Below are 56,203 nucleotides of genomic sequence, written 5' to 3'. Positions count from 1 at the left end.
GTCTTGAATGCGTTCTGATGGCCCCGGACCTGCCCCATGATGCTGCGCGCCGCGCCCTTGCGGCGCTGACGGGCTCCCGACGACAGGTTGGCGGTCTTCGCATCGCGCAGCGACGCGGCCGCGTGGCGCTGGATCGTGTCGTGCTCCTGTTCGAGCCTGCGCCTGACGCGCCCGCGTTCGGCGCGCGCATTGTCCAGCGCGGACTGCGCGGCCGCCTGTTCCGCGTCGCGCTGCGCGCGGTAGAACGCGTAGTTGCCGCCGTATGAGCGCACGCCGTGTGGCGTCAGCTCGACGATGCGCTGCACGCCGGCGAGCAGCGCACGGTCGTGACTCACGATCACGAGGCCGCCGCGCCAGCCGTCGAGCGCCGCACGCAGCCATGCGCGGCCCTGCGCGTCGAGATGGTTCGTCGGTTCGTCGAGTACCAGAAGGCCCGCGCCCGACAGCAGCGCACCGATGAGCGCGACGCGCGCGAGTTGCCCGCCGCTCAGTGCGTGCGCAGGCATGTCGGCGTGGACGTCATGCAGGCCGGCTGCGTCGAGCGCGGTGCGCAGCCGTTCCGCGAGATCCCAGCGATCGTCGATCAGGTCGAAGTCGTGCGATTCCGCGCGACCGTCGGCGACACGCGCGAGCGCGCCGAGCGGTGCATCGAGCGCGGCAATCTGCGCGACGGTCCGCGGGCCGGCGGCTGCGTTGTCGTCATGCTGCTGCGCGACGTAGACGACCGGCGTGTGCCGGTCGATCGTCCCCGCGCTTGGCGCGCAGCGCCCCGCGATCAGCTGCGCGAGCCGGCTCTTGCCGATGCCGTTGCGGCCGACGATGCCGGTCGGCGTGCGATCGATTGAGAGGTCGAGCGAATCGAACAGCGTGACGCCGTCGTCGAAGCGCAAGGAAACGTGATGAAGCGCGACGAGCGCGCCGGTGGGCGTGGCAGCAGCCATCAGCACCTCCGAAAATGCGTGAAGACCTTCGCGCGCGGCGTGCGTGGCACGGCGGCGAAAACATTTCGGGAAGGCTTAGTTGTTCACTTTGGCTGGCGTCCGGTATGAGGAATGCGCGCGCAGTGTAGCAAGCGCGGCGCGCGGGCCGCAAGCGACGGCCCGACGCACCGTCGCTTGCACGCCACGCGCGGGGGCGCGTTACTGCACGGCGACGGTCGTGAAGTTCTGCCGCCCGAACGGGCTCACGTGATAGCCGCTCACGTTCGTGCGCGTGAGCGCGGCCGCGGTCGGGTAGCCGAGCGGAATCCACAGCGCCTGGTCGTGGATGATCTTCTGCGCCGCTTCGTACAGCTTCGCGCGCTTGGCCTGGTCGGCGGTCGACTTGCCGTCGGCGATCAGCTTGTCGAGCTGCGCGTCGCAGAAGCGCGCGAAGTTGATGCCCGACTTCACCGCGTTGCAGCTGAACAGCGGCGACAGGTAGTTGTCCGGATCGCCGTTGTCGCCGGCCCAGCCCATGAACAGCATGTCATGCTGGCCGAGCTTCGCCTGCTTGATCAGCTCGCCCCATTCGATCACCTTGACCTCGGCCTTCACGCCGATCTTCGCGAGATCGGCCTGAAGCAGCTCCGCGCCGACCTTCGGATTCGGGTTCAGCACGCTGCCGGTCGGGCGCGTCCAGATCGTCGTCGAGAAGCCGTTCGGGAAGCCGGCCTGCGCGAGCAGCTGCTTCGCCTTCGCCGGATCGTACGCGTACGGCGCGACGCCCTTCGCGTAGCTCCACGTGTTCGGCGGATACGGGTTGTTCGCGGCCGTCGCGGTGTTGTCGAACACGACCTTCAGGTAGGTCGCGCGATCGAACGCGAGGTTCAGCGCCTCGCGCACCTTGTCGTTGTCGAGCGGCTTCTTCTGCGTGTTCAGCGCGACGAACGCGGTCATGAACGCGGGCGTCTGCACGACCTTCAGCGCGCTTTCGCCCTTCGCGGCGAGCACGTCCTGCGGCTTCGGCGACAGCGCGATCTGGCATTCGCCGGCCTTCACCTTCTGCAGGCGCACCGACGGGTCGGGCGTGATCGCGTAGATCAGCCGGTCGACCTTCGGCCTGGTCCCCCAGTAGGTCGGGTTCACGTCGTAACGGATCAGCGCGTCCTTCGTGTAGCTCTTCAGCACGAACGGCCCGGTGCCGACCGGCTTCGCGTTCAGGTCGGCCTGCTTGCCGGCCTTCAGCAACTGGTCCGCGTATTCGGCCGAGTAGATCGACGCGAAGCCCATCGTCAGGATCGGCACGAAGGTCGCGTTCGGCTCGTTCAGCGTGAACTTCACCGTGCTGTCGTCGACTTTCGTGACCGACTTCACGAGCTTCACGAGGCCCATCGACTGCGCGTGCGGAAAGCCGCTCGTGCCGGCCACCTTGTGCCACGGATTCGAGTCGTCGAGCATCCGCGAGAACGTGAACACCACGTCGTCCGCGTTTAGCGCGCGGCCCGGCTTGAAATAGTCGGTGGTCTGGAACGCGACGTTCGGGCGCAGATGGAACGTGTACGTGAGGCCGTCGGCGCTCGCTTCCCATTTGTCGGCGAGCGCGGGCACGACTTTCTTCGCGGCTTCGTCGTACGACACGAGCGTGTTGAAGATCACGTCGGCCGACGCGTTGGTCGTGACGAGCGAGTTGTATTGCACGACGTCGAAGCCGTCCGGGCTCGATTCCGTGCAGACGGTGAGCGGCTTCGCGGCGGCGAGGCCGGGGGCGGCGAGGGCGGCGGCGAGTGTTGCCGCGGCGAACAGCTTGACCTGCATAGGATCTCCCACGTGGCTTGTGTTTTTTGCTCGGTGACGGGATGCGGGCGCGGCCCGGAAGCGGGCAGGGCCGGCGCGGCTGGCGAATAGCATACCGTCAAAGCGCGCGACGCGTGAAAAAAGGCGTCTGAACGCGGTGAATTGACCGAAAAACGGCCGCGTTCGCGACGGAACGGGTGTTGGGGCGGCGGATTGGGAAGAGTGGGTGCCGGGGGCGGTTCGGGCCTGCCGTGAATCGACGCTTTGAAGGGGCGCTGCGACGGAGAGGTGGTGAGGCGAAGAGGTGGAGGAGCGGAGAGGCGGTGAAGCGGAGAGGGGTTAAGCGGAGAGGGGTTAAGCGGATAGACGGCCCGCGATGCTTCGCGCGGGCCGGCACTCGCGGCGCGTCAGTGCGTGCCGGCCTTCGGCTTGCGCGGCGCCTTCTCGAACAGACGGTCGTACAGCCAGCGCGGCAGCACGTGCAGCACCTTCGCGACGACGCCCATCTGCCACGGAATCACGCGGAACGCGTGCTGCCGCGCGATCGCCTTGGCCGCGCGGGCGGCGAAGCGGTCGGCATCCATCAGGAACGGCATCCGGTACGGGTTGTGCGCGGTCATCGGTGTGCGGATGTAGCCGGGCGCGATCGTCACGACGCCGACGCCGGCAGGCCGCAGCTCGACGCGCAGCGATTCGAGGTACTTGATCGCGGCCGATTTCGACGCGCTGTACGCGCCGGAGCCGGGCAGACCGCGCACGCCGGCGACGCTCGCGACACCGACCAGCGTGCCGTGCCGCGCGGCCGTCATCGGGCCGACGAACGGCTCGAACGTCGCGACCATCCCGTAGTAGTTGATGTCCATCACGTCGCGGAACGTCGCGAGATCGCCCTGGCCCGTGACGGCGCCCTGGCTGATGCCCGCGTTCGCGATCACGACGTCGGGGCAGCCGTGCGTCGCGATGAACGACGCGGCGGCCGTCGCGAGCGCGTCGGCGTCGCGCACGTCGGCGGAATACACGGAGATGGACAGCTTCGGAAAGCGCCGCGCGAACGCATCGAGGGGCTCGGTGCGTCGCGCGACGAGCGCGAGCATGGCGCCCTGGCGGGCGTATTCCTCGGCCATCGCGAGGCCGAGGCCGCTCGATGCGCCGGTGATGAAGACCTTCAGCGGAGTAGTCATGCCGGCGCGCGGGCGGGGATCAGAGCTTCTTGTCCTGAACCTGCTTCACGAGGAAGTCGAGCACCTGGGCGGTGCCCGGGATGCTGTTCGCGTAAGCGGGGCCCGTCTTGTACTTGCCCTGGACGACGACCGTCGGCACGCCGTCGATCGCATAGTCCTTCAGCAGCTTGGCCGACTGGTTCACTTCGCCCTGCACGCTGAACGAGTTGTACGCGTCCATGAACTGCTTCTTGTCGACGCCTTGCGTGGCCAGGAAGTCGGCCTGCGCCTGCGGCGTCAGCAGGTAGTTCTTCTGCTTGTGGATCGCGTTGAAGATCGCCGGCGTGACCTTCTCGGAGATGCCGAGCGCGGACACCGCGTAGAACAGCTTCGAGTGCGGGACGAAATCGTCACGGAATGCGACCGGCACGCGCTTGAAGTCGATGTTGTTGCCCTGCTTCTTCACCCAGGCCTCGATCGTCGGCTCGAATTCGTAGCAGTGCGGGCAGCCGTACCAGAAGAATTCGATCACCTCGACCTTGCCGGCCGGCGCGGACACCGGCTGCGGCGACTTCATCACCTCGAAGTCCTTGCCGGCGACCGGTGCGGCGGGCGAAGCCTGCGCGAGACCGGCGGCCAGGCCCAGGGACAGAAGGAGCGTGCTAAGCAGTTTTTTCATGTTGTGAACGTCGAATCAGTTGCTCGGGTTACGGGACGTAACGGGTTCTGAGTGGGCTCGGCCGGTTGCTTACTGCTTCGTGAAACGGATCACCGCCGTGTCGACACCTGCATCGGACAGGCGCTGGCGGGCCGAGTTCATATCCTCGAACTTCGAGAACGGGCCGACCCGCACGCGGAAATACGTCACGCCGCTGACATCGCGCTTCGACACCTTCGATTCGAAGCCCTGGAAGCCAAGGCGCGCGCGCTGCTGCTCGGCGTCGCCTTCGGTCTTGTACGCGCCCACCTGCAGGAAGTAGCCGGTATTCGCGTCGTTTGCGGTCGGCGGCTTCGCTGCCGCGGCGGCCGTGGCCGACGACGTCGGTTTCGGCGTGTTCGCGGCCTGTTGCTGCTTTTGCGCGGCGGCTTGCTGCGCCTGCTTCTGCGCGGCGAAGCGTGCGAGGTCGTCCTCGCCGCCTTGCTGTTGCTGCTGCGCCTGCTGCGTCTTCTTCGGCGGCGGCGTGTTGTCGGCCGGCTTCGGTGCGACGGCGACGCCGTTGCCCGACGACGCATTGTTCGACGCGCTCGGCTTGCCCGAACTGCCGGTGTCGTTCGAGCCGCTCGATCCGTTGGCCGACGGCGGCACTTCGACGATCTGCGGTTCGGGCAGCAGGCCGCCCTGGGTCTGGTTCGCGGCCTGGCCGGGCGCGGTGTTCGGCGGCGCGGACTGCGCGGCCTGCGGCACCGGCTGGCCGGGCGTCTTGCCCTGCAGCGCGCGGTTCGGATCGAACTGCTGCGGCTGGCTCGCGCCGTTGTCGGCCGGCGGCGGCGCGACCTTCGACACGAACGGCGACGGGGAACGCGTGATGTAGAGCGCCACCACCACGGCGATTGCGAGGCCGACGATCAGGCCCAGCACGATTCCAAGAAATGTCCCTCCGGCTTGTTTCGATTGCTTCGAAGTTCGGCGTGGTTGTGCCATTGCTTGAGTCACCTGCAAAAAGAATCGTGAAAAGGCTGCGGCGGGCACCCGACGGCGGGCGCTCCTGCCGCAGCCATTCGCTGCCCGGTCGGGCCGCTTGCTGCGTTACATCTTGACGGGCGCGGACACGCCGAGCACCGCCAGACCGTTCTCGAGCACCTGCCGGGTCGCGGCGAGGAGCGCGGCGCGCGCATTGCGCGGCGCTTCGTCGTCGACCAGCACGCGCTCCGCATTGTAGAACGAGTGGAATTCGCCAGCGAGGTCGCGCAGGTAGAACGCGACCGCGTGCGGCGCCAGTTCGTTCGCGGCGTGCGTGAGCATGTCCGGGTACTCGGCCAGCTTCTGCATCAGCGACGCCGCTTGCGCGCTCGTCAGTTGCGACAGGTCGGCGCCCGGCAGTTGCGCGACGTCGACGTTGTAGCGCGATTTCAGCTCGCTGAGCACCGAGCAGATCCGCGCATGCGCGTACTGGACGTAATAGACCGGGTTTTCGTCGTTCTGTTTCAGCGCGAGGTCGATGTCGAACACGAACTCGGTATCGGCCTTGCGCGAGATCAGGAAGAACCGCACCGCGTCGCGGCCGCGCGTGATGGTCGCTTCGTCGATCAGGTCGGGCGCCGCTTCCTGGCCTGCCGCCGCGCCGCCCGACCATTCGATCAGGTCGCGCACCGTCACGTAGCTGCCCGCGCGCTTCGAGATCTTCACTTCCTGGCCGTCGCGCATCACGGTGACCATCTTGTGCAGAACGTAGTCGGGGTAGCCCTTCGGAATCCCGACGTGCAGGCCCTGCAGGCCGGCGCGCACGCGCGCGATCGTGCCGTGGTGGTCCGAACCCTGGATGTTGATCACCTTCGTGAAGCCGCGCTCCCACTTCGTCACGTGGTACGCGACGTCCGGCACGAAGTACGTGTAGGTGCCGTCCGACTTGCGCATCACGCGATCCTTGTCGTCGCCTTCGTCGGTCGTGCGCAGCCACAGCGCGCCGTCCTGCTCGTAGGTCATGCCGGCCTTGATCAGTGCGTCGACCGTCTTCTCGACGCGGCCTTCGCTGTACAGCGACGACTCGAGGTAGTACTGATCGAACTTCACGCCGAACGCCTGCAGGTCCATGTCCTGCTCGCGACGCAGGTACGTGACCGCGAACTTGCGGATCGCGTCGAGATCCTCGACGTCGCCCGTGCCCTTGACCGGCTCGCCGTCCGACGCGGCGACCGTTTCGCCGCGCAGGAAGTCGCGCGCGATGTCGGCGATGTATTCGCCGTTGTACGCGGCTTCCGGCCAGCCCGCGTCGCCCGGCTTCAGGCCGCGTGCGCGCGCCTGCGTCGAGATCGCGAGGTTGCCGATCTGCACGCCCGCGTCGTTGTAGTAGAACTCGCGGTGCACCGCGTAGCCCTGGCTCGCGATCACGTTCGCGAGCACGTCGCCGAGCGCGGCCTGGCGGCCATGGCCGACGTGCAGCGGGCCGGTCGGGTTCGCCGACACGAATTCGAGCAGCACTTGCTTGCCCTTCTCGCGATCCGACGTGCCGAACGCGCGGCCCTGCTCGAACACGGCAGCGATCACCGCCTGCTTCGCGGCGGCCGACAGGCGCAGGTTGATGAAGCCGGGGCCGGCGATCTCGGCGGCTTCGACGAGCCCTTGCGCGCCCGGCTGGGCGGTGAGGGCGGCGACGATCTGCTCGGCGAGCTGGCGCGGGTTCGTGCCGAGCGGCTTCGCGAGCTGCATGGCGACGTTGCACGCGACGTCGCCGTGCGCGGCGACCTTCGGGCGCTCCAGCGTGATGGCCGGGGCGACGAACGCGGCGTCGGCGCCTTTCAGCGCGTGTGCGACCTGCTTGACGCTATCCGCGAGCAGGGCTTCGAGGGTCTGTTTGTGGGCTGGCAGCATGCTGGTAGAAGGCTTCGTTGGTGGCGGCCGGAAACGCCGGCCCGCCGGCGCGCTTTTTAAGCGCGCGTTTCAGGGATCGCAGAATTTTAACAGGTGCTAATATGCCGCTCAGGCGGCCCGCGTCCGCGAGGCCGGACGCCGGTCTGCCGGCGTTCCCCAACCTCGCCGCGCAGGCACAACAAGATGAAAAGGGAATTGTCATGATTACGTTCAAGAGCAAGGCGGCACAGGATCTCGACGTGCTGAAGGATTTCGCCGTGTATGTGCTGGGTCTCGTCGGCAAGCAGCTGGGCGAGCGCGGTGTGATTACGCACGACGAGCTGGACCACGCGATCGCGAAGCTGGAAGGCGCAGTCGCGCAGGCGAAGCAGGAGCGCGCCGAGCACGCCGGCCATTTCCACGAAGACGAAGCCGACCACGCGCACCACGAAGTGCCGCCGAGCCTGGCGCAGCGCGTTGCACCGTTCCTGACGATGCTGCGCGAAGCGAAGGCCGGCCAGGCCGACGTGCACTGGGGGTTCTGAGCCCCCGCCCCGCCGGTCCGAAAGGATCGAAAGGCAGAAAAAGCCCGCTTTCGTGCGGGCTTTTTATTTTGTCTGATGAAAAGCGGTGCGGGCGGCGGCGGCCGGCGCGCCCCATGACAGAGACGCGTGACGGCAAGACGCGGCGGGACCGCCGCGCCCCGAGCGATTACAACTGCGGCGCGAGCGCGCGGCGCGCGTCGTCGAGCGACAGCGCCATGCGCTGCGCGTAGTCTTCGAGTTGATCCTGGCCGATCTTGCCGACCGAGAAATACGTGCTGTCCGGATGCGCGAGATAGAAGCCCGACACGCTCGCGGCCGGCAGCATCGCCAGCGAGTCGGTCACGCTCATGCCGATTTCGTCCGCGCGCAGCACGTCGAACATGTCGCGCTTCACGAGGTGGTCGGGGCAGGCCGGATAGCCGGGCGCAGGGCGGATGCCCGAGTACTTCTCGGCGATCAGCGCGTCGTTGTCGAGTGTCTCGCCGCTCGCGTAGCCCCACAGCTCGCGCCGCACGCGCGCGTGCATCGCTTCCGCGAACGCTTCCGCGAAGCGGTCCGCGAGCGCCTTCAGCATGATCGCGCTGTAGTCGTCGTGGTCGGCTTCGAACTGCTTTTCCTTCACGTCGACGCCGAGGCCGGCCGTCACCGCGAACATCCCGATGTAGTCGGCGACGCCCGATTCCTTCGGCGCGATGAAGTCGGCGAGCGAGCGGTTCGGCCGCATCACGCCGTCGACCACCGGACGCACGCTCTGCTGCCGCAGGTTGCGCCACGTGAGCAGCACTTCCGAGCGCGATTCGTCGCTGTAGATCTCGATGTCGTCGTCGTTGACGGTATTCGCCGGCAGCAGCGAGATTACGCCGCTCGCGGTCAGCCAGCGGCCCTGGATCAGGCGCGCGAGCATCGATTTCGCATCGGAGAACACGCGCCGCGCCGATTCGCCGACGATCTCGTCGTTCAGGATCGCCGGGTACGGGCCCGCGAGATCCCAGGTCTGGAAGAACGGGCCCCAGTCGATGTATTGCGCGAGCTCGTTCAGGTCGTAGTTCTTGAACACGCGGCGGCCGATGAACTTCGGCTTCACCGGCCGATAGCCCGCCCAGTCGACCTTGGTCTTGTTCGCGCGCGCTTCGGCGAGCGTGACCATCGGCTGCTGCTTGCGGTTCGCGTGCTGGTCGCGGATGCGTTCGTAGTCGGACTTCAGTTCGTCGAGGTACTTCGCCGCGCCTTCGTCGGACAGCAGGCTCGACGCGACCGACACCGAGCGCGACGCGTCCGGCACGTAGACCACCGGGCCTTCGTAGTGCGGCGCGATCTTCACGGCCGTGTGCACGCGCGACGTGGTCGCACCGCCGATCAGCAGCGGGATCTTCTTCACGCGGAAGTAGTCGTCGCGCTGCATTTCGGACGCGACGTACGCCATTTCCTCGAGGCTCGGCGTGATGAGGCCCGACAGCCCGATGATGTCCGCGCCCTCGACCTTCGCCTTCGCGAGGATCTCGTTGCACGGGACCATCACGCCCATGTTGACCACTTCGAAGTTGTTGCACTGGAGCACGACCGACACGATGTTCTTGCCGATATCGTGCACGTCGCCCTTCACGGTCGCGATGACGATCTTGCCTTTCGCGCGCACGTCGCCGCCCGCTTCCGCGAGCAGCCGCTTTTCTTCCTCGATGAACGGGATCAGGTGCGCGACCGCCTGCTTCATCACGCGCGCCGATTTCACGACCTGCGGCAGGAACATCTTGCCCTGGCCGAACAGGTCGCCGACGACGTTCATCCCGTCCATCAGCGGCCCTTCGATCACGTTGATCGGCCGACCGCCGTCCGCGGCGATCTTCGCGCGCGCTTCTTCCGTATCTTCGACGATGAAGGTCGTGATGCCGTGCACGAGCGCATGCGCGAGCCGCTTCTCGACCGGCTGGTTGCGCCATTCGAGATTCTCTTCCTTCTTCGCGGCGCCGGTCTTGAACTTGTCGGCGATCTCGAGCAGGCGGTCGGTGGAATCGTCGCGGCGGTTCAGGATCACGTCCTCGACGCGCTCGCGCAGCTCCGGGTCGAGGTCGGCGTACACGCCGAGCTGGCCCGCGTTGACGATGCCCATGTCCATCCCCGCCTGGATCGCGTGGTACAGGAACACGGTGTGGATCGCCTCGCGCACCGGGTCGTTGCCGCGGAACGAGAACGACACGTTCGACACGCCGCCGCTCACCTTCGCGTACGGCAGGTTCTGCTTGATCCAGCGGGTCGCCTCGATGAAGTCGACCGCATAGTTGTTGTGTTCCTCGATGCCGGTCGCGACCGCGAAGATGTTCGGGTCGAAGATGATGTCTTCCGGCGGGAAGCCGACTTCGTTCACGAGGAAGTTGTACGAGCGCGTGCAGATCTCGATCTTGCGTTCGTAGGTGTCGGCCTGGCCGGTTTCGTCGAACGCCATCACGACCGCCGCCGCGCCGTAGCGGCGGATCAGGTGCGCGTGGTGGCGGAACGCGTCCTCGCCTTCCTTCAGCGAGATGGAGTTCACGATCGCCTTGCCCTGCACGCACTTCAGGCCCGCCTCGATCACTTCCCACTTCGACGAGTCGATCATGATCGGCACGCGCGCGATGTCCGGTTCCGATGCGATCAGGTTCAGGAAGCGCACCATCGCCGCCTTCGAATCGAGCATCGCCTCGTCCATGTTGATGTCGATCACCTGCGCGCCGTTCTCGACCTGCTGGCGCGCGACGGCGAGCGCCTCGTCGAACTGGCCGTTGAGAATCATGCGAGCGAACGCCTTCGAGCCGGTGACGTTGGTGCGCTCGCCGACGTTGATGAAGAGCGTCCCGGACGTGACGTTGAACGGCTCGAGGCCGGCGAGGCGCATCATGTGATCGGTCATGGCGGTGCGAATTCGAGTGATGAGGGGCGTGGGACGGTCGGGTCAGGCGTTGTCGCTGTACTGGTTCGGCCAGCGGCGCGGCTTCACGTCGGCGAGCGCTTTCGCGATCTCGGCGATGTGCTCGGGCGTCGTGCCGCAGCAGCCGCCCGCGAGATTCACGAGCCCGGCTTGCGCGAATTCCTTCAGCAGACCCGACGTGACGTCCGGCGTCTCGTCGAAGCCCGTCTCGGCCATCGGGTTCGGCAGGCCCGCGTTCGGGTAGCACGACACGTAGGTGTCGCACAGCTTCGCGAGCTCGGCGATGTACGGGCGCATCAGCGCCGCGCCGAGCGCGCAGTTCAGGCCGAACGTGAGCGGCTTCGCGTGGCGCAGCGAATTCCAGAACGCCTCGACGGTCTGGCCCGACAGGATCCGGCCCGACGCATCGGTGACGGTGCCCGAAATCATGATCGGCAGGCGCTCGCCGGTATCCTCGAACAGCTCGTCGAGCGCGAACAGGGCGGCCTTCGCGTTCAGCGTGTCGAAGATCGTCTCGACGAGGAACAGGTCGACGCCGCCGTCGAGCAGCGCCTTCGCCTGCTGGTAGTACGACGCGCGCAGTTCGTCGAACGTGATGTTGCGTGCGCCCGGATCGTTGACGTCCGGCGAGATGCTCGCCGTCTTCGGCGTCGGCCCGATCGCGCCCGCGACGAAGCGCGGCTTGTCCGGCGTCGCGTATTTCTCGGCCGATTCGCGCGCGAGCTTCGCCGATTCGACGTTCATCTCGACGACGAGATCTTCCATCTCGTAATCGGCCTGCGCGACGGTCGTCGCGCCGAACGTGTTGGTTTCGACGATGTCGGCGCCGGCCGCGAAGTACTGGTCGTGGATCTCGCGGATGATCTGCGGCTGCGTGATCGACAGCAGTTCGTTGTTGCCCTTGATGTCGCGCGGGAAATCCTTGAAGCGCTCGCCGCGATACGCGGCTTCGTCGAGCTTGTAGCGCTGGATCATCGTGCCCATCGCGCCGTCGAGGATCAGGATGCGCGATTTCAGCAGCGCAGGCAGAGCGGCGCCGCGCGTGTACGGCGCGGCGAGCGGGACGGAAGCGGCGAGAGGAGTCGCAGACATGGGCGATGGACCGGCGAAGACGGGAAAACCGTCATTGTAGCCGGTGCGCCTGGGCGTCGCCCGGCCTGGCGGCGCGCGGGCCGGCCGCCAAATGAAAACCCCCGCCGGCGAACCGGGCGGGGGCATGATCGGAGTGCTCGCGGCGCCGCGTCGATGCGCGGCGAATGGCCCGGCCGCACGAGGCGCCGGGCCGCGGGTCGTCAGTGCAGCACGACGGGCATCATCATCAGGCTGTCGAATTGTCCGAGGAATTCGTCGACTTCATCGAGCGACGGTTCATCCTCGATCAACTGCTTCACGTGCGCGCGGAATCGTTCGGCAAGTTCGCCGTCGATGAAGATTTCGCGCTGCGCGTTCTTGTCGACGATTTCGTATCCGCCGGCGTTCATCAGGTGGTGGCCGACCTGCGGCGCGAATTCGACGACGCAGTAGTTGGGGCTGTTGTAGATCATTTGCATGGCGGCACTCCTCTTCGCAGTGGCATCTGGCCTTATTGTCCCCTAGGTGGGGCAAGCCTTGCCGGTTTCAAGGGGCTTGCGCTGCACACCCCGTTCCCGTTCGCATGGGGTGTATCGGTTAGAAGCCGATATCTATGAAACGTTTCCTATTGTCGTTCGGTGGACGGAAATAGTTGTTAAAGAGTGTCATCGGCCATTTCACGAAAATCTGTAATCGGTCGAAATTGCCGAATCGCGTGCGTCCGGCCGCGCGTTCACTGTGTGACAGGCGATGTGACAGGCGACGACGCGGGCGGTGCGGCCGGGGTTGCCGGCGACTGCACGGCAGCCGGCGGCGCGGGTTGTGCGGGCTCCGCGGCGGGAACGGCCGATGCGGCGGGCGCCGGTGCGCCGGCGGGTGCATGCGCGGCGCCGGCGGATTCCGTGTCGGACGGCGCGCCCGGCGCCGCGAGCCGGCCGTGCCACAGCAGCTCGATCTGCGCGCCGTTCGGTTCGGTCTGCACGAGCCGCGCGGGCAGCCAGCCGAGCGACGGCGCAAGCCACATGTCGATGCGGCGCGTGTCGCCGTCGCGTCGCGGCAAGCGCATGAAGTGCCGCGCGCCGATGATGCCGGCCTGCGTCTGCACCTGCTCGTCGCCGATCACGGCGATCGGCCAGGTCTCGCCGCTGTTGTTGTCGATCACGAAGAACTGCTGCGTGACGCCCGGCTTGTACGCGGACGGATTGCCGCGCACGAGCCCAGACAACTGCATCAGCATGCTGAAGCGGTCCTGCACGCCGTCGGGCAGCGGCGCGTTGTTCGGCGTGCGCGTGAACACGACCTGCCGGATCTCGCGGTTGAAGATTGCGATGTCTTCCGGCCGCTTGCCGCGCTTCTCGACGTAGCGGTCGGGGGCGACGCCGAATGCGTCGATACGGCCCTCGCTGCGATAGGTGAACGGGCCGACGAACGGCACGGGCATCGACACCGACAGGTCGTAGGTGCGCCCGTCGGTGCGCCAGTGGATCGTGCCGATCATGTTCTGCATGCCGTTGTAGAACGTGTCGTACTGCAGGTCGCCGGACGGCGGCGCGGCGAACTTCACGCCATGCGTCGCGGGGCCCGGCGTCGCAGCACTGGCGGCGCCGGCGGCCGATGCGGCCTGCGCGCCCGACGCGCCCGGCACGCCGCTTGCCGTCGATGCGGCAGCGGGCGGCTCGCCGTGTTCGGCCGTCTGCGTCGACGTGAGGACCGGCTCGGGCGCCGGCTTCGGTGCGGCGGGTTTCGGGGCGGCCGGTGCGGGCGCGGCCGGCGGCTCGGCCGGCTTCGGCGCGGGCGGTGCGGGCTGGCGCTCGATCGGTTGCGGTTTCAGCAGCTCGATCTGCACGGGGACTTCGGCGGGCGCGGGCGGCGTGAACGCGTCGCGGTTGCGCATCAGCCAGAACCCGGCAAGCGCATGCAGCACCAGCACGACGACGAGCGCAATGCCCACGCGCAGCCAGCGGCGGGGCAAAGCGTGAGTCGGACGGAAGCGGGCAGGCTGCATGGGCATCGGAACAGGATCGGGGCGCTCGCGCGAGCTTGGGCGCGCGCCACAGGAATCGGACCGTCGGATGCGCCGCGCGTTCGCGCTGCGTGACGACGCGGGTGCCGGACGCGTCAGGCGTCGCGTGCGTCGGGACTATAGCCGAGTTCGTAGGACAGTTTTTGCGCGCATGCGCGCAGCGCGGTGTCGATCTCGCCGCCCCACGCGATGTCGAACGAGCCTTCCTGGCCGAGCGCGACGATCGCGAGCGCGAGTTCGCCGACCGCATCGAACACGGGCATGCAGAACGCATGGATCGTCGGCAGCAGCATCCCTTCGACCCGCGCGGCTTCGTGCCGGCGCACGTCGGCGAGCACCGCATCGACTTCGTCGAGCGTGCGCGGGCCGCCGTGGTGCGGCGAGCGGCGCGTATCGGCGAGTTCGCGCTCGATCATCGCGGCCGTCTTGCTGCGCGGCAGGTACGCGGCGAACAGCAGCCCCGTCGCGGAGCCGAGCAGCGGCATCACGTCGCCGAGCTTCAGCGACGCTTTCGCCGGGTGGCTCGATTCCATCCAGTGCACGATCGTCGGCCCCTGGTTGCCCCATACGGCGATGCCGACCGTCTGGTCGAGCCGGTCGCGGAATTCGGTCAGCGCGATCCGCGCGAGCTTCACGCCGTCGACGCGTGCAAGCCGCGCGAGCCCCATCTGCAGCGCGAAGCCGCCGAGTTCGTAGCGGCCCGACACCGGATCCTGCGACACCACGCCGAGCCGCGAGAAGCTGACCAGGTAACGGTGCGCCTTCGCAGGACTCATGCCCGCGCGCTGCGCGAGGTCGCGCAGCATCATCGCGCGCGGCTCGCTCGTCAGCACGTCGAGCAGGCGGAAGCCGACCTCGATCGACTGGATGCCGGAACGGACCTTCTCGCCGTGCTCGCCGGAAGCGGCGTCGTCGGTGTCGGAGTCGGCGAGATCGTCGTCGGGAAGCGGGCTGGCGGGCATGGGCAACGAATGGGCGAAAATGACGGGAATCGGCGAGAAAACGGCAGGCGCGATCGTCGCGCGCCGCATGGATTCACCATCGTAAAATAGATTCCCTCCATCGTCACTACAACGGCAGATTCCCCCTATGAAACTTGCTTCGCTGAAGGACGGCACGCGCGACGGCCAGCTGATCGTCGTGTCGCGCGACCTGCACACCGCGGCGATCGCCGACGCGATCGCGCCGACGCTGCAGCGCGTCCTCGACGACTGGGCGTTCTACGCGCCGCAGCTGCGCGACCTGTACGACGCGCTGAACCACGGCCGCGCGCGCAACGCATTCGCGTTCGATCCGGCCAACTGCATGGCGCCGCTGCCGCGCGCATTCCAGTGGGCCGACGGCTCGGCCTACGTGAACCACGTCGAGCTCGTGCGCCGCGCGCGCGGCGCGGAGATGCCGCCCGAATTCTGGACCGATCCGCTGATGTACCAGGGCGGCAGCGACGATTTCCTCGGAGCCCGCGACGACGTCGTGTGCCCGTCCGAGGAATGGGGCATCGATTTCGAGGCGGAAGTCGCGGTGATCACCGGCGACGTGCGGATGAGCGCGTCGCCCGACGAAGCGCTGAAGGCCGTGCGGCTCGTCACGCTCGTGAACGACGTGTCGCTGCGCAACCTGATTCCGGCGGAACTCGCGAAGGGCTTCGGCTTCTTCCAGAGCAAGCCGGCCACCGCCTTTGCGCCGGTTGCGGTGACGCCCGACGAGCTCGGCGACGAATGGCGCGAAGGCCGCGTGCACCGGCCGATGATCGTTCACTGGAACGGCAGGAAGGTCGGCCAGCCCGATGCGGGCACCGACATGGTGTTCCACTTCGGCCAGTTGATCGCGCACGCGGCGAAGACGCGCAACCTGCGTGCCGGCTCGATCGTCGGCTCCGGCACGGTGTCGAACAAGGACGCGAAGCGCGGCTACTGCTGCATCGCCGAGAAGCGCTGCCTCGAGACGATCGAGCACGGCGCGCCGCAGACCGAATTCATGCGCTATGGCGACACCGTGCGCATCGAGATGTTCGATGCGGCGGGCAAGTCGATCTTCGGTGCGATCGAGCAGTCGGTCGCGCCGCCCGACGGTGCGGCGTAAGTCGCGCGGAGCACCCAGCGCTCCGCCTGCGCGAAACCCGGGCCCGGCCCGCGCGCCGGGTTTCGCCTGATGTTTGCCCGCGCGGGCTTGGCTACACTCGATTCAAGGGTTCGAAAGCCTCGAGCAAGGAGCAGCACATGGCCAATCTCGCCGCGTACGGCGGTTACGAAGCACTGAAGGTGACGCGCCGCGACCATGGCGTGCTCGACATCGTGATGAGCGGCGAGGGCGCGAACCGCAGCGGCCTCGCGACCGCGAACGCGCGCATGCATCGCGAACTCGCCGACATCTGGCGCGACGTCGACCGCGATCCCGACACGCGCGTCGCGGTGATCCGCGGCGAAGGCAAGGGCTTTTCGGCGGGCGGCGATCTCGCGCTCGTCGAGGACATGGCGAACGATTTCGACGTGCGCGCCCGCGTGTGGCGCGAGGCGCGCGACCTCGTCTACAACGTGATCAACTGCGGCAAGCCGATCGTGTCGGCGATGCACGGGCCGGCCGTCGGCGCGGGGCTCGTCGCGGGGCTGCTCGCCGACATCTCGATCGCCGCGAAGGATGCGCGCATCATCGACGGCCATACGCGGCTCGGCGTCGCGGCCGGCGACCACGCGGCGATCGTGTGGCCGCTGCTGTGCGGGATGGCGAAGGCGAAGTACTACCTGATGCTGTGCGAGCCCGTGAGCGGCGAGGAGGCCGAGCGGATCGGCCTCGTCTCGCTCGCGGTCGAGCCGGCCGACTTGCTGCCGAAGGCATACGACGTGGCCGAGCGGCTCGCGCATGGCTCGCAGTCGGCGATTCGCTGGACCAAGTACGCGTTGAACAACTGGCTGCGCACGGCAGGCCCGACTTTCGATACGTCGCTTGCGCTCGAATTCATGGGCTTTGCCGGGCCCGACGTGCACGAAGGCATCCGTTCGCTGCGCGAGCGGCGGCCGCCCGAGTTTCCCGGCGACGCGCCGTTCTGACGCGCGCCGGCGCTATGATCGAACCACGGGCGGCGTGCGCGACGCAGCGCGGCCGCCTCGTTCTCGCCCAGTCAACCAGGATGTCCTTATGACGACCGATGCCCCCGGCTCCAACCCTTTCACCGGCTTTGCCGGTTTCAAGCCCGCCGACATGATGGACCGCATGTGGGACATGATGCGGATGTCGCCGTTCGGCGGGATGACGTCGTTTCCGGGCGCCACGCAAGGGCTGCCGCCGTCGCTGTCGAGCATGTCCGACATGATGGCGCCGCTCACGAGCGTCGAGGAACTCGACAAGCGGATCACCGATCTGCGCGCGGTCGAGCAGTGGCTGAAGCTCAATCTCGGGATGCTGCAGTCCGCGATCCAGGCGCTCGAAGTGCAGCGCGCGACGCTCGCGACGCTGCGGGCGTTCGGCGCGTTCGCGCAGAGCTCGATGTCGGCGGCCGAGGAAGCGGCCGTCGCGGCGGCGCAGGCGGCGAAACACGCGTCGGCGTCGCCGGACGCCGCGCCGCAGCCGGATGCCGACGCGTCGGCGTCCGCCGAGCAGGGGGCGGGTGACGCCGCGCAGCAGGCGTTCGATCCGGCCGGCTGGTGGAACCTGCTGCAGACGCAGTTCAACCAGCTGGCGAGCCTCGCGATGGCGCAGCCGGGCATGCAGCCCGCCGCGCCGGGCGATGCGCCGCCGGACGCGGCCGCTGCGCCGGAGCCGGCCGCGAAGCCGGCGCCGGCCGCCGCCGCGCCGCGCAAGCCGGCCGCGAAGCGCGCGAAGTCGACCGGCGCGGCAGGTGCGACCGGCGCGGCCGGTTCCGCCGCGGCGCGCGCGGCGGCCGCTTCGTCGCCCGAAACGCGTCCGCCGAAGCGCTCGACGTGACGCGGCGCGGGTAGCAGGTCGATCATGCGGCTCGCGCTCGTTCTGATGGGGGGCGGCGCCCGTGCCGCCTACCAGGTCGGCGTGCTGAAGGCGCTGGCCGAGATCGCGCGCGAAGCCGATCCGCAGCGGCACACGCTGCCGTTCGCGGTCGTGTGCGGCTCGTCGGCCGGCGCGATCAACGCGACGTCGATCGCGAGCCACGCGGACGACTTTTCCCACGGCGTGCGGCGCCTGCTCGAATTCTGGGAGCCGCTGCGCGCCGACTACGTATATCGCACCGACTGGCTCGGCGTCGCGGCCGCCGGCGCGCGCTGGCTCGCGACGATGACCTTCGGCTGGGCGTCGCGCCGCTCGCCGCGCGGGCTGCTCGACAACACGCCGCTCGCGCACCTGCTGCAGCGCGAGCTGAGTTTCCACCGGATCGAACAGATGCTCGAGGCGCGGCTGCTGCACGCGCTCGCGGTGACGGCGCTCAGCTATTCGAGCGGGCGGCACCTCACGTTCTACCAGGCCGCCGAACCGATTCAGGCCTGGCGGCGCGCGCAGCGCACCGCGCGGCTCGTCGACCTGTCGGCGTCGCACCTGCTCGCGTCGTCGGCGATTCCGTTCGTGTTCCCGGCCGTGCCGCTCGTGCTCGACGGCCAGATCGAATATTTCGGCGACGGGTCGATCCGGCAGATCGCGCCGTTGTCGCCGGCCATCCACTTCGGTGCGCACCGGATCGTCGTGGTCGGCGCGGCGGACCCGCGGCCCGAGGTTCCGGCCGCGAACGGCGCCGGGCGGGTGCGCGGCTACCCGACGCTCGCGCAGATCGGCCAGCAGGTGCTCGCGAGCGTGTTCCTCGACTCGATCGGCTCGGACATCGAGCGCATCGAGCACATCAACCGGATGATCGAACACCTGCCGCACCAGGTCGAGGTGGACAGCGGCTGGCGGCACGTCGACGTGCTCGCGATCGCGCCGTCCGAGCGCATCGAGCTGATCGCCGCGAAGCACCTGAAGCAGATGCCGGCGACGATGCGCGGGCTGCTCGGCGCGATCGGCGGCAGCCAGCCGGCCGGCGCGTCGTTCGCGAGCTACCTGCTGTTCGAGGAGGCGTTCACGCGCGAGCTGATCGAGCTTGGCTACCGCGACGGGCGCGCGCAGCGCGACACGCTGGCGGGCTGGATCGCGCGGGCGGACGGCGGCAGCGTGCCGGCCGCCGGCATGCCGCCGGAAGACGGCCTCGCGACCGGCGAAATACGGGTCTGATGCGTTCGGGGCATTGTAAGGTTGCGTTTTCGCGACGGTGGCCCGCGACCGATCGCCGCACCGCGGTTGGCGGAGCGTGACCGGGCCGGCGTCTCGGAACCGTCATGGACGCGTGCTATCATGGCCGCCGCCGTATACACCATATCGAGCAGCCCGCCGATCCGGCATCCGCACGGGACCTTTCGGGGAACCCGCCTGGGGCAGGGGACGGGCGCGCCAACGAGCCGGCCAGCGCCGGCCCCCCACTCAGGCAAGCGCGGCCGGCTCCGTCGGAACGGAGCGGGGTTGCGCCATGCCCAACGGCGGCGACGCGGCCGCCCGGCTGCCGGACGAGGAATCCCCGTCCGGTGGGCCGGTTTCCCGCGTAAAATTAGAGTCTTGGCTGCAAAAAGTGCGCTCGGCGTGCTTGCGCGGCAACAGTCACGTTTTAGAGAAGTCGCATTGCGCAGAACAGGGGTGGGACCATCATGAACACGATGCTTTATCCGGAACTTTACAGATCGCTCGAAGCTGTCCGTTGGGACATGGAGAAGGACATTCCGTGGGACAAGTTCGACGCTTCGCTGCTCACCGACGAGCAGGCGAAGACGATCAAGATGAACGCGATCACCGAGTGGTCGGCGTTGCCCGCGACGGAAATGTTCCTGCGCGACAACCAGCACGACAGCGACTTTTCCGCGTTCATGAGCGTGTGGTTCTTCGAAGAGCAGAAGCATTCGCTCGTGCTGATGGAATACCTGCGCCGCTTCAAGCCGGAAATGGTGCCGACCGAAGAGGAACTGCACGCGGTGCGCTTTCAGTTCGACCCGGCGCCGCCGCTCGAAACGCTGATGCTGCACTTCTGCGGCGAAATCCGCCTGAACCACTGGTACCGCTGCGCGGCCGACTGGCACACCGAGCCGGTCATCAAGCAGATCTACGAAACGATCTCGCGCGATGAAGCGCGCCACGGCGGCGCTTACCTGCGCTACATGAAGAAGGCGCTGAACAACTGCGGCGACGTCGCGCGTGCGGCGTTCGCGAAGATCGGCGTGCTGATGGCGTCGGCGCGCCGCACCGAGAAGCCGCTGCACCCGACCAACCTGCACGTGAACCAGGCGCTGTTCCCGCGCGACACCGTGCAGTCGCGCCTGCCCGATCCGGAGTGGCTCGAGCGCTGGCTCGACGAGCAGATCCGCTTCGACGGCGAGTGGGAAAAGAAGGTCGTCGAACGTATCCTGCACAACCTGTCGATCCTGTTCGAGCGCACGTTCGCGACCGCGCAGGAACTGAACCGCTACCGCAAGGAAGTGACCAGCCGCCTGCAGGCCGAAAGCGGCCCGTCGTCGGCCGCCCAGCCGGCCTGAAGCCGGTCTCGGCTGGCGCCGCAGCCTGCGCATCGCGCCGGCCGCAGCGCCGGCCCGGTCCGCTTCGCATCCGATGCATGAAGCCCGCCGGCCGGTCCGGCGGGCTTTTTATCTGGCGCCGCCGCACGCTGTACGTCCCGTGCGCCGCGTGTGCCGTTGCCCATTCCGTCCGATCGCCATCATGTCCGCTACCTTCGAACGCAAGCTGATCACCCGTGATGCCCTCGTCGCGCTGCGCGCGTCGCTGCCGTCGCCCGTCGTGTTTACCAACGGCGTATTCGACATCCTGCATCGCGGCCACGTCACGTATCTCGCCGACGCGAAAGCGCTCGGCGCATGCCTGATTGTCGGCGTGAACAGCGACGCGTCGGTACGCATGCTCGGCAAGGGCGACGACCGGCCGATCAATCGCGAGGAAGACCGCGCGGCGCTGCTCGCGGCGCTGGAAAGCGTCGACTGGGTCGTGACGTTCGGGGAAAAGACGCCCGTGTCGCTGATCGAGGCCGTGCGGCCGGACATTCTCGTGAAGGGCGGCGACTACGACATGGATGCGTTGCCGGAATCGGCGCTGGTGCGCGGCTGGGGCGGCCGCGCGCTGGCGATTCCGTTCGAGCACGATCGCTCGACCACCGCGTTACTGAAGAAGGTGCGCGCGCAGCAGTCCTGAGCGCGACCCGGCGCCGTCAGGGCGCCGATGCTGCGAGCGGTTCGGCCGCGACGGCCGGCGGCGCGATCGGGCCGCCGATGACGGGCTGGTCGGTGGCCTGCGCGAGCGGCGTCACGCGCAGCGCATCGGGCCGCACCTGTCGTGCCAGCACGCCGGGTTCGCGCGGGCCGGCCGCCGGCAGCGGCCCGAACACGCCACGCGCCACCACGAACGCAAGCAGGTTGGCGAGAAAGAGAACAGCGATCAGCCAGCGCAGCATCGTCGACACTCCTCGTCGTCATTGACGTGATTTACGTCATTCAATCGGGCCGGCCGCATCGCCGGCTGTTTCATTGCTTCCGTCGACCGTGCGGGCTGCCGTCGTGGCGCCGCCCGTCTTTCACCGTCAGCGTGATGCGGGCCGGCGCCTTTTTCGTCAACCCTGCGCCTCCGTGGCCGCCGCTTGCGCGGCGATCAGCGCGAGCCCGGACAGGATCAGCGCATCGTGCCGCGTGTGCGGGACCGTCAGCGCACGCGCGACGTCGTCCGCCGCGCCGCCGGCCAGCACGAGCCGCACGGGCGCCTGCCACGCATCGCCGAGATCGCGCCACGCGCGCTCGATCAGCCCGGCCTGCGCATACAGGCAGCCGGCCGACAGCGAGCGCGGCGTATCGACCTGGAACGGTTCGGCCTGCGCGCCCGCGAGCAGGCCGCTCGCCATGTCGGTGGTCAGCGTCGGCAACTGCGCGGTGTGCGTGCCGAGCGCGCGCATCATCAGCGCCCAGCCCGGCGCGATCAGCCCGCCCGTGAAGCGGCCCTCCGCGCGCAGCGCCTCGAGCGTCGTCGCGGTGCCGAACGTCGCGATCAGCAGATGCTCGCCCGGAAACGCCGCGTGCGCGCCGATCAGGCCGGCCCAGCGGTCGCTGCCGAGCTGGTCGGGCGTCGTATAGCCGTTCGTTACACCGCATTGGGTCTGACGCGAGCGTATCGTCGTGCGCGGCAGGCCCGGCCAGCGCGCGTCGAGCAGCGCGTCGAGCCGGGCGGCCACGTCGGCGCCCGCGACGTTCGAGATCCACGCACCGCGCGGGCGCGGCAGGCTCGACCAGTCGGGATCGGCGCCGCCGTCGCGCGTGTGGCCGAACGCGCCCGTTTCGACGAGCGTGCGCCGCGCATCGGCGAGCGCCCACTTGATCCGGCTGTTGCCGGCGTCGATCAGCAGGTACGGCTCGTTCATTGCGCTTCGCGCAGCGATACGTCGCCGGCCGCGATCGCCTGCACGCCGTCCGGCGTGTCGAGCAGCAACTGGCCGGTCGCGTCGATGCCCGTCGCGATGCCGCGCACGCGTTCGACGCCCTGTTCGAGCAGCACGACTTCACGGCCTGCGAACGCATGCAGCGCATGCCAGCGCGGCACGAACGGCGCGAGCCCTGCGGCGCCGAACTGCGCGAGCGCGGGTGTGAGCGCGTTCAGCGATGCGGCGAGCGTGTCGGTGAGGTTGGCCGATGCGCATGCGATCGACAGCGCGGCGGGCGGCAGCCCGGTCGCGAGCGTCGCGTCGCGCGCGCGCAGCGCGTCGACCTGCGCGGCGACGGCTTCCGCGCCGCGCACGTTGATGCCGAAGCCGATCACGACGGCGGTGGCGTCGGCGGTAGTCCAGACGGTTTCGATCAGGATCCCGGCGAGCTTGCCGACGATGCGCGGCGAGCCGTCTTCGGTGGCCGTCAGCAGCAGGTCGTTCGGCCATTTGAGCGCGACGCGCGAGCGGGCGTCGAGCGGCAGCGTGGCCAGCCCTTCGGCGAGCGCGACGCCGATCGCGATGCTCAGGCCGCCGAGCGCGTCGACGGGGCGCGGCACGATGCAGCCGACCGAGCAGAGCAGCGCGTTGCCGGGCTGCGCGAACCACGGGCGGCCTTGCCGGCCGCGCCCGGCCGTCTGTTCGAACGCGACGCGCACGAGCGGCGCGGGCAGCGCGTTCGCGTTGCGCGGCAGCGCCTTGAGCCGGGCGGCGACGTCGGCGTTGGTCGAGCCGGTGGCGGCGACGATGTCGAGCGGCCAAGTACGCGGCGTGGCGTCCAGGTGCGCGTCGAGCCGGCTGCGCGCGATGTGCGCGTCGCCGGAATCGGGTGTGTCGGAGGAGGTGGGGGCGTTCATGTCGCGTATTGTAGCGACAGGGGGCGGGGGGGCGCTCTGGGCGACGCGTGCGATATGCAGGGCGGCGCGCTGCCGCCTGCAAGCGAACGGCGGGCGGCGCGCCGTCGCGCGGCTCAGTGCCTTTCCATCCGCTCCAGCGCCTTGATGTCCTCCTCGGACGTCATTTCGCAGGCCAGCAGCGTCTTGCCCTTCAGCGCCGGGCCTTGGCGGGCCGACACGAGGATCAGCGCACCGCCCGGGCCACGGACCGTCAGCCGGCGCGAATAGCCGACGGACGATGCGCCCAGCAGGTGGCCCTTCTCGAGAGTGAGCTGGTAGCGTTTCGCGAGCTGGTCGGCGACCTCGCCGTCCACGAGCACGCCGATCCCGGTACTGACGAACACAACGTGCTGCGTCGTGAAGCCGTCGCGGTGGATTGGCTCCGGCAGGCGATAGACCGCGGCGCCCAGCATCGACTCGTCCGGTTTCGGATCGGCCGCCTTGGCGGTGTTGTAGATCGAGTCCATCAGGTCCGACGTGAACGGCGGCTTGCAAAGCGCGGCGTCGAAGATGTCGGGTTGGGCGGGCGGCGCAGCGAGTGCGGCAAGCGGAGTGGCGGCAATGGCAATGGCGACGGCGCCGACGGCCGTGGCACCCAGCTTGGAAAGGCGATGGGACATGGTTGCAGTTCTCTCAGGTTTTATTGTGAGGCTGCATGGTAATGCATTGCCGCGAGTCGAACGCTCGACGGGGAGCGGCCGGAAGGCAGCAATGGTGCCGGCGCACGCTCGCGCCCCGCGATCGATTCCGTTGCCGGGTGATCGATGCGCGCGGCGTCGGGGCATGCGCGTCATGCAGCCGGTGTGATGCCGGTCCGCGCCGCGTGCTCGTGCGTGCGGGAGACCTGTTACGGCGCGACGACCGGATGCTTCAACGCATGCGCGGTCTCGATCCACTGCGCGTGGAATTCGTCCGCGTCGGGCTTGAGCCCGAGTTCGCCGTTGCGATAGGCCATCGCGAGCGTCTGTACGGCTTCCGGCAGCTCGTGCTCGGCGGCGCGGCGATACAGCGCCAGCGCGCGCGCCTCGTCGCGCGGCACGCCGCTGCCTTCGCGGTACGCGTTCGCGAGCATGAAGTCCGCGGCCGGAATGTCCGCGCGCGACGCGATCTCGAACCAGTGCGCGGCCTGCATCGGATCGGCGGCGATGCCATAGCCGCTGCGATAGATCAGCCCGAGGTAATACGCGGCGGCCGGGTCGCCCTGCGCGGCCGCTTCGCCGAGCAGCGTACGGGCGCGTGCATAGTCCTTCGGCATGTCGCTGCTGCCGAGCAGCAACGCCTTGCCGAGCGCGAGCTGCGCACGCCGGGCGGCCGGCGCGTCGGCCTGGCTGTCCGCCGTCGCGGCCGTTTCCAGCCAGCCGCGCCCCTCGTCGCGCAGCCCCGGTTCGCGGGCATCGACGAGCGCGATGCCGAGCGCCGCCTGCGCGGCGCCCGAGCCGCGGCGCGCGAGCGTGCGCAATTGCGCGAGCGCATGCGGCTCGGTCGCCTGCGTGACCATCGCCTGCCACTCGTCGAGCTGCGCGGCGCTCGGCGCGGGGCCGGCGCCGCGCAGGCCTGCCGCCGCGACGACGGCCGCGACCGTCACGGCCGCCGCCGCAAGCAGCGCGGCCGGCGGGAGTTTTGCGCGCAGCAGGCGCCGCGCGGCAGCGGCGGCGCCGCTTTCGGCCGGCCGCATCGTCCGGATCGGTTGCATCGCGTGTTTCATTGCGTGAGGTCGATTTCGTAGGTGGCGAGGTTCTTGCCCGAGCCGTCGTCGGCCGCGACCTGCGTGATGCCGGTCAGGCCGGCCGCCGCCGCGTCGCCGAGGCGGTTCGGCGCGGACGCGAACTGCACGTGCGCGACCGAGCTCGCGAGCTTCGTGAAGCGCCAGCTGCGCTGCGCGCCGTCGGCCGCGCGCGTGATCGCCCCGCGCTTCTTGATGAATGCGATCAGCACGTCGCGGTTCGCATCGGGCGACGCGAAGATCGTCTTGCTGCCGTCGAGCCCCGGGAAGTTGCCGCCGCCGCTCGCCCGGTAATTGTTGGTCGCGACGATGAACTGCGCGTTCGGATCGATCGCCGCGCCCTTGTACGTCAGGTTCCTGATGCGGCTGCCCACCGGCTGCGTGACGTCGATTTCATACGCGAGATCGGCCGACGTGAACATGTCGAAGTTGTAGCCGGGGAACGTGCTGACGAGCGGCTGCACGGTCGCCTTGGTCGGGTCGATCCGGTTGAAGCGCTTCGCGGCCGTCTCGAGCCAGTTCTTCACGTCGGCGCCGCTCACCTTCACCGCGTACACGGTGTTCGGGTACAGGTACAGGTCGGCCGCGTTGTTGATCGCGAGCGCGCCCGGCGCGACGTCGGTGTAGTCGGTGCCGCCGCCGAAGCCGCTCTTGAACGGCGCGCTGACCGACAGCACCGGCAGCGACGCGTATTGCGGCAGGTTCGCCTGCATGTAGGTCTTCACGTAGTCGGCCTGCGCTTCGTTGACGATCTGGATCGCGCCCGGATCGCCGACATCCGCGAAGTACGAGTTCATCCGGTAGTCGGTCGAGCCGATCGGCGTCTTCACGTAGTCGATCGTCGCCTGGTGCTCGGCGGCGATCGCGGCGGACACGGAAGGATCGGCGGCGACGTAGCTCTTGTCGGCGTTCTGGATCGGCCGCGCCTCGACGGTCGTCTGCGACTTGTCGACGCTCCACGTCTTGCCGTCGAACTTCAGGCCGAGCTTGATCACGCCGAGGTGCTTGCCCCAGTAGTTGGCCATCACGGTCGGCACGCCGTTGACGATGCCCTTGACCTTGTCGACGCCCGGCAGGTTGAACTGCGACACGGTGCTGTTCGCGTCCGGGAACACCTGGTGCGAGTGGCCGATCAGCATCGCGTCGATGCCGGGCACCTTCGACAGCCACCAGCTGCCGTTCTCCATCGTCGGCGAATACGCGGAATTGTCGAGGCCGCCGTGCGAGATCGCGACGACGAGATCGGCGCCCTTCGCGCGCATTTCGGGAATGTATTTCTCCGCGGCTTCCTTCAGGCCGGTCGTGTAGACCTTGCCGTCGAGCCAGCGCTTGTCCCAGTTCATGATCGCGGGCGGCGTGAAGCCGATGATGCCGATCTTCACGGGCGCGCTGACCGTCTTGCCGTCCGGCGTCGTCGCCGTCACGGTGCGCGTGAGGATCGTGTACGGCGTGAACAGCGGCGCGTTGGTCTTCGCGCTGATCACGTTCGCGAGCACCTGCGGGAAGTTCGGGCCCGCGCACTTCTTCTGCTGGGCCGGCGCCGGCAGGCCGTCGACCTCGAACGTGTTGCCGGTCACCTGCGACAGGTACGGCAGCCCGTAGTTGAATTCATGGTTGCCGATCCCGCCGCCGTCGAATTTCGCGGCGTTCATCACCTTGTAGATCGCGAGCGTCTGGTCGCAGCCGACCGGCTTCACGAGCGCCTGGTAGTCCGACAGCGCGGTGCCCTGGATCGTGTCGCCGTTGTCGAGCAGCAGCGTGTTCGGGTACTGCGCGCGCGCCTGCGCGATCAGCGTCGACACGCGCTCGAAGCCGAGCGAATTGTCGGCGGCGAGCTTGAAGTAGTCGTACGACAGCACGTTGGTGTGCAGGTCGGTCGTCTCGAGCAGCGCGAGCGTGGCCGTCGTGCCGACCGGGGCCTGGGCCGCCGGCGGCGTCACCGGCGGCGACGTGACGTCGTCGCCGCCGCACGCGGCGAGGATGAAGGCGAGGCTGGCGAGCGCGGCGAGGGCCGGCACGCGACGGCGGGAAAGCAGCGGGAAACGCATCGGTTGTCCTGTTCGGTGTTCTGTTTATTGAAATGCGAGGTCGCGACGAATGGCGGCGCGGGGCGCCGACGGCCTGATGTGCGGCGCGTGAGAGTATCGAAAGGAAACGTGACGGAAGAATGAAAGGCGGCGAAACCGGCAACGGGCAACGGGGCGGCGGGTTTCGGGCGAAGCCGGGGCGGGCGCGCCGGCCCGGCGTCACGGCCGTGCGACCCCGGCCCGGCGCCCCGCGGAAATCCTCACGTCGCGTGGGCGGGCGGTTCGCTACAATGGCCGCTGTCACCTTTTTGCAAACAACCTGCCCGTGGACTTCGAGACTCCTCCCGGCCTGTCGGTCGACGCCGGCGGCCAGGGCCAGACGGTGCGCCTGTACGGCCAGTGGACCGCCATCGCGCTCGCGCGCAATCGCGGCGCGGTCGCGCGCCGTGTCGCGAGCGTCGCGTCTGCCCGCGTGAGCGAATGGGATCTGTCCGGCATCGAGCGGCTCGACCACGTCGGCGGCCAGGCGCTGTGGCGCGTGTGGGGCCGCAAGCTGCCGGCAGGCGTCGCGCTGAGCGCCACGCAGCGCACGATCTTCGAGCGTATCGAGCGGCTCGACAGCCAGCGCGAGGCGCCCGAGCGCGTGGTGCGCGTCGATCCCGTCACGCGGCTCGGCCAGGCGATCTTCCGGTTCGGCGAACACCTGCAGGGCGGCATCGCGCTGTTCGGTCTCGTGATCCTCGATGCGCTGTCGGTGCTGCGCCGCCCGCGGACGATGCCGTGGAAGGAAACCTCGGCGAACATCTACAGCGCCGGCGCGCAGGCGCTGCCGATCACCGCGCTCGTCGCGTTCCTGATCGGCATCGTGCTCAGCTACCTGTCCGCGCAGCAGCTGCAGATGTTCGGCGCGAACCGCTACATCGTGAACATCCTCGGGCTGTCGGTGATCCGCGAGCTCGGCCCGGTGCTGTCGGCGATTCTCGTCGCGGGCCGCTCGGGCTCGGCGATCACCGCGCAGATCGGCGTGATGCGCGTGACCGAGGAGCTCGACGCGATGCGCGTGATGGGCATTCCGCACGGGCTGCGGCTGATCCTGCCGCGCGTGCTCGCACTCGGCGTCGCGATGCCGCTGCTCGTGATGTGGACCAACATCATCGCGCTGACGGGCGGCGCGCTCGCCGCGAAGCTGGTGCTCGGGATCGACGTCAACTATTTCGTGCGCTCGCTGCCGGGCGTCGTGCCGATCGCGAACCTGTACATCGGCGTCGGCAAGGGCGTCGTGTTCGGCATGCTGATCGCGCTGGTCGCCTGCCATTTCGGCTTCCGGATCAAGGCGAACTCGCAAAGCCTCGGCGAAGGCACGACCACGTCGGTCGTCACGTCGATCACGGTCGTGATCCTCGCCGACGCGGTGTTCGCGATCCTGTTCCAGAACGTGGGGCTCGGATGAACGCTTCGAACGAAACGACCGCGCATGCCGCGGCCGTCGGCGCCCGGCCGGCCGATACCGACGACCTCGTGATCGAGGTGCGCAACCTGACCAAGCGCTACGGGCGCAACATCATTCACCAGAAGCTCGACTTCGACGTGCGGCGCGGCGAGATCGTGTCGATCGTCGGCGGCTCGGGCTCCGGCAAGACCACGCTCGTGCGGCAGATCCTCGGGCTGGAACGGCCGACCTCGGGCACGATCAAGGTGTTCGGCGACGATACCTCGACGATCGACGACGCCACCGCGCGGCTGATGCGCACGCGCTCGGGGATGCTGTTCCAGCAGGGCGCGCTGTTCTCGTCGATGACGGTGTTCGACAACGTCGCGCAGCCGCTGCGCGAGCTCGGCCGCGTGCCGCCGGATCTGCTGCACGACATCGTGATGCTGAAGCTCGAGATGGTCGGGCTGCCGTGCAAGCACGCGTCGAAGATGCCGGCCGCGCTGTCGGGCGGGATGGTGAAGCGGGTCGGCATCGCGCGCGCGATCGCGCTCGAGCCCGAGCTGCTGTTCCTCGACGAGCCGACGGCCGGCCTCGATCCGCAGGCGTCGGACGAATTCGTCGAGCTGATCGCGACGCTGCACCGCACGCTCGGGCTGACCGTCGTGATGGTGACGCACGACCTCGACACGATGGTCGCGCTGTCGACGCGCGTCGCGGTGCTGGCCGACCGCAAGGTGCTGGTCGCGGCGCCCGTCGAGGAAGCCGCGAACGTCGACCATCCGTTCATCCACGAATATTTCCTGGGGCTGCGCGGGCGTCGCGCATTGCAGGCGCTGCCGCCCGAGCGGCGCGCGAAGCTGCCGAAGGCGGCCCTCGAACCGACGCTGTCGAGCGTCGAGCTGTAACAGGCAAGGACAAGGAACCCTCTGATGGAAAACAAATCACATGCGTTCTGGGCCGGCCTGTTCACGATCGCGCTGACGCTCGCGATCGCGGGCACCGTGTTCTGGTTCAACGTCGACCGCACCGTGCGCGTGCCGTACGACCTGCTCGCGCGCACCAATGTGACGGGGCTGTTTCCCGATGCGGCCGTGCGCTTTCGCGGCCTCGACGTCGGCAAGGTGCAGTCGATCGGCTTCGACCGCGCGCATCCGGGCCAGATCCGGATCCGCATTCTCGTCGACCACGACGCGCCGATCACGCAGTCGACCTACGGCAGTCTCGGCTTCCAGGGCGTGACGGGCATCGCGTTCGTGCAGCTCGAGGACACGGGCCGCGACCTGGCGCCGCTGCCGTCGTCGGCAAAGGCGATCGCGCAGATTCCGATGCGCCCGAGCCTGTTCGACCAGATCCAGGAGCGCGGCGACGTGCTGCTGCGGCAGCTCGAACTGGCGGCGAAGAGCGCGAACGCGCTGATGTCGCCCGAGATGCGCGAGCAGTTGCGCGCGACCGCCGAAAGCCTGCAGCACGCGGCCGACGGCGCCGCGACGCTGACGAAGCAGCTCGGGCCGGCGGTCACCGCGCTGCCGGAAACGATGCACGAGGTGAATCGCGCGATGGCGTCGGCGAACACGCTGATGCAGCCGAACGGGCCGCTCGTGTCGAATCTGAACAAGGCCGGCACGGCCGCCGAGCAGGTCGGCGTCACGCTGAACGCGCTCAACGCGCGCGTGCAGTACGACACGCTGCCGCGCTTCAACGCGCTGGCCGACAGCGTCGGCGACGCGTCGCGGCAATTGAAGGACGTGGCCGGTGAACTCGGCCGCAATCCGCGCAGTCTGTTGTTCGGTTCGCCCGGCGCGGCGCCGGGGCCCGGCGAAGCGGGCTTCGTCTGGCCGGGTGCGACGGCCGGGAAGTGACACACGGCAGCAGCCATCGATCGTCCGGCCGGAAGCGGCCGGCCATGACGTCAATCGAAACCGCAAACATCATGCAGGAACACGCCATGCCACGAATCCTTGACCGCGCGGTGCGTCCGGCGGCGTCCGCAGTTGCCGTGCTGACGCTTGCGCTGGCGGCCGGCTGCGCCGGCAACAGCGCGGTGCTGTCGAACGTCCGCTACGACCTCGGGCCCACGTCGTCGGTGGTGACGGCCGGTTCGGGCCCCGCGCTGAAGGTGCTCGACGTCGCTGCGCCCGAGGCGCTCGATTCCGACAAGTTCGCGTACCGCCTCGCGTACGCGGATGCGCAGCACGTGGCCGTCTATCGCGACAGCCGCTGGACCGCGCCGCCCGCGCAACTGCTCACGCAGCGGCTGCGCGGCGCGCTGTCGTCGCGCGGCGCGGTGCTCGACGGCTCCGACGGCGTGCGCGCGCCGACGCTCAAGGTCGACCTGAGCGAATTCGAACAGGTGTTCGACGGCGAGTCGCAGAGCCACGGCGCCGTCACCGCGCGCGCGACGCTGACGCAGGACGGCAAGGTGCTCGGCCAGCGCACGTTCGTCGCGCGGGCGCCGTCGAGCACGCCCGACGCGGCGGGCGGCGCCCGTGCCCTCGCGGCGGCGAGCGACGAGCTGGTGTCGCAGATCGCCGCGTGGGCCGGCATGCAGGCATACGCGGGCACGCCGTGACGCGTGCCGCGCAGCCGCGATGAGCGCGACCGGCACGCCTCGCGCATCGCCGCTCGCGCGGCAGGCCTGTGCCGCTTACGCGGCGCTCATCGTCTACGCGTCGCTGTATCCGTTCCACGGCTGGATGTCGCTCGGCATCGGGCCGTTCGACTACCTGTTCGCGCCGATGCAGCGCTACGTGACCGCGTTCGACGTGGTCACGAACGTGCTCGGCTATCTGCCGTTCGGCGCGCTCGCCGTGCTCGCGCTGCACCCGCGCCGGCGCGGCGTGGCCGCGACGCTGATCGCGGCCGGGCTCGGCGTGCTGCTGTCGGGCACGATGGAAGCGCTGCAGACGTACCTGCCGACGCGTGTCGCGTCGAATCTCGATCTCGGCGCCAATGCGCTCGGCGCACTGCTGGGCGCGGCGCTCGCCGCGCCGGCCACCGGTGCGCTGCTCGATCGCGGGGCGCTGCGCCGGCTGCGCTTCGCGTGGTTCGAGGACGACGGCGCCACCGCGCTGCTGCTCGCCGGGCTGTGGCCGTTCGCGATCCTGTTTCCGTCGCCGTTCCTGTTCGGCATCGGCGACTGGCCGGCCGCGTTGTGGGAGCGTGCCGACGCGTCGATGCAGGAAGCGCTGCTCGCGTGGCTGCCGGCTGCGTGGCAGGCGGGCGAATGGCCCGAGCGCGTCGACGGCTGGCTGTCCGATTCCGGGTGGGAGGCCGCCCTCGGCGGGCTGATGCTGTTCGCCGCGCTGACGATCGCGTCGCTCGCGATGCGGCCGCGCGCGCCGCGGGTCCGGCTCCTGATCGCGCTCGTCGTCGCGACGCTCGTGCTGAAGGCGGGGGCGACGTTCATGCAGTCGGCCACCGGCCTCGTGGTCGTGTGGGCGACGCCCGGCGCGCGGCTCGGCATCGAGCTCGGCTTCGCGGCCGCGCTCGTCGCGCTGCGCGTGCCGGCGACCTGGCGCGCGATGCTCGCGGCGCTCGCGCTGCTGGCCGGCGTGGCGCTCGTGAACCTGCTGCCCGTCAATCCGTTCTTCGACTTCACGCTGTCGGGCTGGCGGCAGGGCCGCTACGTGCATTTCAACAGCCTCGCGCGCTGGCTCGCGTGGATCTGGCCCTACGCGGCGCTGATCTGGCTCGGCCAGCGCGTCGAGCACGCATGGCTGCCGGTCGCTCGGCGGCGCTGACACGGCAGCTTGGGCGCCGCGGCGGCGGCCGTATCGCGGGCAGCCGCGTGCGCCGCTCGCTATAATCGTCCGCATCCTCCGTTGCCGCCCAGCGCAACGGCAATCCATCGCCCCTCTTTCCGCACGGTCTCGCGCCGGGCCGCTCGTCATCATGGATTCCTACTACCAGCACCACGTCTTCTTCTGCCTGAACCAGCGCGACCCGGGCGCCGAACGCCCAAGCTGCGCGCAATGCGACGCGCAGACCATGCAGGAATACGCGAAAAAGCGCGTGAAGGAGCTCGGCCTCGCGGGGCCGGGCAAGGTTCGCATCAACAAGGCCGGCTGCCTCGATCGCTGCGAGGAAGGGCCGGTGATGGTCGTGTATCCGGAAGGCACGTGGTACACGTACGTCGACCAGGCCGACATCGACGAGATCGTCGAATCGCATCTGCGCGACGGCAAGGTCGTCGACCGCCTGAAGATCTGAGCGGGCCGGCCGAATGAACGTTCACACGCAGAAATCGCTGATCGCGGGCCCGGTCGGGCAGATCGAAATCGCGGTCGACCTGCCCGACGCCGTGCGCGAAGGCGGCGCGGCGCCGCGCGGCATCGCGCTCGTCGCGCATCCGCATCCGCTGTTCGGCGGCACGATGGACAACAAGGTCGCGCAGACGCTGGCGCGCACGCTCGTGCAACTGAACTACGTCGTGTTCCGGTCGAACTTCCGCGGTGTCGGCGCGACCGAGGGCGTGCACGACAACGGCACCGGCGAGGCCGACGACCTGCTCGCGGTGCTCGCGCACATGCGCGCGCAGCCCGCGTATGCGGACCTGCCGCTCGTGCTCGCGGGCTTCTCGTTCGGCACGTTCGTGCTGTCGCACGTCGCGAAGCGGTTGCGCGACGCGGGCGAGACGATCGAGCGGATGGTGTTCGTCGGCACGGCCGCGAGCCGCTGGCAAGTGGCCGACGTGCCCGAGAACACGCTCGTGATCCACGGCGAAACCGACGACACGGTGCCGATCGCTTCCGTGTACGACTGGGCGCGGCCGCAGGAGCTGCCGGTCGTCGTGATCCCCGGCGCCGAGCATTTCCTGCATCGCAAGCTGCATGTGCTCAAGCGCATCATCGTCGACGCGTGGCGCTAGCCGGCGCGCGGGTGCCGGCAGGGCGCCCGCGGCCCGCGCGTTGCGTCGCCCGCACGCCGCCCTTCCGGCATGCGCCGAAAGCACACGTCGCCCGCGCGACATCGCGCCGCAGCGTGCGGCGCCCCCCACTTCCACCTCGGCTGCACAAGCCTTTCGCGCACCTTCGCGTGCGATGACGTGCGGCTTGCCGGCACCCTGCGCGCGATGCCGATGTGCGGCTCTCCGGCGCGAGGTTCGCGAAAACGCCAGGCGCGGCCACGTATAATGGCCGCAATCCGCGTCGCCCGCGGCCCGGCTGGGCCCATGCGGCGCTCGGTTCGCCGCCTGTCCGCCCGCTCGCGACGGCCGCGAACCGAACGCGCCCGCACGAGTCCAACCGGCGCGTTTCGCGTCGCCCGACGAAGTCGGGCGAGTGCCCGAAACGCCCGCCGCCTTGCCGTTCAACCCTGCGCGTTTCGCACCGCACTTTCTGCCATCAGCCTGAATCGATCATGCGTCTGTCTTCCCAAGGCCTCAAGTCCCTCGCTTCCTCCATCGCCTTCGGCACCGCCGCGCGCAACGTCGCGCTCGGCGTGATGCTGCCCGTCGCGCTCGCATCGACGATCGTCGTCGCCGAGGCGAAGCCGGCCGCCAAGGCAAAGGCCGCGCATGCAGCGCCGGCCGCCGCCGAACAGTTCACCGGCGCGCCCGCGACCTACATGCCGGGCGCGGTGCCGCCGCCGGGCGTGAATGCGCGCTCGTGGGTGCTCGTCGATGCGACCAGCAACACGGTGCTCGCGTCGGGCAATGCCGATGAACGCGTCGAGCCGGCGTCGCTGACGAAGCTGATGACCGCGTACCTCGTGTTCGAGGCGCTCGACAAGAAGAAGATCTCGATGGAGCAGATCGTCACGCCGAGCGACGCGGTGCGCCGTGTCGGCCGCGACGAGTCGCGCATGTTCATCGAGGCGAACAAGCCGGTGTCGGTGCACGACCTCGTGTACGGGATGATCATCCAGTCGGGCAACGACGCCGCGATCGCGCTGGCCGAACTCGTCGGCGGCAGCGAAGGGCAGTTCGTCACGATGATGAACGACGAGGCGCAGCGCCTCGGCATGAAGGGCACGCACTTCGCCGACGTGAACGGCATGCCCGACCCGAACCACTACACGACGGCCGGCGACCTCGCGAAGCTGTCCGCGCACCTGATCCGCGATTTTCCGCAGTACTACAGCATCTTCTCGGAGAAGGAATTCAAGTACAACAACATCCGCCAGGGCAACCGCAACCGTCTGCTGTGGCTCGACCCGACGGTCGACGGCCTGAAGACCGGCCATACGCAGGCTGCCGGCTACTGCCTGATCGCATCGGCGAAGCGCGCGATTCCGGGCGTGGACGGCCAGCGCCGCCTCGTGTCGGTGATGATGGGCGAGCAGAAGGAAAGCGAGCGTACGCAGGACAGCATGAAGATGCTGAACTACGGCTACAGCGCGTTCGATTCGGTGCGCCTGTTCAAGGGCGGCCAGGCGATCTCGACGCCGCGCATCTACAAGGGCAAGGACAACACCGTGCAGGTCGGCGTGAAGAGCGACCAGTGGGCGACCGTGCCGCGCGGCCTCGGCGACAAGGTCAAGACCGAGGTCGACGTCAACGCGCCGCTGATCGCGCCGCTCGCGGAAGGCCAGCAGGTCGGTACCGTGAAGATCGTCGCCGACGGCAAGACGCTGTCCGAATTCCCGGTCGTCGCGCTGCAGGCCGTGCCGGAAGCGGGTATCTTCGGGCGTATCTGGGACTCGATCCTGCTGATGTTCAGCAAGAAGAAGTAAGCACGACGGGCCTTTCTTTTCACGACTTCATCCCCATCTGTCATAACCATGAGCCAAGCCGAATTCGAACCGATCGTCTACCTCAGCGTGTCGTCGCAGGAGGAACTGGTGCCGCTGTCGGAAGCCCGGGTGCCGGTGCTCGACCGTGGGTTCATCTTCGGCGACGGCGTGTATGAAGTCGTGCCCGTTTATGCGCACGACGGCGCGCACGTGCCGTTCCGGATCGAGCAGCACCTGGAGCGGCTCGCGCGCAGCCTGAAGAAGATCGGCATCGACAACCCGCACGACGCGGCCGGCTGGCGCGCGCTGATCGAGCGCGTCGTCGCGGCGAACGCCGAAGGGCTCGGCGACGGCAATGCGCTCGTCTACCTGCAGGTGACGCGCGGCGTCGCGAAGCGCGGCCACGCGTTCCCGGCGCACGCGGTGCCGACGGTGTTCGCGATGACGAGCCCGTTGCGCCTGCCGTCCGCCGACGAGCGCGCGAAGGGCGTGCGTTGCGTGACGGCGGAAGATCGCCGCTGGCTGCATTGCGACATCAAGTCGATTTCGCTGCTCGGCAACGTGCTGATGGCGCAGCATGCGGCCGAACGCGATGCGTTCGAGACGCTGCAGTTGCGCGACGGCAACCTGACGGAAGGCTCGTCGTCGAACGTGTGGATCGCGAAGAACGGCGAGCTGCTCGCGCCGCCGCGCAGCAACAAGATCCTCGAGGGGATCCGCTACGCCCTCGTCGAGGAGCTGGCCGAGGCGTGCGGCATCCGGTTCGTCGCGCGCGAGATCAGCGAAGTCGAGTTGCGTTCGGCGGACGAAATCATGATCACGTCGGCCACGAAGGAAATTCTGCCCGTCACGTCGCTCGACGATCTGCCCGTGCAGGGCGGCAAGCCGGGCCCCGTATTCGCGGCGTTGTACGACGCGTACCAGCGCGCGAAGGCGCGCGAGTTTGAACAGTTTGACCTAACCCGGAGAAAATGATGAGCGAACCGACCAAAACCATCGAGGTGACCGGCGCGATCGATACCCGGAAGGAGTCGCTGCTGGAGTTTCCGTGCGATTTCCCGATCAAGATCATGGGCAAGGCGCACCCCGAGTTCAAGGACACGATCTTCAAGGTCGTCGCCGTTCACGACAACGAGATCGACGTCGAGAAGATCGAGGAACGTGCATCGAGCGGCGGCAATTACACGGGCCTCACGATCACCGTGCGGGCGACGAGCCAGCAACAGCTCGACGACATCTACCGCGCACTGACCGGCCATCCGATGGTCAAGGTCGTGCTCTGAGCGCCCGCCATCCTCCTTCCTGCGCGCACTCGGCGGGGGTCTTCCCCGCCGCGCGCCGCGCGTCCAGCTCGTCGCACAGCCGTTTGTATTCGGCCACTTCCTGAAGCAGCCAGGCTCTGAACGCCTGCACGCGCGGAGCGTTCAGGAGCGGCGGCGGACACACGAAAAAATAGTGCCACGGGCTCGGCCCGTCGATGTCGAACAGGCGCACGATGCGTCCGTCGAGCAGGTCGTGCACCGCGAGCGAGCGGCGCACCAGCGCGATGCCCTGGCCGTCGATCGCGGCCAGCAGCAGGTTCGACGAATCCTGGTACAGAATCCCCCGTTTCGGCTCCGTCAGCGTGTTGAGTCCGGCCGCGTCGAACCACGGCCGCCACAGTTCGTCGTCCGAGCGCAGCAGGGTGTAGTGCGCGAGATCGGCGGGCGTTTGCGGCAGCTTGCCGCCGTTCAGCGTCGGCGCGCAGGCCGGAAAGAACACCTCGTCGAACAGCGGCTCGACATGCAGCCCCGGATAGTTGCCGTTCCCGAAGCGGATCGCGAGATCGACGTCGTCGCGCGCGAAATCGGTGAGCGAGTTGGTCGACTGCAGTTCGACGTCGATTTCCGGATGCCGCTCGATGAACGTGCCGATGCGCGGCGTGATGAAGCGCGCGGCGAACGACGACAGCATCGACACCACCAGCCGCCGGTCGCGATCGCTCGCGCGCACGTCGCGGGTCGCGTCGGCGATCACCATCAGCGCGGTGCGGATCTGCTGCGCGTAGCGCATGCCGGCATCGGTCAGGCACAGCCGCTTGCCGTTGCGCGTGAACAGCTGCACGCCGAGCTCCTCCTCGAGCGCGCGCACCTGGTGGCTGACCGCGCCGTGCGTGACGTACAGCTCGTCGGCGGCGCGCGAGAAATTCTCGTGACGGGCGGCGGCTTCGAACGCGCGAATCGCGTTCAGCGCAGGGAGCTGGCGGAGGTCCATTTGCTAATTTTCCTCACATCGACGTGAAAATTGGTCGTTTTGTCGGACGCCTTGAAATGACTACGATTGTAGCCATCGAAGCATTTATTGGCGGAGTCGATCATGCAAGAAATTTCTTCAAGCATCACGTTCGAAATCCCCGCGGGCGAAACCGTGCCGATGAAGGTGCAACGCAGCACGCGGCTGGTGGTGCAGCGCGGGCCGGTGTGGGCGACGCGCAGCAACGACGTCAACGATTACTTCCTGGTCGACGGTGAAACGCTGAAGCTGCGCCGCGGCGAGCGGCTGTGGCTCAGCGCGGAAGGCCGTGAGGGCACGTGCGTGGCATTCTCCGTGTCGCGGCCGCCGCGGGAAGTCGCGCTCGGCGGGCTGGCACGGCTGCGCGAACGGCTGTCCGCGCTGCTCCATGACGGATGGCGCACCGTCTGACCGTCATTTCCTCCGACGGATACCGGCGATCCGTCCCCGTCCCCAGGCCGGCGAGACCCACGGGTTTTCGGTAAACTACCGCCCATGTCCGTTTCGCCGGTTTCCATCGTGTCCACGCCTGTCGCCGTTTCCGCATCGCCCGCCGGGTCTCCGGATCAGCCGGCCCCGCCGGTCACCGTGCGGTGGCGGGGCGTCGAGACCTACGAGACGAGCTTCGACGCAATGCGCGCGTTCACCGACACGCGCACGGCCGACACCGGCGACGAGATCTGGCTGGTCGAGCACCCGCCCGTCTACACGCTCGGCCAGGCCGGCGACCCGGCCCACCTGCTGGTGGCCGACAGCGGCGTGCCGCTCGTGAAGGTCGACCGCGGCGGGCAAATCACTTACCACGGCCCCGGCCAGATCGTCGCGTACCTGCTGCTGGACCTGCGCCGGCGCAAGCTGATGGTGCGCACGCTCGTGACGAAGATCGAGGAGGCCGTGATCGAAACCCTCGCGGCGTATAATCTCGCTTCGGTCCGCAAGGCGGGCGCGCCCGGCATCTACGTGGCATCCGGCGTGCACGAGGGCGCGAAAATCGCGGCCCTCGGCCTGAAGATCCGCAACGGCTGCAGCTATCACGGGCTGAGCCTGAACGTGAAGATGGATCTGCGCCCGTTTCTTGCGATCAACCCGTGCGGCTATGCCGGACTGGAAACCGTCGACATGGCGAGCCTCGAGGTTGCCGCCGACTGGAACGACGTCGCCCGCACGCTGGTGCGCCGTCTGATCGCCAACCTCGACGGCGCATCCGCAGCCGCCGACAAGCCGCACGCACTGGAACAACATTCGAATGACTGACGTTACCGCTTCCCCCGCACCGGCCGATTCGGCCGCCACCGCTGCCTACGATCCGACCGCCAAGCAGAAGGCGCAGGCGAAGACGGCGCGCATCCCGATCAAGGTCATTCCGATCGAGAAGCTGAAGAAGCCCGAGTGGATCCGCGTGAAGGCGGCCACCGGCAGCTCGCGCTTCAACGAGATCAAGACGATCCTGCGCGAGCACAACCTGCATACGGTGTGCGAGGAAGCGAGTTGCCCGAACATCGGCGAATGCTTCGGCAAGGGCACCGCGACGTTCATGATCATGGGCGACAAGTGCACGCGCCGCTGCCCGTTCTGCGACGTCGGCCACGGCCGTCCCGATCCGCTCGATGCGGATGAACCGAAGAACCTCGCACGCACGATCGCCGCGCTGAAGCTCAAGTACGTGGTGATCACGAGCGTCGACCGCGACGACCTGCGCGACGGCGGTGCCGCCCATTTCGTCGAGTGCATCCGCGAAGTGCGCGAGCAGTCGCCGGACACGCGCATCGAGATCCTGACGCCGGACTTCCGCGGCCGTCTCGACCGCGCGATCTCGATCCTGAACGCCGCGCCGCCGGACGTGATGAACCACAACCTCGAAACGGTGCCGCGTCTGTACAAGGAAGCGCGCCCGGGTTCGGACTACGCGCACTCGCTGAAGCTCCTGAAGGACTTCAAGGCGCTGCATCCGGACGTCGCGACGAAGTCTGGCCTGATGGTCGGCCTCGGCGAGACCGAAGAGGAAATCCTGCAGGTGATGCGCGACCTGCGCGCGCACGACGTCGACATGCTGACGATCGGCCAGTACCTGCAGCCGTCCGAGCACCACCTGCCGGTGCGTGCGTACGTGCATCCGGATACGTTCAGGATGTACGAGGAAGAGGCGTACAAGATGGGCTTCACGCACGCGGCCGTCGGCGCGATGGTGCGTTCGAGCTATCACGCCGATCTGCAGGCGCACGGGGCCGGCGTGGTCTGAGCGCCGTTGCTTCGTTCGTCGTCGGACGAACCCGAAAAAGCCCGCAGCGATGCGGGCTTTTTCGTTGGTGCGGCGGCCATCCACGCCGCCGCACGACAATCGCCATCCGACCGGACGCGCGATCCGGTCGAACGTGAAAAGCAAAGCTGAAACGGCATCGATAGCTTCGCACGATAAGTTCGCTCCCGCCGCGCGCAAAGCTCCTATAGTCGGCTCTCCCGCAGCAATGCCCGCATTCCGAAGGAGAGCCGCATGTCCCGTTTCAGCTTCGTCCGCCGCGCCGTCGTCGCGCTGACCGCCTTGGCCGCGCTCGGCGCGGCACACGCCGAATCGCGCGAAGTCGTGATCGCGTACCAGGACATGGTCGTGCCGTGGCGCTACGCGCAGGCGAGCGGTGAAGTCGAAAAGGCGACCGGCTACAAGGTCACGTTCCGCAAGCTCGACAGCGGCGCCGACGTGATCCGCGCGCTCGCGTCGGGTTCCGTCCAGCTCGGCGAAGCCGGTTCGAGCCCGATCGCGGCCGGGCTGTCGCAGGGGCTCGACATCTCGCTGTTCTGGGTGCTCGACAACATCAACGACGCCGAGGCGCTCGTCGCGCGCAACGGCTCGGGCGTCACGAGCGTCGCGGCGCTGAAGGGCAGGAAGATCGGCGTGCCGTTCGTGTCGACGTCGCATTTCCATACGCTGGTCGCGCTGCAGGCGGCGGGCGTCAATCCGAACGACGTGAAGATCGTCAACCTGCGCCCGCCCGAAGTCGCGGCCGCCTGGGCGCGCGGCGACATCGATGCGACCTATATCTGGGACCCGGTGCTCGCGAAGGTCAAGCAGTCGGGCACCGTGCTGACGACGTCCGGCCAGGTCGCGAAAGCGAGCGGCAAGGCGACCTTCGACGGTTTCGTCGTGAGCCGCAAGTTCGCGCGCGAGAACCCCGAGTTCGTCACGCGTTTCGTGAGGGTGCTCGCAGCCGCCGATGCCGACTACCGCGCGCATGCGGCGGCGTGGAAGGTCGGCTCGCCGCAGGTCGCGGCGGTCGCGAAGGTGTCGGGCGCGAACGCGCAGGACGTGCCCGCGAGCCTCGCGCTCTACGCGTTCCCGACGGCGGCCGAGCAGGCGTCGCCGACGTGGCTCGGTGGCGGTGCGCAATCGGGCGCCGCGAAATCGCTCGCGGCGACCGCCACGTTCCTCAAATCGCAAGGCACGATCCAGACGGTGCTCGCCGACTACTCGGCCGGCGTCGATCCGCAGTTCGTGCAGAAGGCCGCGCGCTGAGCGCGGCGAGCATCGCGGAGTCCTGAGCATGAGTACGCTGGAAGTCCGTCAGGTTTCGGTTGCCTATCCGGGCGAGCGCGGCAGGCCGACCACGCAGGCGCTCGCGCGCGTCGACCTGCGCATCGATGCCGGCGAATTCGTCGTCGCGCTCGGCGCGTCCGGGTGCGGGAAGACGACGCTGCTGAACTGCATGGCCGGCTTCGTCGCGCCGACCACCGGCGACGTGCGCGTCGACGGCGTGCCGGTCACGGGCCCGGGCGCCGACCGCGGCGTCGTGTTCCAGAAGTACGCGCTGCTGCCGTGGCTCGACGTGCTCGACAACGTCGCGCTCGGGCTGCGCTTCGCGCGCGTGTCGAAGGCCGAGCGCGAAGCACGGGCGCGGGAGATGCTCGCGCTGGTCGGGCTCGAAGGTCATGCGCATGCGCGCGTGTACGCGCTGTCGGGCGGGATGCAGCAGCGTGTCGGCATCGCGCGCGCGCTCGCGAGCGATCCGCGCGTGCTGCTGATGGACGAGCCGATGGGCGCGCTCGACGCGCTGACGCGCGGCACGATGCAGGCGCTCGTGCTCGACGTGTGGGCGCGCACCGGCAAGACGGTGTTCTTCATCACGCACGATGTCGAGGAGGCGCTGTTCCTCGCGACGCGTCTGGTCGTGATGACGCCCGGCCCCGGCCGGATCGCGGAAACCTTCGAACTGCCGTTCGCGCGCCGCTACGTCGAATCGCGCGATGCGCGCGCGGTGAAGTCGTCGCCGGATTTCATCGCGTGGCGCGAGCGGTTGATTGCGTACCTGCATCGCGACGAGGCGGCCGAGGTGCCCGCGTGATGCGCGAATGGGTGCGGCAGGGCGTGTCCGTCGGGCATGGCCGGATCAGTTCTTTGCACAGGCAGGACGACATGAGCACGCAGGATTCGTGGGCAGCTGATCGCGCGGCTGCGGGGTTCGGGCAGGACGATCGCGCGACGCAGCGGCGCCACGCGGCGCATGCGGCGCGCCCGTCACATCGCTACCGGTTGCCGGGGGAGGGGAAGACGGCGGCCTTGAGCACGGCGACGGTCGCGGCGCTGGCCGTGCTGTGGTGGGTCGCCACCCATCGCCAGTGGCTGCCGCCGCTGTTCCTGCCCGCACCGGAAGCGGTGTGGACGGCATTCGTCGATGCGTGGCACGGCCGCATCCAGGGCGGGCTGCCGCTGTCCGAGCACCTGCTGTGGAGTGCGGCGCGCGTGTTCGGCGCGTTCGCGCTCGCGACGGCGATCGGCGTGCCGGCCGGCATCCTGATGGGCGTGAGCCGCGTCGCGCGCGGCGTGCTCGATCCGCTGCTGGAGTTCTACCGGCCGTTGCCGCCGCTCGCGTATCTGCCGCTCGTCGTGATCTGGTTCGGCATCGACGAAACGGCGAAGCTCGTCGTGATCTTTCTCGCGTGCTTCGCGCCGATCGCGATGGCCGCCCGCGCCGGGGTGCGCGCGGCGACGGTCGAGCAGATCAACGCCGCGTATTCGCTCGGCGGCAGCTTCGCGCAGATCGTGCGGCACGTCGTGCTGCCGGCCGCGCTGCCGGAGATCCTCACCGGGCTGCGGATCGCGATCGGCTTCGGCTGGACGACGCTGGTGGCGGCCGAGATGGTCGCCGCGACGGCCGGGCTCGGGCAGATGGTGCTCAACGCATCGAGCTTCCTGCGCACGGATATCGTCGTGATGGGAATCCTGATCATCGGCGCGATCGCGTGGCTGTTCGATCTCGCGATGCGGTGGGTCGAGCGGCGGGTAGTGCCGTGGAAGGGGCGGGGGTGACGGAACCCAGGCGATACGGGCGACGTTTACGCGCCGCCCCGGCCTGCCACCGTCATTCCCCCATCGCCACTCCTTCCCGCCGCGGGTCCGCCCCACCGAACCACACCGTCTGCCCCTGCACGTTCAGCCGCTGGATGCCCTGCAGCCCCGAGTTCATCTCGACGACCTGCACGTCGTGCCCGCGGCCCTTCAGCCCGTCGGCGAGCGCGTCCGACACGCGGCCGCGCTCCAGCTGCGTCGGCCCGTTCATCGAGCCGAAATTCGGCAGCGCGATCGCCTGCTGCATCGTCATCCCCCAGTCGAGCACGCCGACCAGCGTCTTCGCGACGTGATTGATGATCGCGGGGCCGCCGGCCGAGCCGACGATCATCGTCACCTGCTTCGTCTTCTTGTCGAACACGAGTTCCGGCGACATCGCCGAGCGCGGCCGCTTGCCCGGCTGCACGCGGTTCGCGACCGGCCGGCCGTTGTCGTTCGACACGAACGAGAAATCGGTGAGCTGGTTGTTCAGCATGAAGCCGCGCACCATCAGCCGCGAGCCGAACGCGTCCTCGATGCTGGTCGTCATCGACAGCGCCTGCCCGTAGCGGTCGACGATCGCTATGTCGGACGTCGACGGCAACTCGGGGCTGCGGTCGTCGGCCAGCGCGAGCGTCGCGCCCTGCGGCGTGCCGGCCTGCGCGACGCCCATGCTGTTGTCGCCGATCAGGTGCGCGCGCTGCGCGAGATAGGTCTTGTCGGTGAGGCTCGCCCAGTTCCCACCCGGCAGCGGCACGAAATCGGGATCGGCAACGTAGCGCGCGCGGTCCGCATACGCGAGGCGTCCGGCTTCGCTGAACAGATGCGCGGCGAACGGCGTCGGCTCGTAGCCGACGTCGTTGCGCACCGGCTTCTGCGCGCCGATCTGCTGCCAGTCGGGCATCGCCTCGAGGATGCCGAGCATCTGCGCGATCGCGAGGCCGCCCGACGACGGCGGCGGCATCCCGCACACGACCGAGCGCCGGTAATCGGCGCACAGCGGCGCACGCACCTTCGCCTTGTAGCGCGCGAGATCCTGCAGCGACAGCAGGCCCGGGTTGGTCGGGTGCTTGCGCACCTTCGTGACGATGTCGCGCGCGATCGCGCCGCTGTAGAACGCGTTCGCGCCGCGGTCGGCGACCTGGCGCAGCACGGTCGCGAGCGCGGGGTTCTTCAGCACGGTGCCGGCCGCTTTCGGCGTGCCGTCCGCGTTGTAGAAGTACGCACGCGCGGCCGGGTCGTTCTTCAGGTATCGGTCGTTCGCGATCAGCGTCGCGAGCCGCGGGCTGATCGTGAAGCCGTGCTCGGCGAGCCGGATCGCCGGCTGGAACAGCCGCCGCCACGGCAGCTTGCCGTGCGCGCGGTGCGCGGCGTCGAGCATGCGCAGCACGCCCGGCGTGCCGACCGAGCGCCCGCCGACGACACCTTCGTATAAGCTCATCGGCTGGCCGGTCGGGCCGTAGAACAGCCGGTCGGTCGCGGCGGCCGGCGCGGTTTCGCGGCCGTCGTACGCCTGCGTGGTCTTGCCGTCGAAATACAGCATGAATGCGCCGCCGCCGATTCCCGACGATTGCGGCTCGACGAGCGCGAGCACCATCTGCGTGGCGATCGCCGCGTCGATCGCGGTGCCGCCGGCCTTCAGCATCTCGTAGCCGGCCTGCGTCGCAAGCGGGTTCGCGGCCGCGATCATGAAGTGCTGCGCGGTCCAGCCCGGCTTGTCGGTCCAGCCGGACGACAGCTCGGGCGCGTGGAAGCCGGGCAGCGGCACGGCGGCGCCCGATGCGGCGGCGACGGGCACCACTGCGCCCGACGGCGGCGTGGACGGGGACGTGCAGCCGGCGTTGAACGCGACGAGCGCGACGGCGGCGAGCAGCGTCCAGGAGCGCGAATGCGGACGAATCCGGTCGAACATTGAACCCTCGGCAGCAGTGAATTCGAAGGAGGCGACGGTGCCGGTGCAACGCGGCTGCCCGCCCCGGCGCGCTATTGTCACCGCGCAGCCGGCGGCTTGTCACCCGACAGGAAACCCTGACGCAGCGCGCCGGGCCCGCCCCGGCCGGTCTTTCCGGCTTGTTCGAGGATGAACTCTATGAACGTGGACGTCGCGCGCGTGTGGTGCCGGTTCGGCATGTAGAGCATGTACATGTGCGTGCCGAAGATGCTGAGCCGGTATGCGTCGAGCGACGTGACGACCGTGCCGCGCCGGATGTCGTCCTGCATCACGTAGTCGGGCACGATGCCGACGCCGATCCCGCCGAGGATCGCTTGCCGCAGGAACAGGAAGTTCTCCGAAATCAGCGTGGGCTCGAGCAGCACTTCGTGGCGCTCGTCGCCGAGATACGCGGCGATCCTGAGCTGCCGGCCCACCACCGTCGCGGTGACGACCGGGGACGCCGACAACGCGTCGAGGCTCGCCGGCATCCCGTGCTCGGCCGCGAACGCGGCCGACGCGCACGCGACGTAGCGCACCGCGCCCATGTCGCGCGCGACGAGGTTCTGCGGCGGCTCCGGCATCACGCGCACCGCGATGTCGATCTCGTCGCGCATCAGGTCTTCCACGCGGTTCTCGAACACGACGTCGAGCACGATGCCCGGATGCAGCCGCTTGAACGCGAGCAGCCAGTCGGACATCACCATCTGCCCGTAGCCGCTCGGCACCGACAGCCGCACGCGGCCCTGCAGGTCCTGGCCGAGCGTCGTCACCGATTCCTGCGCGGCGAGCAGTTCGTTGCGGATGCGCCGGCCGTGCTCGTACAGCTTCAGCCCGATCTCGGTCGGCTCGATGCGCCGCGTCGTGCGGCGCACGAGCTGCTGGCCGATCGAGCGCTCGAGCTGGTTCAGCCTGTAACTCACGTTCGCGCGGCTCATCTTGAGCCGCTGTGCGGCCTTGCTGAGATTGCCGGCATCGAGGATTTCGACGAGCAGCGTCAGCGCGTTCAGGTCCATGCGTTGCGTCTCCTGATCCGTCCCGCTCATGAATCTCGATGGCGGTCGGACACCTTCAGTGTCAAGTCGGACTTGACAGCTTGTAAAAGCGGGAGGGAATTGTCAATGAATCTCGATCAATCGAGAATCAGCACATGCCCGGCGTACGGCCGGATCTTGTCCCGCATCCGCGGGACCGGGGCCGGTGCCCCGGCGCCGCGCCCGTGGCAGCGAGCCACGCGGCGGCGTCGACGCACCGGCCGCCGCGTCAAGGAGACACGATGAACTCACCCGCTTCCCCCGCCAGCTCCACCGGCACCGTCACGCGCGAGCGGCGCGACAAGGTGCTCGTCGTCACGATCGACCATCCGCCCGTCAACGCGCTGTCCGCCGACGTCCGGCGCGGCCTCGCCGACGCGCTCGACGCCGCGCGGGCCGACGACGCGATCCGCGCGGTGCTGATCGTCGGCGCCGGCCGCAACTTCATCGCGGGCGCGGACATTCGCGAATTCGGCAAGCCGATCGTGCCGCCGTCGCTGCCCGACGTGTGCGAGCACATCGAGTCGAGCGCGAAGCCGGTCGTGGTCGCGCTGCACGGCGCGACGCTCGGCGGCGGCCTCGAAGTCGCACTGGCCGCGCATTATCGGCTCGCGGTGCCCGGCGCGAAGCTCGGGCTGCCCGAAGTGACGCTGGGCCTGCTGCCCGGCGCGGGCGGCACGCAGCGCGCGCCGCGCCTGATCGGTGCGAAGGCCGCGCTCGACCTGATGCTGACGGGCCGCCACGCGAGCGCCGAGGAAGCGCTCGCGCTCGGCCTCGTCGACCGCATCGCGCACAGCGACGATACGCTCGCCGAAGGCCTCGCCTACGCGCAGGAACTGGTGTCGCTCGGCGCGCCGGTGCGCCGCACGCGCGATGCGCAGGGACTCGCCGACCGCGCGGCCGCGCAGGCCGCGATCGATGCGGCGCGCGTGGAGCTGCCGAAGAAATCGCGCGGGCTGTTCTCGCCCGCGAAGATCGTCGACGCGGTCGAGGCCGCGCTCACGCAGTCGTTCGACGCGGGAATGAAGCTCGAACGCAGCCTGTTCCTGCAGTGCATCGACAGCCCGCAGCGCGCGGGCCTCGTGCATGCGTTCTTCGCCGAGCGCGAAGCTGCGAAGGCGCCCGAGGCGCGGCGCGCGAGCGCACGTCCGGTCGAGCGGATCGGCGTGGTCGGCGGCGGCACGATGGGCGCCGGCATCGCGGTCGCGGCGCTCGATGCCGGGCTGCCGGTGACGATGATCGAACGCGACGAAGCATCGCTCGCGCGCGGCCGCGCACATGTCGAAAAGGTGTACGACGGCCTCGTCGCGAAAGGGCGGATGACGCCGGCCGCGCACGCGGCGCGGCTCGCGCGCTTCAAGGGCAGCACGTCGTACGATGCGCTCGCGCAGGCCGACGTCGTGATCGAGGCGGTGTTCGAGGACATGGCGGTGAAGCAGGCCGTGTTCGCCGAACTGGCACGCGTGTGCAAACCGGGCGCGGTGCTCGCGACCAATACGTCGTATCTCGACATTGACGCACTCGCCGCGAGCATCGACCGGCCGGCCGATGTGATCGGCCTGCATTTCTTCTCGCCGGCCAACGTGATGAAGCTGCTCGAGATCGTCGTGCCGGCGCGCGTCGACGCCGACGTCGTCGCAACCGCGTTCGCGCTCGCGAAGCAGTTGAAGAAGACGCCGGTGCGCGCCGGCGTGTGCGACGGCTTCATCGGCAACCGGATCCTCGCGGTCTACCGCACCGCGGCCGACTACCTGATGGAAGACGGCGCGTCGCCGTACCAGATCGATCGCGCGGTGCGCGAATTCGGCTTCCCGATGGGGCCGTTCCAGGTCGTCGACCTCGCGGGCGGCGACATCGGCTGGGCGACCCGCAAGCGCCGCGCGGCGACGCGCGACCCGCGTGCGCGCTACGTGGAGATTTCCGACCGGCTGTGCGAGCGCGGCTGGTTCGGCCAGAAGACGGCGCGCGGCTACTACTTGTATCCGGACGGCGCGCGCGTCGGCACGCCGGACCCGGAAGTCGAAGCGATCGTCGCGGAAGAGCGCGCGAAGAAGGGCATCACGCCGCGCACGTTCAGCGACGACGAGATCCTGCGCCGCTACCTCGCCGCGATGATCAACGAAGGCGCGAACGTCGTGCACGAGAAGATCGCGCTGCGCCCGCTCGACGTCGATGCGGTGTTCCTGTACGGCTACGGCTTCCCGCGCTATCGCGGCGGCCCGATGCATTACGCGGATACGGTCGGCCTCGCGAACGTACTCGCCGACATCCGCGCCTTCGCGAAGGAAGGCCCGCTGTTCTGGAAGCCGTCGCCGCTGCTCGTCGACCTCGTCGCGCGCGGCGCGGATTTCGCGAGCCTGAACCGCATCGACTGACTGCCCACCGCATTCGCCACGGACCGAAGATGGACCTCAATTTCACTCCCGAAGAGGAAGCCTTCCGCACGCAAGTGCAGCGCTTCCTGCAAGCCGAACTGCCCGAACGCATCGCGCGCAAGGTGAAGGGCGGCCTGCATCTCACGCGCGACGACATGCGCGAATGGCACGCGATCCTCAACGCACGCGGCTGGCTCGCGAGCCACTGGCCGCGCGAGTTCGGTGGCCCCGGCTGGAGCGTCGCGCAGAAGTTCCTGTTCGACAACGAATGCGCGCTCGCGGGTGCGCCGCGCATCGTGCCGTTCGGCGTGAACATGCTCGGCCCCGTGCTGATCAAGTACGGCAGCGAAGCGCAGCAGCGCCACTGGCTGCCGCGCATCCTCGACGGCACCGACTGGTGGTGCCAGGGCTACTCGGAGCCGGGTGCCGGCTCCGATCTCGCGGCGGTGAAGACGAGCGCGGTGCGCGGCATCGACGCGCAGGGCGAGCACTACATCGTGAACGGCCAGAAGACGTGGACCACGCTCGGCCACTACGCGAACATGATCTTCTGCCTCGTGCGCACCGCGACCGACGTGCGCAAGCAGGAAGGCATCAGCTTCCTGCTGATCGACATGAACACGCCGGGCGTCGAGGTTCGCCCGATCGTCACGCTCGACGGCGAGCACGAAGTGAACGAGGTGTTCTTCACCGACGTGCGCGTGCCGGCGGCCAACCTCGTCGGTGAAGAGAACCGCGGCTGGACCTACGCGAAATACCTGCTCACGTACGAGCGCACCAACATCGCGGGGATCGGCTTCTCGACGGCCGCGCTCGACCGGTTGCGCGCGGTCGCCGCGAAGGTCACGAAGAACGGCCGGCCGCTCGCGGACGATCCGTTCTTCGCGGCGCGCATCGCGCGGGTCGAGATCGAGCTCGAGAACATGCGCACGACCAACCTGCGCGTGCTGGCCGCGGTCGCGGGCGGCGGCGCGCCGGGTGCGGAAAGCTCGATGCTGAAGATCCGCGGCACGCAGATCCGCCAGGAGATCACCGCGCTGATGCGGCGTGCGATGGGGCCGTATGCGCAGCCGTTCGTCGAGGCAGCACTCGAGGCCGACTACGACGGCGAGCCGGTCGGCCCGGACGACGCCGCAAGCGCCGCGCAGCAGTACTTCAACAACCGGAAGCTGTCGATCTTCGGCGGCTCGAACGAGATCCAGAAGAACATCATCGCGAAGATGATGCTCGGGCTGTAACGAGGAACGCGACGATGGATTTCCAGCACACAGAAGACCGCCGGATGCTGGCGGATACGTTGAACCGCTTCATCGCGGAACAGTACCCGTTCCCGGTGCGCGACCGCATCGCGCAGTCGGCCGACGGTTTCGATCGCGCGATGTGGCAGCGCTTTGCCGAACTCGGCGCGGTCGGCGCGCTGTTTGCCGAGGCCGACGGCGGCTTCGGCGGCGCGGGCTTCGATATCGCAGTGGTGTTCGAATGCCTCGGGCGCGGGCTCGTCGTCGAGCCGTTCCTGGGCGCGCTGCTCGCAGGCCGCGCGCTGGCGCTCGCCGGCGGCGACGCGCATCGCGACCGGCTCGCCGCGCTGATCGACGGCAGCGCGAGCGCCGCGTTCGCGCACGACGAACCCGGCTCGCACTACGAACTGACGACCGTGCGCACGCGCGCCGAACGCTCGGGCGACGGCTGGGTGCTGACGGGCGCGAAGGGCGTCGTCGACCAGGCCGCGCAGGCGGCGTTCTTCGTCGTCAGCGCGCGCGTGTCGGGGAACGACGACGATGCGGCCGGCATCGGCCTGTTCGTCGTGCCGGCCGACGCGCCGGGCGTAACGCTTCGCGACTACCGGAAGATCGACGGCGGCCGTGCGGCCGAAGTGCGCTTCGAGCGCGTCGCGCTGCCGGCCGATGCCGCGCTCGGCGCGCACGACGGCGAAGCGGGCGCCGAGCTGCTCGAACGCGTGCTCGGCTACGGGCTGCTCGCGTTGTCGGCCGAGGCGCTGGGCGCGATGGACGTCGCGAAGGCGTACACGCTCGACTACCTGCGCACGCGCAAGCAGTTCGGCTTGCCGATCGGCAGCTTCCAGGCGTTGCAGCACCGGATGGCCGATCTGCTGCTCGAAATCGAGCAGGCGCGCTCGGCCGTGATCAACGCGGCCGCGCAGCTCGATGCGCCGCGCGTGGTGCGCGAACGCGCGCTCGCCGCGGCGAAGTACAGCATCGGCCGGATCGGCACGCTCGTCGCCGAAGAGAGCATCCAGCTGCACGGCGGAATCGGGATGACGTGGGAGCTGCCGCTGTCGCACTACGCGAAGCGCCTCGTGATGATCGATCATCAGCTCGGCGACGATGATCACCATCTCGCGCGCTACATCGCGCTGTCGAAACAGTAAAGGCGCAAAGCGCGAACGGAGGAGACAAGGATGACGAACGAACCGCGCGCGTTGCCGCTGGCCGGCGTGAAGGTGCTGGATTTCTCGCGCGTGCTCGCCGGCCCGTGGTGCGCGATGGTGCTCGCCGATTTCGGTGCGGAAGTGATCAAGGTCGAGCATCCGGCGCGCGGCGACGACACGCGCGACTGGGGTTTGAGGATCGGCGACACCGAGACGACCTACTTCAACAGCGTGAACCGCAGCAAGCGGTCGATCTGCGTCGACCTGCAGACCGGCGAAGGGCGGCGGATCGCACGCGAGCTGGCCGCGCAGGCCGACGTGGTGCTGCACAACTTCAAGTTCGGCGGCGCCGAAAAGCTCGGGCTCGGCTACGACGAACTGGCCGAGCTGAATCCGCGCATCGTGCATTGCGCGATCTCCGGCTACGACCGTTCGGGTGCCGAGGCCGCGCGGCCCGGCTACGACCTCGTCGTGCAGGGCGAGGCCGGGCTGATGGCGCTGAACGGCGAGGCCGGCCAGCCGCCGCTGAAGTTCGGCGTCGCGGCGGTCGACCTGTTCACCGGCATGTATTCGGCGCAGGCGATCCTCGCCGCGCTGTACGAACGCCATGCGACCGGGCGCGGGCGGCGCATCGAGATGGCGCTGTTCGACTGCGGGCTGATGATCACCGCGTACTACGGGCTCGACGCGCTGCTGATGGGCGAAGACCCGCCGCGCTACGGCAACGCGCATCCGTCGATCGTGCCGTACGGCGTGTTCGACGCGGCCGACGGCCCGCTCGTGATCACGGTCGGCAACAACACGCAGTTCGCGCGCTTTTGCGACGCGATCGAGCGGCCGGACCTCGCGGCCGATGCGCGTTACAAGACCAACCTCGGCCGCTCGGAAAACCGCGCCGACCTGTTGCCCGAGATTCGCGGCGAACTCGCGCGCCGGTCGCGCGCGACGTTGCTTGCCGCGCTCGCCGACGCGGGGATTCCGTGCGGCGAAGTGCTCGGGCTGCACGAAGCGTTGACGTCGGAACGTGCGACACAAGCCGGGCTCGTCACGCGCCAGCCGCATCCGGTCGCGGGCGGCGTCGACGTGCTCGCGCCGCCTTATCGCTTCGACGGTGCGCGGCTGCCGGTGCGCGGTGCGCCGCCGGTGCTCGGCGCCGATACGGATGCGGTGCTCGGCGGCTGGCTCGGGTTGTCGGCCGGCGAGCTCGCGCGGCTGCGTGCGGATCGCGTGGTCTGAGCGTACGCCCACGCACGGGCAGCAAATCGCATTGCACCGCCGCGGCGCGGGCGGATCGGTAGACGCGCCGGCCATCCACGACACGACTCTCGCGACGACGAGACGATATAGGAGACACCATGGAGCTTTCCGTCATCGAATCGGTCACGGCGCGCCGTGACTACCAGCAGCTCGTGCGCGCACGGCGCCGCTTCAGCTTCACGCTGACGGCGCTGATGATCGCCACGTACTACGGCTTCATCCTGCTCGTTGCGCTCGCGCCGCACGTGCTCGCGGCACCGCTGTACCGCGGCGCGACGACGACGGTCGGGATCGCCGTGGGCGTCGCGATCATCCTGGTCGCGATCGCCCTGACCGCGTGCTACGTGCTGCGCGCGAACCGTGCGTTCGACCGCCGCGTCGACGCGCTCCTGCAGCGTCCGTGACGGAGACCGACATGCGACGTATCCCAATTGCGCCCCGCGCGCTGGCCGTTCCCGTCATGCTCGCTTCCGCCGCCGCCCGTGCGGTATCCGTCGCGGGGCCGATGCCCGACAAGGTCGAACTGAACCCGGTCGCGATCGGGATGTTCTTCGCGTTCGTGCTGGCGACGCTCGCGCTCACGCGCTGGGCCGCGCGCCGCACGCGCTCGACACGCGACTTCTACACGGCGGGCGGCGGCATCACCGGGCTGCAGAACGGGCTCGCGATCGCCGGCGACTACATGTCGGCCGCGTCGTTCCTCGGGCTGTCCGGCATGGTGTTCATGTTCGGCTTCGACGGGCTCATCTACTCGATCGGCTTCCTGGTCGGCTGGCCGTTCGTGATGTTCCTGATCGCCGAGCCGCTGCGCAACCTCGGCAAGTTCACGTTCGTCGACGTCGTCGCGTACCGCTTCGCGCAGCGGCCGATCCGGCTGCTGACGTCCGCGAATTCGCTGACTATCGTCGTGCTGTATCTCGTCGTGCAGATGGTCGGCGCGGGCAAGCTGATCCAGCTGCTGTTCGGCCTGTCGTACGGCACCGCCGAGCTGATCGTCGGCGTGCTGATGGTGGTGTACGTGTTCTTCGGCGGGATGACCGCGACCACCTGGGTGCAGGTGATCAAGGCCGTGCTGCTGCTGTGCGGCGCGACGCTGCTCGTCGTGCTCGCGCTCGCCGAATTCGGCTTCAGCGTCGACGAGATGTTCCGCCGCGCGGTGGCCGTGCATCCGGGCGCGCTGTCGATCATGGGGCCCGGCAAGCTGATCCGCGATCCGGCCAACGCGCTGTCGCTCGGCATCGCGCTGATGTTCGGCACGGCCGGCTTCCCGCACATCCTGATGCGCTTCTTCACGGTGCCGAACGCGAAGGAGGCGCGCAAGTCGGTGCTCTACGCGACCGGCTTCATCGGCTACTTCTACCTGCTGACCTTCGTGATCGGCTTCTCGGCGATCGTGCTGCTCGCGCAGCATCCCGAGTTCTTCAGGCTCGGCGCGAACGGCACGTTCAACCTCACGCACGACCTGCTGGGCGGCTCGAACATGGTCGCGGTGAAGCTCGCGCAGGCGGTCGGCGGGAACTGGTTCTACGGGTTCATCGCGGCCGTCACGTTCGCGACGATCCTCGCGGTGGTCGCCGGCCTGACGCTCGCCGGCGCGACGACGATCTCGCACGACCTGTATGCGCAGATGTGGGCGCGCGGCAAGCCCGACGAGCGCGTCGAGATGCGCATCTCGCGCGCGGCGACGATCGCGCTGTCGGCCGTCGCGATCGGACTGTCGATCCTGTTCGAGCACGTGAACGTCGCGTTCATGGTCGGGCTCGTCGCGGCGGTGGCCGCGAGCGCCAATTTCCCGGTGCTCGCGATGTCGATCTTCTGGCGCGGGATGACGACGCGCGGCGCGGTGCTCGGCGGCGGCCTCGGTCTCGGGTCGGCGGTCGCGCTCACGGTGCTGTCGAAGTCGGTGTGGGTCGACGTGCTGCACCACGCGCACGCGCCGGTGTTCCTCGACAACCCGGCGCTCGTGTCGGTGCCGCTCGCGTTCGTCGGGATCGTTGCAGGCTCGCTCGCGGATCGCGGCGAGCGGGCCCGGCGCGAGCGGGACGCGTTCGCGCGGCAGGAGTTCTACGCGCAGACGGGCCTGCTGGCCGGCGAGGCCGTGCGACACTGATTCGTCCGATCAACGCGCCTATCCGTCCGGATCGCCGGACGGATAGCGTCCGGAAATCCGGAATTCCGGATTTCCTTGCCTGCCGCATTATGGGAAATACAATGAAAACAATGGCTTGAATGGTTTCGGCAACCTGGCATCGACCTTGCGTTATAAATCGCACGGCCATCCCCCGGCCGGACTATTAAACCAAGCGTTGCATGAGACCCGACAAGCGCCGAAGCGCCGACCGGAGTCCACAGGAGACAATCGATGACCACTGCCTTCCTCCCCCTCCGGATGTCGTGAGGCATCGCTTGTTGCGGCACGGCAGCCGCGCGGGCGAATGACTCCCCTGGCATTCGCCTGCGCGCGTGACGCCGTTTCCACCGGCTCATCTACTTCAGCAGGAACCATCGTGAAGAAGAAACCCTTCTACAAAGTACTCTATGTGCAGGTGATCTTCGCCATCATCGTCGGCGTGATCCTCGGCCACTACTACCCGGCGCTCGCCACCGACATGAAGCCGCTCGGCGACGGGTTCATCAAGCTGATCAAGATGGTGATCGGGCCGATCATCTTCTGTACGGTCGTCACCGGCATCGCCGGCATGGAGGACATGAAGAAGGTGGGCCGCGTCGGCGGCAAGGCGCTGCTGTACTTCGAGATCGTGTCGACCTTCGCGCTGGTGCTCGGCCTCGCGGCCACGCACATCCTGCGTCCGGGCGTCGGCTTCAACATCGATCCGGCGACGCTCGACGGCAAGGCCGTCGCGTCGTACGCGGCGAAGGCGCACGGGCAGTCGACGGTCGATTTCCTGCTGCACATCATCCCGAACACGATGGTCGACGCGTTCGCGCAGGGCGAGATCCTGCAGATCCTGCTGATCGCGCTGCTGTTCGGCAGCGTGCTCGCGCACCTCGGCGAGCGCGGCAAGGTCGTCACCGACTTCATCGACGGCCTCACACGCGTGCTGTTCGGCATCGTGCACATCGTCACGAAGCTGGCGCCGATCGGCGCGTTCGGCGCGATGGCGTTCACGATCGGCAAGTACGGCGTCGGCTCGCTGGTGCCGCTGCTCAAGCTGATCGGCACGTTCTACCTGACGTCGGTCGTGTTCGTGCTGGTTGTGCTCGGGACGATCGCGCGCTTCACGGGCTTCTCGATCATCCGCTTCGTGTCCTACATCAAGGAAGAGCTGCTGATCGTGCTCGGCACGAGCTCGTCGGAAGCCGCGCTGCCGCAACTGATGGAAAAGCTCGAGAAGGCCGGCTGCTCGCGTTCGGTCGTCGGCCTCGTCGTGCCGACCGGCTACTCGTTCAACCTCGACGGCACCAACATCTACATGACGATGGCCGTGCTGTTCATCGCGCAGGCGACCAACATCGAACTGACGTGGATGCAGCAGCTCACGCTGCTGGCCGTCGCGATGCTGACGTCGAAAGGCGCGAGCGGCGTGACCGGCGCGGGCTTCATCACGCTCGCGGCGACGCTGGCCGTCGTGCCGACGATCCCGCTGTCGGGCATGGTGCTGATCCTCGGCATCGACCGCTTCATGAGCGAATGCCGCGCGCTGACCAACATCGTCGGCAACGGCGTCGCGACCGTCGTCGTGTCGGCGTGGGAGAAGGAGCTCGACCGCAACAAGCTGCGCCAGGCGCTGAGCGGCCGCGACGCAGTCACGCCGACCGAGACGGCCGGCGTCTGACGCGATGAAGGAGCAGGCGGCGGTACCGCCCGCCGGCGGCGCGGGCCGCGGGGTTCGGGGCAGGGCGGTTGAGGCCTATGACACAATAGGCGATCCGCATCGCCAGGAAGCCTCGACCGTGACGCGCCGTCTGCTCATTCTCGTCGTGCTTGCCGCCGCGCTCGCCGCGGCGTGCACGCTGACGTGGACGATCACCTGGCGGCGCGGCATCGCCGAGCTGCAGCGCAACGCGGCGGTGCGGGTCGATCGCACCACCAACGCGCTCAAGAGCACGCTCGACCGCTACGAATCGCTGCCCTATCTGCTCGGCAGCCACCCGTACGTGCAGGACCTGCTCGCCGAGCCGAAACGCGCCGACTACACCGCGCGCGTCAACCGCTATCTCGAAGATCTCAACGAACATGCGCACGCCACCGTCACCTACGTGATCGGTGCGGACGGCCTGTGCGTCGCCGCCAGCAACTGGCGCGCGCCCGACAGCTTCGTCGGGATCGAATACCGTTTCCGCCCGTATTTCCTCGACGCGATGAACGGCCGGGTCGGCCGCTTCTTCGGGATCGGTACGATTTCGCGCGATCCCGGCTACTACATTTCGCAACCGGTGTGGCGCGACGGCAAAATCGCGGGCGTCGTCGTCGTCAAGCTCAACCTCGAATGGTTCCAGGGGGCCGATGCGTCCGAGCCGCTCGTCGTCGTCGACGA

Annotated in this window: 51 protein-coding genes (2 of these 51 cut by a window edge); 31 read left to right on the top strand and 20 right to left on the bottom strand. The window is 68.7% G+C overall.

Annotation, left to right across the window (positions count from 1 at the left end; all coding sequences use genetic code 11):
- The 6 genes from WJ16_RS14890 to argS form a co-directional block, all read right to left on the bottom strand.
- Positions 1-941, bottom strand: the 5' portion of a protein-coding gene (locus tag WJ16_RS14890) for an ABC-F family ATP-binding cassette domain-containing protein (RefSeq protein WP_069257699.1). Its footprint begins 703 nt before the window's first position; 941 of the gene's 1,644 nt are visible here — the first part of the coding sequence; its start codon is at positions 939-941; its stop codon lies beyond the left edge, outside the window.
- A gap of 198 nt (positions 942-1,139) precedes the next feature.
- Positions 1,140-2,735, bottom strand: a complete 1,596-nt coding sequence (locus tag WJ16_RS14885) for an ABC transporter substrate-binding protein (RefSeq protein ID WP_069257698.1) — start codon at positions 2,733-2,735, stop codon at positions 1,140-1,142.
- A gap of 386 nt (positions 2,736-3,121) precedes the next feature.
- The gene (locus WJ16_RS14880) at positions 3,122-3,895 is read right to left on the bottom strand and encodes an SDR family oxidoreductase (RefSeq protein WP_069257697.1); all 774 of its coding nucleotides are present in this window, start codon (positions 3,893-3,895) and stop codon (positions 3,122-3,124) included.
- Between the two features lie 19 nt (positions 3,896-3,914).
- Complete coding sequence (locus WJ16_RS14875; RefSeq protein WP_011353364.1) at positions 3,915-4,553, bottom strand: thiol:disulfide interchange protein DsbA/DsbL; 639 nt, start codon at positions 4,551-4,553, stop codon at positions 3,915-3,917.
- Between the two features lie 69 nt (positions 4,554-4,622).
- Entirely contained in the window at positions 4,623-5,516 is an 894-nt protein-coding gene (locus WJ16_RS14870) for an SPOR domain-containing protein (protein ID WP_069257696.1), read from the bottom strand.
- 105 nt (positions 5,517-5,621) lie between these two features.
- The gene (gene argS, locus WJ16_RS14865; RefSeq protein ID WP_069257695.1) at positions 5,622-7,403 is read right to left on the bottom strand and encodes an arginine--tRNA ligase; all 1,782 of its coding nucleotides are present in this window, start codon (positions 7,401-7,403) and stop codon (positions 5,622-5,624) included.
- 200 nt (positions 7,404-7,603) lie between these two features.
- On the opposite strand from argS, the gene WJ16_RS14860 reads away from it, so the two are divergent.
- The gene (locus WJ16_RS14860) at positions 7,604-7,927 is read left to right on the top strand and encodes a DUF1840 domain-containing protein (protein ID WP_006489103.1); all 324 of its coding nucleotides are present in this window, start codon (positions 7,604-7,606) and stop codon (positions 7,925-7,927) included.
- 166 nt (positions 7,928-8,093) lie between these two features.
- Here WJ16_RS14860 and metH read toward each other — a convergent pair whose 3' ends face one another.
- The 5 genes from metH to WJ16_RS14835 all read right to left on the bottom strand — a co-directional run bounded on the left by metH (position 8,094) and on the right by WJ16_RS14835 (position 14,885).
- Positions 8,094-10,811, bottom strand: a complete 2,718-nt coding sequence (metH, locus tag WJ16_RS14855; protein WP_069257694.1) for a methionine synthase — start codon at positions 10,809-10,811, stop codon at positions 8,094-8,096.
- Between the two features lie 42 nt (positions 10,812-10,853).
- Positions 10,854-11,921, bottom strand: a complete 1,068-nt coding sequence (locus tag WJ16_RS14850) for a homocysteine S-methyltransferase family protein (RefSeq protein ID WP_069257693.1) — start codon at positions 11,919-11,921, stop codon at positions 10,854-10,856.
- A 200-nt stretch (positions 11,922-12,121) separates the two neighbouring features.
- Positions 12,122-12,379, bottom strand: coding sequence for a BTH_I0359 family protein (locus tag WJ16_RS14845; RefSeq protein ID WP_069257692.1), 258 nt, complete (start codon positions 12,377-12,379; stop codon positions 12,122-12,124).
- Between the two features lie 254 nt (positions 12,380-12,633).
- A complete protein-coding gene (locus WJ16_RS14840; RefSeq protein ID WP_069257691.1) occupies positions 12,634-13,911 on the bottom strand; it encodes a DUF3108 domain-containing protein in 1,278 nt (425 codons plus the stop codon).
- A gap of 107 nt (positions 13,912-14,018) precedes the next feature.
- The gene (locus tag WJ16_RS14835) at positions 14,019-14,885 is read right to left on the bottom strand and encodes an IclR family transcriptional regulator (protein WP_069258084.1); all 867 of its coding nucleotides are present in this window, start codon (positions 14,883-14,885) and stop codon (positions 14,019-14,021) included.
- A gap of 127 nt (positions 14,886-15,012) precedes the next feature.
- Here WJ16_RS14835 and WJ16_RS14830 point away from each other — a divergent pair, with 127 nt between their 5' ends.
- The 6 genes from WJ16_RS14830 (at position 15,013) to rfaE2 (ending at position 21,108) form a co-directional block, all read left to right on the top strand.
- The gene (locus WJ16_RS14830; protein WP_059619630.1) at positions 15,013-16,005 is read left to right on the top strand and encodes a fumarylacetoacetate hydrolase family protein; all 993 of its coding nucleotides are present in this window, start codon (positions 15,013-15,015) and stop codon (positions 16,003-16,005) included.
- Positions 16,006-16,142: 137 nt separating this feature from the next.
- Positions 16,143-16,970, top strand: coding sequence for an enoyl-CoA hydratase/isomerase family protein (locus tag WJ16_RS14825; RefSeq protein WP_069257690.1), 828 nt, complete (start codon positions 16,143-16,145; stop codon positions 16,968-16,970).
- A gap of 88 nt (positions 16,971-17,058) precedes the next feature.
- Entirely contained in the window at positions 17,059-17,844 is a 786-nt protein-coding gene (locus WJ16_RS14820; protein ID WP_069257689.1) for a PhaM family polyhydroxyalkanoate granule multifunctional regulatory protein, read from the top strand.
- 24 nt (positions 17,845-17,868) lie between these two features.
- Complete coding sequence (locus WJ16_RS14815; RefSeq protein WP_069257688.1) at positions 17,869-19,095, top strand: patatin-like phospholipase family protein; 1,227 nt, start codon at positions 17,869-17,871, stop codon at positions 19,093-19,095.
- 467 nt (positions 19,096-19,562) lie between these two features.
- Positions 19,563-20,441, top strand: a complete 879-nt coding sequence (locus tag WJ16_RS14810; protein WP_034208501.1) for a ferritin family protein — start codon at positions 19,563-19,565, stop codon at positions 20,439-20,441.
- Positions 20,442-20,622: 181 nt separating this feature from the next.
- The gene (gene rfaE2, locus WJ16_RS14805; RefSeq protein ID WP_012329309.1) at positions 20,623-21,108 is read left to right on the top strand and encodes a D-glycero-beta-D-manno-heptose 1-phosphate adenylyltransferase; all 486 of its coding nucleotides are present in this window, start codon (positions 20,623-20,625) and stop codon (positions 21,106-21,108) included.
- 16 nt (positions 21,109-21,124) lie between these two features.
- Here rfaE2 and WJ16_RS14800 read toward each other — a convergent pair whose 3' ends face one another.
- The 6 genes from WJ16_RS14800 to WJ16_RS14775 all read right to left on the bottom strand — a co-directional run bounded on the left by WJ16_RS14800 (position 21,125) and on the right by WJ16_RS14775 (position 27,048).
- Complete coding sequence (locus tag WJ16_RS14800) at positions 21,125-21,367, bottom strand: hypothetical protein (RefSeq protein ID WP_069258083.1); 243 nt, start codon at positions 21,365-21,367, stop codon at positions 21,125-21,127.
- A gap of 156 nt (positions 21,368-21,523) precedes the next feature.
- A complete protein-coding gene (locus WJ16_RS14795) occupies positions 21,524-22,321 on the bottom strand; it encodes a type III pantothenate kinase (RefSeq protein WP_069257687.1) in 798 nt (265 codons plus the stop codon).
- Complete coding sequence (locus tag WJ16_RS14790) at positions 22,318-23,238, bottom strand: biotin--[acetyl-CoA-carboxylase] ligase (RefSeq protein ID WP_069257686.1); 921 nt, start codon at positions 23,236-23,238, stop codon at positions 22,318-22,320. The genes WJ16_RS14795 and WJ16_RS14790 overlap by 4 nt, the downstream gene beginning before the upstream one ends.
- 113 nt (positions 23,239-23,351) lie before the next feature.
- Positions 23,352-23,897: a hypothetical protein gene (locus WJ16_RS14785; protein ID WP_069257685.1), complete on the bottom strand. Its 546-nt coding sequence runs from the start codon at positions 23,895-23,897 to the stop codon at positions 23,352-23,354.
- A 227-nt stretch (positions 23,898-24,124) separates the two neighbouring features.
- A complete protein-coding gene (locus WJ16_RS14780) occupies positions 24,125-24,970 on the bottom strand; it encodes a tetratricopeptide repeat protein (RefSeq protein WP_069258082.1) in 846 nt (281 codons plus the stop codon).
- An 8-nt stretch (positions 24,971-24,978) separates the two neighbouring features.
- Positions 24,979-27,048 carry a bifunctional 2',3'-cyclic-nucleotide 2'-phosphodiesterase/3'-nucleotidase gene (locus tag WJ16_RS14775; protein WP_069257684.1) on the bottom strand — a complete coding sequence of 690 codons (2,070 nt, stop codon included), beginning with the start codon at positions 27,046-27,048 and terminating at the stop codon, positions 24,979-24,981.
- Between the two features lie 304 nt (positions 27,049-27,352).
- On the opposite strand from WJ16_RS14775, the gene WJ16_RS14770 reads away from it, so the two are divergent.
- From WJ16_RS14770 to WJ16_RS14725, 10 genes are all read left to right on the top strand, one after another.
- Positions 27,353-28,477, top strand: coding sequence for an MlaE family ABC transporter permease (locus tag WJ16_RS14770; protein ID WP_069257683.1), 1,125 nt, complete (start codon positions 27,353-27,355; stop codon positions 28,475-28,477).
- Entirely contained in the window at positions 28,474-29,364 is an 891-nt protein-coding gene (locus tag WJ16_RS14765; RefSeq protein ID WP_069257682.1) for an ABC transporter ATP-binding protein, read from the top strand. The genes WJ16_RS14770 and WJ16_RS14765 overlap by 4 nt, the downstream gene beginning before the upstream one ends.
- A gap of 24 nt (positions 29,365-29,388) precedes the next feature.
- Positions 29,389-30,318: an MlaD family protein gene (locus WJ16_RS14760; protein WP_069257681.1), complete on the top strand. Its 930-nt coding sequence runs from the start codon at positions 29,389-29,391 to the stop codon at positions 30,316-30,318.
- A 71-nt stretch (positions 30,319-30,389) separates the two neighbouring features.
- A complete protein-coding gene (locus tag WJ16_RS14755) occupies positions 30,390-31,028 on the top strand; it encodes an ABC-type transport auxiliary lipoprotein family protein (protein WP_418219854.1) in 639 nt (212 codons plus the stop codon).
- Positions 31,029-31,047: 19 nt separating this feature from the next.
- Positions 31,048-32,199, top strand: coding sequence for a VanZ family protein (locus tag WJ16_RS14750; RefSeq protein WP_069257680.1), 1,152 nt, complete (start codon positions 31,048-31,050; stop codon positions 32,197-32,199).
- Positions 32,200-32,350: 151 nt separating this feature from the next.
- On the top strand, positions 32,351-32,668 hold the full coding sequence (locus WJ16_RS14745) for a (2Fe-2S) ferredoxin domain-containing protein (RefSeq protein WP_006485233.1): 318 nt from the start codon (positions 32,351-32,353) through the stop codon (positions 32,666-32,668).
- 13 nt (positions 32,669-32,681) lie between these two features.
- Positions 32,682-33,326 (top strand): alpha/beta hydrolase, encoded by a 645-nt coding sequence (locus WJ16_RS14740; RefSeq protein WP_021157030.1) that lies wholly within the window; start codon positions 32,682-32,684, stop codon positions 33,324-33,326.
- 491 nt (positions 33,327-33,817) lie between these two features.
- Positions 33,818-35,131 (top strand): D-alanyl-D-alanine carboxypeptidase family protein, encoded by a 1,314-nt coding sequence (locus WJ16_RS14735; RefSeq protein ID WP_069257679.1) that lies wholly within the window; start codon positions 33,818-33,820, stop codon positions 35,129-35,131.
- A 48-nt stretch (positions 35,132-35,179) separates the two neighbouring features.
- The gene (locus WJ16_RS14730) at positions 35,180-36,106 is read left to right on the top strand and encodes a D-amino acid aminotransferase (protein ID WP_069257678.1); all 927 of its coding nucleotides are present in this window, start codon (positions 35,180-35,182) and stop codon (positions 36,104-36,106) included.
- Positions 36,106-36,414 (top strand): HP0495 family protein, encoded by a 309-nt coding sequence (locus WJ16_RS14725; RefSeq protein WP_057928637.1) that lies wholly within the window; start codon positions 36,106-36,108, stop codon positions 36,412-36,414. Before WJ16_RS14730 ends, WJ16_RS14725 begins: the two co-directional genes overlap by 1 nt.
- Here WJ16_RS14725 and WJ16_RS14720 read toward each other — a convergent pair.
- Positions 36,398-37,384: a transcriptional regulator GcvA gene (locus tag WJ16_RS14720; protein ID WP_069257677.1), complete on the bottom strand. Its 987-nt coding sequence runs from the start codon at positions 37,382-37,384 to the stop codon at positions 36,398-36,400. The genes WJ16_RS14725 and WJ16_RS14720 overlap by 17 nt on opposite strands.
- A gap of 102 nt (positions 37,385-37,486) precedes the next feature.
- Between WJ16_RS14720 and WJ16_RS14715 the strand changes: the two genes are divergently transcribed.
- The 6 genes from WJ16_RS14715 to WJ16_RS14690 all read left to right on the top strand — a co-directional run bounded on the left by WJ16_RS14715 (position 37,487) and on the right by WJ16_RS14690 (position 42,701).
- On the top strand, positions 37,487-37,813 hold the full coding sequence (locus WJ16_RS14715; RefSeq protein WP_069258080.1) for a DUF2917 domain-containing protein: 327 nt from the start codon (positions 37,487-37,489) through the stop codon (positions 37,811-37,813).
- Positions 37,814-37,897: 84 nt separating this feature from the next.
- Positions 37,898-38,656, top strand: a complete 759-nt coding sequence (lipB, locus tag WJ16_RS14710) for a lipoyl(octanoyl) transferase LipB (protein WP_069257676.1) — start codon at positions 37,898-37,900, stop codon at positions 38,654-38,656.
- Complete coding sequence (gene lipA, locus WJ16_RS14705; RefSeq protein ID WP_069257675.1) at positions 38,649-39,641, top strand: lipoyl synthase; 993 nt, start codon at positions 38,649-38,651, stop codon at positions 39,639-39,641. Before lipB ends, lipA begins: the two co-directional genes overlap by 8 nt.
- Before the next feature lie 252 nt (positions 39,642-39,893).
- Positions 39,894-40,910 (top strand): taurine ABC transporter substrate-binding protein, encoded by a 1,017-nt coding sequence (gene tauA / locus WJ16_RS14700; RefSeq protein WP_069257674.1) that lies wholly within the window; start codon positions 39,894-39,896, stop codon positions 40,908-40,910.
- Between the two features lie 28 nt (positions 40,911-40,938).
- The gene (locus tag WJ16_RS14695; RefSeq protein WP_069257673.1) at positions 40,939-41,736 is read left to right on the top strand and encodes a taurine ABC transporter ATP-binding protein; all 798 of its coding nucleotides are present in this window, start codon (positions 40,939-40,941) and stop codon (positions 41,734-41,736) included.
- On the top strand, positions 41,736-42,701 hold the full coding sequence (locus tag WJ16_RS14690) for an ABC transporter permease subunit (RefSeq protein ID WP_069257672.1): 966 nt from the start codon (positions 41,736-41,738) through the stop codon (positions 42,699-42,701). The genes WJ16_RS14695 and WJ16_RS14690 overlap by 1 nt, the downstream gene beginning before the upstream one ends.
- A 52-nt stretch (positions 42,702-42,753) precedes the next feature.
- Here WJ16_RS14690 and ggt read toward each other — a convergent pair whose 3' ends face one another.
- Together ggt and WJ16_RS14680 are read right to left on the bottom strand one after the other, a co-directional pair.
- On the bottom strand, positions 42,754-44,631 hold the full coding sequence (ggt, locus tag WJ16_RS14685) for a gamma-glutamyltransferase (RefSeq protein ID WP_069257671.1): 1,878 nt from the start codon (positions 44,629-44,631) through the stop codon (positions 42,754-42,756).
- A gap of 77 nt (positions 44,632-44,708) precedes the next feature.
- The gene (locus tag WJ16_RS14680) at positions 44,709-45,665 is read right to left on the bottom strand and encodes a LysR family transcriptional regulator (RefSeq protein WP_069257670.1); all 957 of its coding nucleotides are present in this window, start codon (positions 45,663-45,665) and stop codon (positions 44,709-44,711) included.
- Between the two features lie 260 nt (positions 45,666-45,925).
- Between WJ16_RS14680 and WJ16_RS14675 the strand changes: the two genes are divergently transcribed.
- From WJ16_RS14675 to WJ16_RS14640, 8 genes are all read left to right on the top strand, one after another.
- Positions 45,926-48,058: a 3-hydroxyacyl-CoA dehydrogenase NAD-binding domain-containing protein gene (locus tag WJ16_RS14675; protein WP_069257669.1), complete on the top strand. Its 2,133-nt coding sequence runs from the start codon at positions 45,926-45,928 to the stop codon at positions 48,056-48,058.
- Positions 48,059-48,087: 29 nt separating this feature from the next.
- Positions 48,088-49,296 (top strand): acyl-CoA dehydrogenase family protein, encoded by a 1,209-nt coding sequence (locus WJ16_RS14670; RefSeq protein ID WP_069257668.1) that lies wholly within the window; start codon positions 48,088-48,090, stop codon positions 49,294-49,296.
- Between the two features lie 14 nt (positions 49,297-49,310).
- Complete coding sequence (locus WJ16_RS14665) at positions 49,311-50,447, top strand: acyl-CoA dehydrogenase family protein (RefSeq protein ID WP_069257667.1); 1,137 nt, start codon at positions 49,311-49,313, stop codon at positions 50,445-50,447.
- 30 nt (positions 50,448-50,477) lie between these two features.
- Positions 50,478-51,683, top strand: coding sequence for a CaiB/BaiF CoA transferase family protein (locus tag WJ16_RS14660; protein WP_069257666.1), 1,206 nt, complete (start codon positions 50,478-50,480; stop codon positions 51,681-51,683).
- 119 nt (positions 51,684-51,802) lie between these two features.
- A complete protein-coding gene (locus tag WJ16_RS14655) occupies positions 51,803-52,108 on the top strand; it encodes a DUF485 domain-containing protein (protein WP_069257665.1) in 306 nt (101 codons plus the stop codon).
- A gap of 11 nt (positions 52,109-52,119) precedes the next feature.
- On the top strand, positions 52,120-53,814 hold the full coding sequence (locus tag WJ16_RS14650; RefSeq protein WP_069258079.1) for a cation acetate symporter: 1,695 nt from the start codon (positions 52,120-52,122) through the stop codon (positions 53,812-53,814).
- 397 nt (positions 53,815-54,211) lie between these two features.
- Positions 54,212-55,501, top strand: a complete 1,290-nt coding sequence (locus tag WJ16_RS14645; RefSeq protein WP_069257664.1) for a dicarboxylate/amino acid:cation symporter — start codon at positions 54,212-54,214, stop codon at positions 55,499-55,501.
- Positions 55,502-55,505: 4 nt separating this feature from the next.
- On the top strand, positions 55,506-56,203 hold the start of the coding sequence (locus tag WJ16_RS14640; protein ID WP_069257663.1) for a sensor histidine kinase. Its footprint extends 1,312 nt past the window's final position; only the first 698 of its 2,010 coding nucleotides appear in the window; it begins with the start codon at positions 55,506-55,508; the stop codon falls past the right edge of the window.

Origin of the sequence: Burkholderia metallica (assembly GCF_001718555.1) — a bacterium.
In the GTDB taxonomy this organism is placed as follows: domain Bacteria; phylum Pseudomonadota; class Gammaproteobacteria; order Burkholderiales; family Burkholderiaceae; genus Burkholderia; species Burkholderia metallica.
The sequence above is the reverse complement of the archived record's forward strand: the minus strand, read 5'-3'. Positions and strand labels throughout refer to the sequence as shown.

Excerpts from the sequence above, each read along its gene's own strand:
- WJ16_RS14885 (WP_069257698.1), bottom strand. The coding sequence starts at position 2,735 with ATGCAGGTCAAGCTGTTCGCCGCGGCAACACTCGCCGCCGCCCTCGCC.
- WJ16_RS14880 (WP_069257697.1), bottom strand. The coding sequence starts at position 3,895 with ATGACTACTCCGCTGAAGGTCTTCATCACCGGCGCATCGAGCGGCCTC.
- WJ16_RS14875 (WP_011353364.1), bottom strand. The coding sequence starts at position 4,553 with ATGAAAAAACTGCTTAGCACGCTCCTTCTGTCCCTGGGCCTGGCCGCC.
- WJ16_RS14870 (WP_069257696.1), bottom strand. The coding sequence starts at position 5,516 with ATGGCACAACCACGCCGAACTTCGAAGCAATCGAAACAAGCCGGAGGG.
- argS (WP_069257695.1), bottom strand. The coding sequence starts at position 7,403 with ATGCTGCCAGCCCACAAACAGACCCTCGAAGCCCTGCTCGCGGATAGC.
- WJ16_RS14860 (WP_006489103.1), top strand. The coding sequence starts at position 7,604 with ATGATTACGTTCAAGAGCAAGGCGGCACAGGATCTCGACGTGCTGAAG.
- metH (WP_069257694.1), bottom strand. The coding sequence starts at position 10,811 with ATGACCGATCACATGATGCGCCTCGCCGGCCTCGAGCCGTTCAACGTC.
- WJ16_RS14850 (WP_069257693.1), bottom strand. The coding sequence starts at position 11,921 with ATGTCTGCGACTCCTCTCGCCGCTTCCGTCCCGCTCGCCGCGCCGTAC.
- WJ16_RS14845 (WP_069257692.1), bottom strand. The coding sequence starts at position 12,379 with ATGCAAATGATCTACAACAGCCCCAACTACTGCGTCGTCGAATTCGCG.
- WJ16_RS14840 (WP_069257691.1), bottom strand. The coding sequence starts at position 13,911 with ATGCCCATGCAGCCTGCCCGCTTCCGTCCGACTCACGCTTTGCCCCGC.
- WJ16_RS14835 (WP_069258084.1), bottom strand. The coding sequence starts at position 14,885 with ATGCCCGCCAGCCCGCTTCCCGACGACGATCTCGCCGACTCCGACACC.
- WJ16_RS14830 (WP_059619630.1), top strand. The coding sequence starts at position 15,013 with ATGAAACTTGCTTCGCTGAAGGACGGCACGCGCGACGGCCAGCTGATC.
- WJ16_RS14825 (WP_069257690.1), top strand. The coding sequence starts at position 16,143 with ATGGCCAATCTCGCCGCGTACGGCGGTTACGAAGCACTGAAGGTGACG.
- WJ16_RS14820 (WP_069257689.1), top strand. The coding sequence starts at position 17,059 with ATGACGACCGATGCCCCCGGCTCCAACCCTTTCACCGGCTTTGCCGGT.
- WJ16_RS14815 (WP_069257688.1), top strand. The coding sequence starts at position 17,869 with ATGCGGCTCGCGCTCGTTCTGATGGGGGGCGGCGCCCGTGCCGCCTAC.
- WJ16_RS14810 (WP_034208501.1), top strand. The coding sequence starts at position 19,563 with ATGAACACGATGCTTTATCCGGAACTTTACAGATCGCTCGAAGCTGTC.
- rfaE2 (WP_012329309.1), top strand. The coding sequence starts at position 20,623 with ATGTCCGCTACCTTCGAACGCAAGCTGATCACCCGTGATGCCCTCGTC.
- WJ16_RS14800 (WP_069258083.1), bottom strand. The coding sequence starts at position 21,367 with ATGCTGCGCTGGCTGATCGCTGTTCTCTTTCTCGCCAACCTGCTTGCG.
- WJ16_RS14795 (WP_069257687.1), bottom strand. The coding sequence starts at position 22,321 with ATGAACGAGCCGTACCTGCTGATCGACGCCGGCAACAGCCGGATCAAG.
- WJ16_RS14790 (WP_069257686.1), bottom strand. The coding sequence starts at position 23,238 with ATGAACGCCCCCACCTCCTCCGACACACCCGATTCCGGCGACGCGCAC.
- WJ16_RS14785 (WP_069257685.1), bottom strand. The coding sequence starts at position 23,897 with ATGTCCCATCGCCTTTCCAAGCTGGGTGCCACGGCCGTCGGCGCCGTC.
- WJ16_RS14780 (WP_069258082.1), bottom strand. The coding sequence starts at position 24,970 with ATGCAACCGATCCGGACGATGCGGCCGGCCGAAAGCGGCGCCGCCGCT.
- WJ16_RS14775 (WP_069257684.1), bottom strand. The coding sequence starts at position 27,048 with ATGCGTTTCCCGCTGCTTTCCCGCCGTCGCGTGCCGGCCCTCGCCGCG.
- WJ16_RS14765 (WP_069257682.1), top strand. The coding sequence starts at position 28,474 with ATGAACGCTTCGAACGAAACGACCGCGCATGCCGCGGCCGTCGGCGCC.
- WJ16_RS14760 (WP_069257681.1), top strand. The coding sequence starts at position 29,389 with ATGGAAAACAAATCACATGCGTTCTGGGCCGGCCTGTTCACGATCGCG.
- WJ16_RS14755 (WP_418219854.1), top strand. The coding sequence starts at position 30,390 with ATGCAGGAACACGCCATGCCACGAATCCTTGACCGCGCGGTGCGTCCG.
- WJ16_RS14750 (WP_069257680.1), top strand. The coding sequence starts at position 31,048 with ATGAGCGCGACCGGCACGCCTCGCGCATCGCCGCTCGCGCGGCAGGCC.
- WJ16_RS14745 (WP_006485233.1), top strand. The coding sequence starts at position 32,351 with ATGGATTCCTACTACCAGCACCACGTCTTCTTCTGCCTGAACCAGCGC.
- WJ16_RS14740 (WP_021157030.1), top strand. The coding sequence starts at position 32,682 with ATGAACGTTCACACGCAGAAATCGCTGATCGCGGGCCCGGTCGGGCAG.
- WJ16_RS14735 (WP_069257679.1), top strand. The coding sequence starts at position 33,818 with ATGCGTCTGTCTTCCCAAGGCCTCAAGTCCCTCGCTTCCTCCATCGCC.
- WJ16_RS14730 (WP_069257678.1), top strand. The coding sequence starts at position 35,180 with ATGAGCCAAGCCGAATTCGAACCGATCGTCTACCTCAGCGTGTCGTCG.
- WJ16_RS14725 (WP_057928637.1), top strand. The coding sequence starts at position 36,106 with ATGAGCGAACCGACCAAAACCATCGAGGTGACCGGCGCGATCGATACC.
- WJ16_RS14720 (WP_069257677.1), bottom strand. The coding sequence starts at position 37,384 with ATGGACCTCCGCCAGCTCCCTGCGCTGAACGCGATTCGCGCGTTCGAA.
- WJ16_RS14715 (WP_069258080.1), top strand. The coding sequence starts at position 37,487 with ATGCAAGAAATTTCTTCAAGCATCACGTTCGAAATCCCCGCGGGCGAA.
- lipB (WP_069257676.1), top strand. The coding sequence starts at position 37,898 with ATGTCCGTTTCGCCGGTTTCCATCGTGTCCACGCCTGTCGCCGTTTCC.
- lipA (WP_069257675.1), top strand. The coding sequence starts at position 38,649 with ATGACTGACGTTACCGCTTCCCCCGCACCGGCCGATTCGGCCGCCACC.
- tauA (WP_069257674.1), top strand. The coding sequence starts at position 39,894 with ATGTCCCGTTTCAGCTTCGTCCGCCGCGCCGTCGTCGCGCTGACCGCC.
- WJ16_RS14695 (WP_069257673.1), top strand. The coding sequence starts at position 40,939 with ATGAGTACGCTGGAAGTCCGTCAGGTTTCGGTTGCCTATCCGGGCGAG.
- WJ16_RS14690 (WP_069257672.1), top strand. The coding sequence starts at position 41,736 with ATGCGCGAATGGGTGCGGCAGGGCGTGTCCGTCGGGCATGGCCGGATC.
- ggt (WP_069257671.1), bottom strand. The coding sequence starts at position 44,631 with ATGTTCGACCGGATTCGTCCGCATTCGCGCTCCTGGACGCTGCTCGCC.
- WJ16_RS14680 (WP_069257670.1), bottom strand. The coding sequence starts at position 45,665 with ATGGACCTGAACGCGCTGACGCTGCTCGTCGAAATCCTCGATGCCGGC.
- WJ16_RS14675 (WP_069257669.1), top strand. The coding sequence starts at position 45,926 with ATGAACTCACCCGCTTCCCCCGCCAGCTCCACCGGCACCGTCACGCGC.
- WJ16_RS14670 (WP_069257668.1), top strand. The coding sequence starts at position 48,088 with ATGGACCTCAATTTCACTCCCGAAGAGGAAGCCTTCCGCACGCAAGTG.
- WJ16_RS14665 (WP_069257667.1), top strand. The coding sequence starts at position 49,311 with ATGGATTTCCAGCACACAGAAGACCGCCGGATGCTGGCGGATACGTTG.
- WJ16_RS14660 (WP_069257666.1), top strand. The coding sequence starts at position 50,478 with ATGACGAACGAACCGCGCGCGTTGCCGCTGGCCGGCGTGAAGGTGCTG.
- WJ16_RS14655 (WP_069257665.1), top strand. The coding sequence starts at position 51,803 with ATGGAGCTTTCCGTCATCGAATCGGTCACGGCGCGCCGTGACTACCAG.
- WJ16_RS14650 (WP_069258079.1), top strand. The coding sequence starts at position 52,120 with ATGCGACGTATCCCAATTGCGCCCCGCGCGCTGGCCGTTCCCGTCATG.